Source organism: Spirosoma areae (genome assembly GCF_054781775.1).
Window position 1 is genome coordinate 115,123 of sequence record NZ_BAAGTT010000034.1, and the last position, 55,956, is coordinate 171,078.

At 50.7% G+C, this 55,956-nt stretch carries 61 protein-coding genes (2 of these 61 cut by a window edge); 17 read left to right on the forward strand and 44 right to left on the reverse strand.

Features of this window, described 5'->3' with window-relative positions:
* The 4 genes from ACYVI1_RS19610 to ACYVI1_RS19625 form a co-directional block, all read right to left on the reverse strand.
* Positions 1–2,580: the 5' portion of a M4 family metallopeptidase gene (locus ACYVI1_RS19610; RefSeq protein WP_460912443.1), read on the reverse strand. It extends 711 nt beyond the left edge of the window; only the first 2,580 of its 3,291 coding nucleotides appear in the window; its start codon is at positions 2,578–2,580; the stop codon falls past the left edge of the window.
* Between the two features lie 153 nt (positions 2,581–2,733).
* Complete coding sequence (locus ACYVI1_RS19615) at positions 2,734–3,237, reverse strand: FAD-binding oxidoreductase (protein ID WP_460912445.1); 504 nt, start codon at positions 3,235–3,237, stop codon at positions 2,734–2,736.
* 165 nt (positions 3,238–3,402) lie between these two features.
* Entirely contained in the window at positions 3,403–3,909 is a 507-nt protein-coding gene (locus ACYVI1_RS19620; RefSeq protein WP_460912447.1) for a SixA phosphatase family protein, read from the reverse strand.
* 201 nt (positions 3,910–4,110) lie between these two features.
* Positions 4,111–4,917 (reverse strand): 3-keto-disaccharide hydrolase, encoded by an 807-nt coding sequence (locus ACYVI1_RS19625; protein ID WP_460912448.1) that lies wholly within the window; start codon positions 4,915–4,917, stop codon positions 4,111–4,113.
* Positions 4,918–5,039: 122 nt separating this feature from the next.
* On the opposite strand from ACYVI1_RS19625, the gene ACYVI1_RS19630 reads away from it, so the two are divergent.
* From ACYVI1_RS19630 to ACYVI1_RS19645, 4 genes are all read left to right on the forward strand, one after another.
* On the forward strand, positions 5,040–6,923 hold the full coding sequence (locus tag ACYVI1_RS19630) for a family 16 glycoside hydrolase (RefSeq protein ID WP_460912449.1): 1,884 nt from the start codon (positions 5,040–5,042) through the stop codon (positions 6,921–6,923).
* A 49-nt stretch (positions 6,924–6,972) separates the two neighbouring features.
* Positions 6,973–8,997, forward strand: a complete 2,025-nt coding sequence (locus ACYVI1_RS19635; RefSeq protein ID WP_460912451.1) for a c-type cytochrome — start codon at positions 6,973–6,975, stop codon at positions 8,995–8,997.
* 143 nt (positions 8,998–9,140) lie between these two features.
* Positions 9,141–13,169 carry a PAS domain-containing protein gene (locus ACYVI1_RS19640; protein ID WP_460912452.1) on the forward strand — a complete coding sequence of 1,343 codons (4,029 nt, stop codon included), beginning with the start codon at positions 9,141–9,143 and terminating at the stop codon, positions 13,167–13,169.
* A gap of 77 nt (positions 13,170–13,246) precedes the next feature.
* Complete coding sequence (locus ACYVI1_RS19645; RefSeq protein WP_460912453.1) at positions 13,247–13,672, forward strand: response regulator; 426 nt, start codon at positions 13,247–13,249, stop codon at positions 13,670–13,672.
* A gap of 19 nt (positions 13,673–13,691) precedes the next feature.
* Here the strand turns inward: ACYVI1_RS19645 and ACYVI1_RS19650 are convergent, their stop codons facing one another.
* Complete coding sequence (locus tag ACYVI1_RS19650) at positions 13,692–14,219, reverse strand: GAF domain-containing protein (protein ID WP_460912454.1); 528 nt, start codon at positions 14,217–14,219, stop codon at positions 13,692–13,694.
* Between the two features lie 64 nt (positions 14,220–14,283).
* On the opposite strand from ACYVI1_RS19650, the gene ACYVI1_RS19655 reads away from it, so the two are divergent.
* Positions 14,284–14,688, forward strand: coding sequence for a hypothetical protein (locus ACYVI1_RS19655; RefSeq protein ID WP_460912455.1), 405 nt, complete (start codon positions 14,284–14,286; stop codon positions 14,686–14,688).
* A 243-nt stretch (positions 14,689–14,931) separates the two neighbouring features.
* On the opposite strand, the gene ACYVI1_RS19660 is transcribed toward ACYVI1_RS19655, so the two are convergent.
* Together ACYVI1_RS19660 and dnaA are read right to left on the reverse strand one after the other, a co-directional pair.
* Complete coding sequence (locus ACYVI1_RS19660; protein WP_460912456.1) at positions 14,932–15,897, reverse strand: GNAT family N-acetyltransferase; 966 nt, start codon at positions 15,895–15,897, stop codon at positions 14,932–14,934.
* 11 nt (positions 15,898–15,908) lie between these two features.
* The gene (gene dnaA, locus ACYVI1_RS19665) at positions 15,909–17,318 is read right to left on the reverse strand and encodes a chromosomal replication initiator protein DnaA (RefSeq protein ID WP_460912457.1); all 1,410 of its coding nucleotides are present in this window, start codon (positions 17,316–17,318) and stop codon (positions 15,909–15,911) included.
* 473 nt (positions 17,319–17,791) lie between these two features.
* On the opposite strand from dnaA, the gene ACYVI1_RS19670 reads away from it, so the two are divergent.
* From ACYVI1_RS19670 to ACYVI1_RS19680, 3 genes are read left to right on the forward strand one after another with little or no spacing between them, the layout of a single operon-like run.
* Entirely contained in the window at positions 17,792–18,979 is a 1,188-nt protein-coding gene (locus tag ACYVI1_RS19670) for a phage integrase SAM-like domain-containing protein (protein WP_460912458.1), read from the forward strand.
* 41 nt (positions 18,980–19,020) lie between these two features.
* Entirely contained in the window at positions 19,021–19,473 is a 453-nt protein-coding gene (locus ACYVI1_RS19675; RefSeq protein ID WP_460912460.1) for a hypothetical protein, read from the forward strand.
* A gap of 27 nt (positions 19,474–19,500) precedes the next feature.
* Entirely contained in the window at positions 19,501–20,064 is a 564-nt protein-coding gene (locus ACYVI1_RS19680; RefSeq protein ID WP_460912461.1) for a hypothetical protein, read from the forward strand.
* A 372-nt stretch (positions 20,065–20,436) separates the two neighbouring features.
* Here the strand turns inward: ACYVI1_RS19680 and ACYVI1_RS19685 are convergent, their stop codons facing one another.
* The 25 genes from ACYVI1_RS19685 to ACYVI1_RS19805 form a co-directional block, all read right to left on the reverse strand.
* Positions 20,437–21,177 (reverse strand): hypothetical protein, encoded by a 741-nt coding sequence (locus ACYVI1_RS19685; RefSeq protein WP_460912462.1) that lies wholly within the window; start codon positions 21,175–21,177, stop codon positions 20,437–20,439.
* Between the two features lie 88 nt (positions 21,178–21,265).
* Positions 21,266–22,513 carry a hypothetical protein gene (locus tag ACYVI1_RS19690; RefSeq protein WP_460912463.1) on the reverse strand — a complete coding sequence of 416 codons (1,248 nt, stop codon included), beginning with the start codon at positions 22,511–22,513 and terminating at the stop codon, positions 21,266–21,268.
* A complete protein-coding gene (locus ACYVI1_RS19695; RefSeq protein WP_460912465.1) occupies positions 22,506–22,706 on the reverse strand; it encodes a hypothetical protein in 201 nt (66 codons plus the stop codon). The genes ACYVI1_RS19690 and ACYVI1_RS19695 overlap by 8 nt, the downstream gene beginning before the upstream one ends.
* Positions 22,687–23,202, reverse strand: coding sequence for a CHAP domain-containing protein (locus ACYVI1_RS19700; protein WP_460912466.1), 516 nt, complete (start codon positions 23,200–23,202; stop codon positions 22,687–22,689). Before ACYVI1_RS19700 ends, ACYVI1_RS19695 begins: the two co-directional genes overlap by 20 nt.
* Positions 23,202–23,882 (reverse strand): hypothetical protein, encoded by a 681-nt coding sequence (locus tag ACYVI1_RS19705; RefSeq protein WP_460912467.1) that lies wholly within the window; start codon positions 23,880–23,882, stop codon positions 23,202–23,204. The genes ACYVI1_RS19700 and ACYVI1_RS19705 overlap by 1 nt, the downstream gene beginning before the upstream one ends.
* A gap of 18 nt (positions 23,883–23,900) precedes the next feature.
* Positions 23,901–24,320: a hypothetical protein gene (locus ACYVI1_RS19710; RefSeq protein WP_460912468.1), complete on the reverse strand. Its 420-nt coding sequence runs from the start codon at positions 24,318–24,320 to the stop codon at positions 23,901–23,903.
* A 25-nt stretch (positions 24,321–24,345) separates the two neighbouring features.
* Positions 24,346–24,627: a hypothetical protein gene (locus ACYVI1_RS19715; RefSeq protein ID WP_460912469.1), complete on the reverse strand. Its 282-nt coding sequence runs from the start codon at positions 24,625–24,627 to the stop codon at positions 24,346–24,348.
* Positions 24,624–25,223, reverse strand: a complete 600-nt coding sequence (locus ACYVI1_RS19720) for a transglycosylase SLT domain-containing protein (RefSeq protein ID WP_460912470.1) — start codon at positions 25,221–25,223, stop codon at positions 24,624–24,626. The genes ACYVI1_RS19715 and ACYVI1_RS19720 overlap by 4 nt, the downstream gene beginning before the upstream one ends.
* A gap of 7 nt (positions 25,224–25,230) precedes the next feature.
* Complete coding sequence (locus ACYVI1_RS19725; protein WP_460912471.1) at positions 25,231–25,683, reverse strand: M23 family metallopeptidase; 453 nt, start codon at positions 25,681–25,683, stop codon at positions 25,231–25,233.
* A complete protein-coding gene (locus tag ACYVI1_RS19730) occupies positions 25,684–26,409 on the reverse strand; it encodes a hypothetical protein (RefSeq protein WP_460912472.1) in 726 nt (241 codons plus the stop codon).
* A 2-nt stretch (positions 26,410–26,411) separates the two neighbouring features.
* On the reverse strand, positions 26,412–26,753 hold the full coding sequence (locus ACYVI1_RS19735) for a hypothetical protein (RefSeq protein ID WP_460912473.1): 342 nt from the start codon (positions 26,751–26,753) through the stop codon (positions 26,412–26,414).
* A gap of 11 nt (positions 26,754–26,764) precedes the next feature.
* Positions 26,765–27,325, reverse strand: coding sequence for a hypothetical protein (locus tag ACYVI1_RS19740; RefSeq protein WP_460912475.1), 561 nt, complete (start codon positions 27,323–27,325; stop codon positions 26,765–26,767).
* Between the two features lie 276 nt (positions 27,326–27,601).
* On the reverse strand, positions 27,602–28,216 hold the full coding sequence (locus tag ACYVI1_RS19745) for a hypothetical protein (protein WP_460912476.1): 615 nt from the start codon (positions 28,214–28,216) through the stop codon (positions 27,602–27,604).
* A gap of 50 nt (positions 28,217–28,266) precedes the next feature.
* Positions 28,267–28,806, reverse strand: coding sequence for a hypothetical protein (locus tag ACYVI1_RS19750; protein WP_460912477.1), 540 nt, complete (start codon positions 28,804–28,806; stop codon positions 28,267–28,269).
* Positions 28,807–28,811: 5 nt separating this feature from the next.
* Positions 28,812–29,267 carry an LEA/WHy family protein gene (locus ACYVI1_RS19755; protein WP_460912478.1) on the reverse strand — a complete coding sequence of 152 codons (456 nt, stop codon included), beginning with the start codon at positions 29,265–29,267 and terminating at the stop codon, positions 28,812–28,814.
* Complete coding sequence (locus tag ACYVI1_RS19760) at positions 29,264–29,932, reverse strand: hypothetical protein (protein ID WP_460912479.1); 669 nt, start codon at positions 29,930–29,932, stop codon at positions 29,264–29,266. Before ACYVI1_RS19760 ends, ACYVI1_RS19755 begins: the two co-directional genes overlap by 4 nt.
* A 159-nt stretch (positions 29,933–30,091) precedes the next feature.
* The gene (locus tag ACYVI1_RS19765; protein ID WP_460912481.1) at positions 30,092–30,478 is read right to left on the reverse strand and encodes a DUF5618 family protein; all 387 of its coding nucleotides are present in this window, start codon (positions 30,476–30,478) and stop codon (positions 30,092–30,094) included.
* A gap of 43 nt (positions 30,479–30,521) precedes the next feature.
* On the reverse strand, positions 30,522–30,803 hold the full coding sequence (locus tag ACYVI1_RS19770) for a DUF2442 domain-containing protein (protein ID WP_460912482.1): 282 nt from the start codon (positions 30,801–30,803) through the stop codon (positions 30,522–30,524).
* Position 30,804: 1 nt separating this feature from the next.
* Positions 30,805–31,086, reverse strand: coding sequence for a DUF4160 domain-containing protein (locus ACYVI1_RS19775; RefSeq protein ID WP_460912483.1), 282 nt, complete (start codon positions 31,084–31,086; stop codon positions 30,805–30,807).
* A gap of 110 nt (positions 31,087–31,196) precedes the next feature.
* Positions 31,197–31,619: a single-stranded DNA-binding protein gene (locus tag ACYVI1_RS19780; protein WP_460912486.1), complete on the reverse strand. Its 423-nt coding sequence runs from the start codon at positions 31,617–31,619 to the stop codon at positions 31,197–31,199.
* Positions 31,620–31,728: 109 nt separating this feature from the next.
* The gene (locus ACYVI1_RS19785; RefSeq protein WP_460912487.1) at positions 31,729–31,965 is read right to left on the reverse strand and encodes a hypothetical protein; all 237 of its coding nucleotides are present in this window, start codon (positions 31,963–31,965) and stop codon (positions 31,729–31,731) included.
* A gap of 36 nt (positions 31,966–32,001) precedes the next feature.
* Complete coding sequence (locus ACYVI1_RS19790) at positions 32,002–32,202, reverse strand: hypothetical protein (protein WP_460912488.1); 201 nt, start codon at positions 32,200–32,202, stop codon at positions 32,002–32,004.
* A gap of 11 nt (positions 32,203–32,213) precedes the next feature.
* Positions 32,214–33,683, reverse strand: coding sequence for a hypothetical protein (locus ACYVI1_RS19795; protein ID WP_460912490.1), 1,470 nt, complete (start codon positions 33,681–33,683; stop codon positions 32,214–32,216).
* A gap of 100 nt (positions 33,684–33,783) precedes the next feature.
* Positions 33,784–34,029, reverse strand: a complete 246-nt coding sequence (locus ACYVI1_RS19800; protein WP_460912491.1) for a hypothetical protein — start codon at positions 34,027–34,029, stop codon at positions 33,784–33,786.
* A gap of 5 nt (positions 34,030–34,034) precedes the next feature.
* A complete protein-coding gene (locus ACYVI1_RS19805) occupies positions 34,035–34,259 on the reverse strand; it encodes a hypothetical protein (protein WP_460912492.1) in 225 nt (74 codons plus the stop codon).
* A gap of 232 nt (positions 34,260–34,491) precedes the next feature.
* On the opposite strand from ACYVI1_RS19805, the gene ACYVI1_RS19810 reads away from it, so the two are divergent.
* The gene (locus tag ACYVI1_RS19810; RefSeq protein WP_460912493.1) at positions 34,492–34,659 is read left to right on the forward strand and encodes a hypothetical protein; all 168 of its coding nucleotides are present in this window, start codon (positions 34,492–34,494) and stop codon (positions 34,657–34,659) included.
* A 174-nt stretch (positions 34,660–34,833) separates the two neighbouring features.
* Positions 34,834–35,208, forward strand: a complete 375-nt coding sequence (locus ACYVI1_RS19815; RefSeq protein WP_460912494.1) for a hypothetical protein — start codon at positions 34,834–34,836, stop codon at positions 35,206–35,208.
* Between the two features lie 11 nt (positions 35,209–35,219).
* Here the strand turns inward: ACYVI1_RS19815 and ACYVI1_RS19820 are convergent, their stop codons facing one another.
* The gene (locus tag ACYVI1_RS19820; protein ID WP_460912495.1) at positions 35,220–35,540 is read right to left on the reverse strand and encodes a hypothetical protein; all 321 of its coding nucleotides are present in this window, start codon (positions 35,538–35,540) and stop codon (positions 35,220–35,222) included.
* A gap of 155 nt (positions 35,541–35,695) precedes the next feature.
* Between ACYVI1_RS19820 and ACYVI1_RS19825 the strand changes: the two genes are divergently transcribed.
* The 4 genes from ACYVI1_RS19825 (at position 35,696) to ACYVI1_RS19840 (ending at position 40,466) form a co-directional block, all read left to right on the forward strand.
* Positions 35,696–36,118: a hypothetical protein gene (locus tag ACYVI1_RS19825; protein ID WP_460912496.1), complete on the forward strand. Its 423-nt coding sequence runs from the start codon at positions 35,696–35,698 to the stop codon at positions 36,116–36,118.
* 121 nt (positions 36,119–36,239) lie between these two features.
* On the forward strand, positions 36,240–37,574 hold the full coding sequence (locus ACYVI1_RS19830; protein ID WP_460912497.1) for a methylmalonyl-CoA mutase family protein: 1,335 nt from the start codon (positions 36,240–36,242) through the stop codon (positions 37,572–37,574).
* Positions 37,575–37,587: 13 nt separating this feature from the next.
* A complete protein-coding gene (scpA, locus tag ACYVI1_RS19835) occupies positions 37,588–39,768 on the forward strand; it encodes a methylmalonyl-CoA mutase (RefSeq protein WP_460912498.1) in 2,181 nt (726 codons plus the stop codon).
* Between the two features lie 35 nt (positions 39,769–39,803).
* Complete coding sequence (locus ACYVI1_RS19840) at positions 39,804–40,466, forward strand: Uma2 family endonuclease (protein ID WP_460912499.1); 663 nt, start codon at positions 39,804–39,806, stop codon at positions 40,464–40,466.
* 15 nt (positions 40,467–40,481) lie between these two features.
* On the opposite strand, the gene ACYVI1_RS19845 is transcribed toward ACYVI1_RS19840, so the two are convergent.
* Positions 40,482–43,058, reverse strand: a complete 2,577-nt coding sequence (locus tag ACYVI1_RS19845; RefSeq protein WP_460912500.1) for a DEAD/DEAH box helicase family protein — start codon at positions 43,056–43,058, stop codon at positions 40,482–40,484.
* A gap of 2 nt (positions 43,059–43,060) precedes the next feature.
* Positions 43,061–45,160 carry a site-specific DNA-methyltransferase gene (locus tag ACYVI1_RS19850; RefSeq protein WP_460912501.1) on the reverse strand — a complete coding sequence of 700 codons (2,100 nt, stop codon included), beginning with the start codon at positions 45,158–45,160 and terminating at the stop codon, positions 43,061–43,063.
* A gap of 105 nt (positions 45,161–45,265) precedes the next feature.
* On the opposite strand from ACYVI1_RS19850, the gene ACYVI1_RS19855 reads away from it, so the two are divergent.
* Positions 45,266–45,643 carry a helix-turn-helix domain-containing protein gene (locus tag ACYVI1_RS19855; protein ID WP_460912502.1) on the forward strand — a complete coding sequence of 126 codons (378 nt, stop codon included), beginning with the start codon at positions 45,266–45,268 and terminating at the stop codon, positions 45,641–45,643.
* Between the two features lie 94 nt (positions 45,644–45,737).
* Here the strand turns inward: ACYVI1_RS19855 and ACYVI1_RS19860 are convergent, their stop codons facing one another.
* The gene (locus ACYVI1_RS19860; protein WP_460912503.1) at positions 45,738–47,933 is read right to left on the reverse strand and encodes a tetratricopeptide repeat protein; all 2,196 of its coding nucleotides are present in this window, start codon (positions 47,931–47,933) and stop codon (positions 45,738–45,740) included.
* Between the two features lie 110 nt (positions 47,934–48,043).
* Between ACYVI1_RS19860 and ACYVI1_RS19865 the strand changes: the two genes are divergently transcribed.
* Positions 48,044–48,928 (forward strand): DNA/RNA non-specific endonuclease, encoded by an 885-nt coding sequence (locus ACYVI1_RS19865; RefSeq protein WP_460912505.1) that lies wholly within the window; start codon positions 48,044–48,046, stop codon positions 48,926–48,928.
* A gap of 56 nt (positions 48,929–48,984) precedes the next feature.
* Here ACYVI1_RS19865 and gnd read toward each other — a convergent pair whose 3' ends face one another.
* Positions 48,985–49,881 carry a phosphogluconate dehydrogenase (NAD(+)-dependent, decarboxylating) gene (gnd, locus tag ACYVI1_RS19870; RefSeq protein ID WP_460912506.1) on the reverse strand — a complete coding sequence of 299 codons (897 nt, stop codon included), beginning with the start codon at positions 49,879–49,881 and terminating at the stop codon, positions 48,985–48,987.
* Positions 49,882–50,226: 345 nt separating this feature from the next.
* Here gnd and ACYVI1_RS19875 point away from each other — a divergent pair, with 345 nt between their 5' ends.
* Positions 50,227–51,603 (forward strand): tetratricopeptide repeat protein, encoded by a 1,377-nt coding sequence (locus tag ACYVI1_RS19875; RefSeq protein ID WP_460912507.1) that lies wholly within the window; start codon positions 50,227–50,229, stop codon positions 51,601–51,603.
* Positions 51,604–51,660: 57 nt separating this feature from the next.
* Here the strand turns inward: ACYVI1_RS19875 and ACYVI1_RS19880 are convergent, their stop codons facing one another.
* The 7 genes from ACYVI1_RS19880 to ACYVI1_RS19910 all read right to left on the reverse strand — a co-directional run.
* On the reverse strand, positions 51,661–52,014 hold the full coding sequence (locus ACYVI1_RS19880; RefSeq protein WP_460912509.1) for a VanZ family protein: 354 nt from the start codon (positions 52,012–52,014) through the stop codon (positions 51,661–51,663).
* Positions 52,015–52,030: 16 nt separating this feature from the next.
* Positions 52,031–52,756: a gliding motility-associated ABC transporter permease subunit GldF gene (gene gldF, locus ACYVI1_RS19885; protein WP_460912511.1), complete on the reverse strand. Its 726-nt coding sequence runs from the start codon at positions 52,754–52,756 to the stop codon at positions 52,031–52,033.
* A gap of 55 nt (positions 52,757–52,811) precedes the next feature.
* On the reverse strand, positions 52,812–53,327 hold the full coding sequence (locus ACYVI1_RS19890; protein WP_460912512.1) for a DUF4199 domain-containing protein: 516 nt from the start codon (positions 53,325–53,327) through the stop codon (positions 52,812–52,814).
* A 29-nt stretch (positions 53,328–53,356) separates the two neighbouring features.
* Positions 53,357–53,908, reverse strand: a complete 552-nt coding sequence (locus tag ACYVI1_RS19895) for a DUF4199 domain-containing protein (RefSeq protein ID WP_460912513.1) — start codon at positions 53,906–53,908, stop codon at positions 53,357–53,359.
* Positions 53,905–55,245 (reverse strand): dihydroorotase, encoded by a 1,341-nt coding sequence (locus tag ACYVI1_RS19900; protein WP_460912514.1) that lies wholly within the window; start codon positions 55,243–55,245, stop codon positions 53,905–53,907. Before ACYVI1_RS19900 ends, ACYVI1_RS19895 begins: the two co-directional genes overlap by 4 nt.
* Before the next feature lie 96 nt (positions 55,246–55,341).
* Positions 55,342–55,722, reverse strand: coding sequence for a glycine cleavage system protein GcvH (gcvH, locus tag ACYVI1_RS19905; RefSeq protein ID WP_460912515.1), 381 nt, complete (start codon positions 55,720–55,722; stop codon positions 55,342–55,344).
* A 62-nt stretch (positions 55,723–55,784) separates the two neighbouring features.
* On the reverse strand, positions 55,785–55,956 hold the 3' portion of the coding sequence (locus ACYVI1_RS19910) for an aldo/keto reductase (RefSeq protein WP_460912516.1). 890 nt of this gene lie beyond the right edge of the window; 172 of the gene's 1,062 nt are visible here — the last part of the coding sequence; its start codon lies beyond the right edge, outside the window; the stop codon is at positions 55,785–55,787.

Here is a 55,956-nt window from a genome sequence, read left to right on the forward strand (position 1 = left end):
GTTTTCATAAATCACGTTCAGGTCGCCCGTACTCAGGTCCGTCGCGACGACATAATACGTATTGTCTATTTCGTTGACGTAATCGAAGGCAATCACATCCGGCGAATTTTTAGAATAGGACGGATTACCGATGCTCTCGCCTTCTTCCAGATTCGAGAAGAGCTTTTCAATGTCGCCCTGGGCGAAGTCGCCCGTTTTGTTGTTCCACACGTTGATGAACCCGACATCCCAGTAATCAATGGCGTCGCCGGAGTTATTTTCGAGCGAGTTAAAGGCATCATACACAATGTTTTCGCCGGTAAAATCCCACTCGAACGAATCGGCATACTCCACATCGCCCGTTTCTACCCCTTCGGTGTAGGTCGGGTTATAGAGCTGGAACTCAGCCCATTTCTTTTTATCGTAGCTGTAGACGTAAATCGACCCATCGCGGTCCGCCGTCAGGGCGGCCAGTTTGGTGCCATCTTTCGAGATAGCCACGTTGTCCCAAACGGTTTCGTCGGAAATAACGGTTTCGGCTGGCGTGCCGGTCAGGTTAACGGCCCGGATTCGCTTATCGGTCGTTACATAGTAGGCGAACTTCCCGTCGTCGGTCACGCTGGGGCGGTGCATCAGGCCCAGCGTCGATTTCGGGTCGAACTTTGCCGGACTCGTTCCTACCGTAGTCGAAAACAGTTTCGACGTTGTGGCATCGGCCAGCAGCATCAGGTCCTGCCCCGAAGCAACCGGCACGTCGGGCTGCTTGCCGGGTGTCGACTGCGTTGTTTCGGTGATGCCCACTGCGTCGAACGCATTTTTCGCGGCTGTCACTTCGGCTCCCGTCGCGCCGAACAAATCGCCGGCTGCTTTAACAACCGCCAGCCGCAAATCCAGAAATTGGGAGGTACGGACCAAATAGGTCGTCAGAGCGCGATAATACACCTTTTCGGCTTTGTCCTTACCGACCACCGTCGCGAATTTATAGAAGGCGAAATTTGGAATACCGCTGTTGATGTGAACCCCGCCATTGTCCTCGGTAGTGGTTTCATACTGCGCCATGGTAGCGGGCTGGTAGCCATTCGGGTCATTTTTGGCTCCACCCTGATTGGGATTCGACAGATTGCGGAGCGCGCCCGATGGCAAAACATTTGGGGTGGCAATATCTTCGCCGAGGGTCCAGTCGTCGCGGTCGATCATCGCGCCAAATACGTCGGCCATCGACTCATTGATAGCGCCCGACTGGCTCTTGTATTGCAGATTGGCCGTGTTCTGGATAACCCCGTGCGTCATTTCGTGCCCGGCTACATCCAGCGCACCGGCCAGCGGCTTCAACAGTTTACCATTGCCATAGGCCATAATTTTGCCGTTCCAGTAGGCATTGTCCATCGTCTTGCCATCGTCATCGGGCATGTTGATGACTGAAACCATCGTTTCGCCATTGCCATTCAGGGCATTCCGGTTAAATGTATTTCGGTAGTAATCGTAGGCGATGCCCGCGTTGTGGTGCGCCGAAATAGCCGTTGGACTCCAGTCAGTACTGTTCGTTGACGTAATCTGGTAAATCTTCTGCTTATCGCCGAAGGTATTTCGGGCATCTACCGTCCAGAGAGCACCCAGCGGGTCGTCGGGCATTTTTGACGAGGCTTTGAACATCGGGCGCGACGTGTCAATCAGGTAATACGTATTGTTGGTGTGCTGATAGGTCTGAAAGGAGCGCGTCGTTCCGTTCAGGTCGCGGCCCGATGATTTGACGGGGCCAACAAACGAACAGGTATGGTTGTATTTGTCGAGGACATCGCCGGTCTGGGCATCAATTATATATTCCCAGCGTTCGAGCATGTTAGGCCGAACGGTAAGCGCATAAGCCAGCTTTGCCTCGCCATCGGGCGTTGGAAAAACACACAACTCCCCTTCGGACGATTTCATTTTCAGAATGTTATCCCCAAACGACCGAACCGTCGACGTTTTTCGAACATCGCTGAGTGCCCGCTCCGAGGCATCGGTCAGGGTCAGTTTGGGCGTGGTGGCAAGGCCGTCCGGCACGGGCTGGTAGCGGCCATTCAGCAGACTTACCTCGCCATTGGTCAGGTGGGCAACTAATTCGGAACCAAGCACCGGCACGCCCCGGTGCATTTGCGCCAGGCGAACGTGCGTCTGGCCGAGGTCGTCGGTTTCGGTGCGGGAAACGGTGAAATTAACTTCCGGCTTATCCAGTTTGAGTACGTTATGCACCTGCCCCAAAAACTGATAGGTCACGGATACTGCCGCTGCCGCCGAAAGCCGCGCTCCAGTCGTTTTCGATGCGGTCGTTGCGTCACGCTGACGTTGCTTTCGTTCGATGAATACCGGCAAACCCGTTTCCGAATCCCGAACTACGCGCACTCGAAGCGATTCCATTTTGGGTTGCGTGCTGCCCGTTGCCAGTAAGGTATGTCGACCCGTCCGGTCTTTGGGAAGCGGCATAACCACTGCGTTCAATCGTTGAGCCAGACCGACCGACGGTTGGCTCACTTTCTGCTTACGCCCTAAACCCGCGTTGGGCTGCTGGGCCAGCACCGACGCGGTGGTTAGCAGACTCAGTATCAGTAGATGTGCTTTCATACGAGATGTTCAGTCAGTGATGTAGGATACCGATTTATACTGCTCCGATGGAGGATGAGTTTTGACAGGATTAACAGGATGTACAGGATTAATGCTGCGGATAAAAATCCTGTACATCCTGTTAATCCTGTCAAAAAACCTGTCCGTCATTCATTAGTTCAACCGTAACGAAGCTGGAATCATAGCCATGAACGAATTATAAAATTTGGGGTAATTGGCGGGAACTGTCTTACCGGCTTCGCCCCAGGTAACAATGTGTGCTACTTTGCCCTTTCGCCACCTGACAAACTTATAGAGGTTGCCAGGGTTATCGAATTTCGTGGTTTTGATTTTACACTTGTCTTCTACGGTGGCAAATACGCCTTTGGTATTTTTAGCGGTTTGCTGACCGATGAATGTAAATGTTGTATCGCGGCTGCGTTTGGCAAAGAGTTTTCCGTTTTCAAACAGGTAATAAGCCGTTGAAAACCCAGTGACCCCGCCCCCGCTGCCCACGGCAATCTGACGACCCGTATAGTTATTGGGGGTGATAGCCGCAGCCGTTTTTTTCACAACCGGCATGTTATCGCCAGCAGCCCGGATGCCCTGCGCCTGAACACGAGACAGGCTTACGGTTATTGAAAGAGCAAGTGAGGTCAGTAAATGTGATTTCATCATGAATTGTGGATTCTTATTTTCTAATGTTACACCGGGTTTTAACCCGGTGTAACATTAACTACTTCTATAACAAAGGTATATTCCTCGGTCAGCCGGGTCAATACTGCATTTGTATGATTTGACGAAATTAACCTCTGGGACGGTAAATAATAGGGGTGAGTTACTCTAAGGCGGTGTTGGCTGGCCATACGTCGACTGCGATAAGGTCACTGATTTACGAAACGGTCCGCGATGAATCTGAACGCGCAGCAAATTATCAAAATCACCTGGCTCGATTTTCGTCAATGTCGGCGTTGCGCCTAATCCTCTGGCTATTTCCAGAATGGTATTGCTGTGGCCCACCACCAGCACCGTTTTGTTCCGAATCCGGCTCACCCGGTTCACAATAGCCTCCATCGGTTTAGCCGGATAATCTACCGACGCTATGGCCAGGCGTTTGGCCAATGGTGCGGCTGTCTGGCGGGTACGATAGTACGGTGTCGTGAAAAGGGAGTCGATGCCCCGGCTGGCCAGGGTATCGACTAAGGCGGCTGCGCGTGCGTAACCTGCTGGCGTAAGGTCGGTGGTATCGGTTTCGTTTACCTTTTCGGCATGGCGAACGATATAAACCGTGGTTGTTGAGCAGGCCGTTACGAGTGTACTCGAAAGAACAAACAGGAGAAGTAAGCGCATAGGTATCGGGTGAGGGAACACAATAATACAAAAAAGCCCCCGGCAAATGCCGGGGGCACGTCGAATGAGTACAGAATAAGTCTACTTAGCCTACGACTAAAGTCGTGGGACAGGTGAGCAAAGCCATCTATAATTGAACCGTTTTGCCCTAATCCCACCGCTAAAGCAGTGGGTTATTAGGTAACTTTCCCAACTCACTACCTACAACTCGCGAATCCAGATATTGCGGTAACCAACCGGGTTGCCGTGATCCTGCAACAAAATTGGCCCGGCCCCATGTGCCTGCACTTTCGGGTAGCCAATGTACTCCGTCGTGCCGCGAATGGCTGCGTGATTTTGTACCAGCACCCCGTTGAGCAGAACCGTTACGTAAGCATAGTCGGTCATCATACCGGCTTTGTTGAAGCGGGGGGCCTGATAAACGATGTCGTAGGTCTGCCACTCGCCCGGCTTGCGGCTGGGGTTGGCCAGTGGAATGGTCTGTTTATAAATCGACCCGACCATGCCATCGACGTAGGTTGGGTTGTTGTAATTATCGAGTACCTGCAATTCATAGCGGCCCTGTAAAAAGATACCGCTATTGCCCCGGCCCTGGCCCGTGCCTTCAACTTTTTCGGGTGTTTTGAACTCGATGTGGAGTTGAAAATCATTAAATTCTTTCTTCGAGCGCGCCGAGAAGCCTTTGGTCGAATACAGCACACCATCCGTCACTGGCCATTTCAGGGGCCCCTCGTTGGTTTTTTCCCAACTGGCTGGCGAGTACCCTTTAATAGCAACCCATTCATCGGCATTTTTACCGTCGAACAGTACAGTCGCATCCGACGGGGGCGTGGTGCCGCTCGTGTTGGCCGAAACAGCGCCCGGCGTAACAACCGGGGGCACGGGTTCCCAGATTTCGGTCGACTGGGGTGTTTGTTTGCCCGGCTCTGGCTGAGCCAATGTCTGATTAGTAAGAACGAGGCTGACAACCCCAACACAAACTGCCAGCGATACTTGTAGGTTTTTCATGGAAACTGATTCGGGTTAATGAATACACGGGGAAAACGGTCAAAGATAGGGCAAATGTCTTTTAGCAGTCTTTTACCCGGAAAAAATTGTAAATTTCGGCCCTCAAATTTCCCCTTTTTTACATGAAAAAACCACCATTACAGGCCTGCTTCGGCTGGCTGCTCGGCATTGGATGGACCCTTGGCGCGGGCCTGACACTGGCCCAGCCGGCGCCGATGCCCGGCACTGCACTACTACTCAACGACTTGAGTGCGTTTACATCGGCAACGGCCAATTGGCGCATCGCAGGCAATGCGCGGGCCGATCTGAACAAAGCCAACACCCTCACCACCGACAAAGGCACGGGCGTTCTGGCAAATGTTCCCTTAGACAAAGCCCCCGCCGACCCCAGGAACCCGTCGAAGTACAACCTGTTCACTACCTTACAGCATGGCGATGTTGACCTGGAGTTAGAGTACATGATGGCGTCCGGGTCAAATTCGGGCGTGTATCTCCAGGGCCGCTATGAGGTGCAGTTGTTCGACAGCTGGGCCAGCCGCACCCCCCGAACGATTGATAACGGGTCGATTTACGAACGCTGGGACCCCAAACGGCCCGAAGGGCAGCAGGGCTACGAAGGCCACGCGGCCCGTCAGAATGCCAGCCGGGCACCCGGTCTGTGGCAACGCCTGAAGGTTTCGTTCCAGGCCCCGCGCTTCAACACAAACGGGCAGAAAACCGAGAATGCCCGCATGATTCGCGTCGAACTGAACGGGGTTATTATTCAGGAAGATGTTGAACTAACGGGACCAACGCGGGCGTCGGGCTTTGACGACGAAAAACCGCTTGGCCCGCTCATGCTCCAGGGCGATCATGGCCCGGTGGCGTTCCGCAACATTCGCTACGTCAGCTACGATAAACCCCGGCCCGAACTGCTCAACCTGAAATACGCGGTGTATAAAGGTAAATTCGAGAAGGAGCCGGAATATGATAAAACCGCGCCGGAATCGGAAGGGGCAACAACGGTGCTGTCGGCGGCCGTAAGCCGCATACCGAATGAGTTTCTGATTCGCTACACGGGCACCCTGCGCGTTGCCGAACCGGGTGAATATCGGTTTAATCTTGGCGCTGCGGGGGGCGGAGGTATGCTCAAAATCAACAATCAGCCGGTTATTGCGCCGGGTGAGCGGGGAAGCAGCAAAACGACGCTGGCCAAAGGCGATTTGCCGTTTGAGCTTTTTTACAGCAAATTCCTCGACTGGGCACAACCCGCGCTGGGCCTGACCGTAGCCGGGCCGGGCATTCGGGAATATGTCATCAGCGACGGGTCGGCAAGTTCCGGGCAGGAGGTCGATCCAATTCTGGTCGATGCCTCAACCAATACCATCCTGCGTAGTTTTATGGATATGCCCGGCGAGAAGAACACGCAGGGCCGAACGTTGCGGGTAACTCATGCCATTTCGGTCGGTAGCCCGGAGAATATTCATTACACTTATGATTTAGACAAAGGCGCCTTGGTGCAGGTCTGGCGCGGCTGGTTCTTAGATACGACGCCCATGTGGCACGACCGGGGCGACGGCTCCTCGCGGCCCATGGGTATGGTGCAGCGATTGGGCGCGCCCGTGCTGTTTTTGAGCAAATTAGCCTCGGCACAGGCCAACTGGCCTACCGACACAACTGGCTCTACTTATCGGCCCAAAGGCTATGTGCTCGATGAAAACGACCGGCCTACGTTTCGCTATCAGAGTTACGGCAGTTCCGTTGACGATAAAGTTCGGGTTCTGGGCGAAGGCAAAGGCATTCAACGCGAAGTCACCATTGCTAATCCAGCCAGCGACCTTTATGCCCGACTCATCAGTGGGGCCAGCATCAGCGCTTTAGAAAACGGCCTCTATCTGGTGGATGGGCAGCAGTACGTGAGGATCGACGAGGTGGGCGGGGCCAAACCCACCATTCGGGAAGCCGGTGGGCGGCAGGAATTAATCGTGCCGGTAAAGGGAAAATTGATTTACTCAATCTTGTTTTAAACCCCTCACCCCCGGCCCCTCTCCCTGGGGGCGAGGGTAACATACTACCATGAAAAAACTACTGACAACCCTCTTCACACTAGCCAGCTTCATAGCGGCACAGGCGCAGGAATCGCCGAAAGAGGAAGATTTTTTTAAGATTCTGAAAGTGACCGCCCCCGAAGGCACGCTCCTCGAAGTGGGTGGCCTGACGGTGTTGCCCGATGGCAGCCTGGGGGTGGCCACGCGCCGGGGCGACGTCTGGATTGTCGAAAATCCAACCAGCCGCAAGCCCTACTTCCGCAAGTTCGCGTCGGGGCTGCACGAACTGTTAGGACTGACCTATAAGGACGGGGCGTTGTACTGCGCCCAGCGTGGTGAACTGACGAAATTAGTCGATTCGGATAAAAATGGCAAAGCCGATGTGTTCGAGACAGTGTATGCCTGGCCGCTGTCGGGACACTACCACGAGTATAGTTTCGGACCAAAAATTGCGCCCGATGGTCAGTTCTTCGTGACGGGCAACGTAGCCTTTGGCGATGAGGAATGGTGGCGGGGCGAAAGCCGCGTTCCGTGGCGGGGCTGGACCATGAAAATCAGCGAAAACGGCCAAATGCAGCCCTGGGCTACGGGCATGCGGTCGCCCTGCGGACTGGGCATTTTTGAAGGTGAACTGTTCTATGCCGATAACCAGGGCGACTGGATGGGATCGGGTGGTGTTGTCCATGTGAAGAAAGGCTCGTTTGTGGGCCACCCGGCCGGTTTGCGCTGGACAGGCATGGCCAACTCCCCCGTAAAACTCTCGGCGGAGCAGTTTGCGGCCAAAGTTGACGAGCGTCGGCGCAAAGACGAAAATGGGCGGGCTATCAAACCCGAAAACGTCATCAACGAAACGCCGAATCTGCTGTATGCCATGAAAGAGCAATTCCCCGGCACCGACATTCAAACACCGGCGGTGTGGCTGCCGCACGGGGTTCTGGGCATTTCAAACTCCGAAATTCTTGAAATTCCGCAGGGTGCCTTTGGGCCCTTTTCAGGGCAGGTGCTGGTGGGCGACCAGGGGATGAGCAAAATTTCAAGGGTGTTCATGGAGAAAGTGAACGGCGAGTATCAGGGCGGGGCCATCGAGTTCCGCAACGGGTTCCGGTCAGGCGTTCTGCGGATGGCGTGGGCCAAAGACGGCTCTCTGTTCGTGGGCGAAACCAACCGGGGCTGGGGGTCAGCCGGAGAAGCCAATGAAGGGTTGCAGCGGTTAGTCTGGAATGGGGCGATGCCGTTTGAGATGCGCGCGGTGAAAGCCATGCCCGACGGCTTCGAGGTCGAGTTTACCAAACCCGTCGACCGGAAATCGGCGGAGGATTTAGCCTCCTATCGGGTCGAGAGTTTCATCTACAAATACCATTCGGTGTATGGCAGTCCGACCATCAATAAAGAAGCCTTACCGCTCAAAGGCGTGAAAGTCTCCGCCGATGGCCTGAAAGCCCGTTTGTTAGTGAGCGACCTCCGCAAATACTACATCCATCAGTTAACGCTCGATGGCGTTCGGGGAGCCGAAGGGTCGTATTCGCTCGTTCACCCCATTGCCTACTATACGCTCAACAACATTCCCGATGGTCAGAAATTGGCCATGAGTGAAGTTAGCACAAAAAACTCGGCGACCACTCCGGCGGCAGTCGCTCCGGCAGCGACAACAACAGGCGCTCCCGGCAAAAAAGGCACAGCTAAGCCACTAACTGGCGAATCCACGCGGGGTGGTAAGCCCAAATTAGTGGAAGGTCAGGCCGTAACAATGGCGAAAGCGCCAACCTACGAGCAGGTAAAAGGCTTGCTCACGCGGCATACCTGCACGGCCTGCCACCAGGCTAACAAACGGCAGGTGGGTCCGGCGTTTTCGGACGTAGCCAAACGCAAATACACCAACGACCAGCTTGTGGAGTTGATTTATAATCCCAAACCAACCAACTGGCCTGACTACGCCACTGAAATGCCGCCCATGCCGCAGGTACCCAAAGCCGACGCGCTTAAAATTGCGGCCTGGATCAACTCGCTGGCCCCGGTTAGCAGCAGTGCCTCGGCTGGGGAGCCAAAGCCGTAATGACCCGGGCGCACCCATTCGTGAGCGGCCAGTTTCGTAGAGAGACTGGCCGTTTTTTGTTGTAATTCGGATGCGGGCAGGGGGCAAAAACCAAACCGAAACGGGTGTATATTTGGCAGTCTTTAACTCTCTCTTTTTAATTCATGCAGGTAACGTTGAATAGCAGCGAGTTTACCTTTCTACGGGGTGGCGGTGAGATGGGCCGGTTAATGCGTTCCTATAACTGGTCGCAAACGTCGGTAGGCAGCCCGGATACATGGCCGCAAAGTCTGCGAACGACGCTCAGCATCCTACTCCATTCAAAGTTCCCGATGTTTCTTTTTTGGGGCCAGGATCTGCTGTGTTTTTACAACGATGCCTACCGGCCCAGCTTAGGAACTAATGGCAAGCATCCATCTGCCTTAGGCAAGCCTGGGGCCGAAGTCTGGCCGGAAATATGGGCTATCATTAAACCCCTGATCGACCAGGTGCTTGCTGGCGGAGAAGCAACGTGGAGCGAAGACCAGCTTATTCCTATCTACCGCAATGGCAACCTGGAAGATGTGTACTGGACGTTCAGTTACAGCCCGGTAAGCGACGAGTCCGGGGAACCAGCGGGCGTATTTGTTACCTGTAGCGAAACTACGGAGAAGGTAGCCACTGTCAACAAACTGGCAGAAGGGAAAGACCAGTTGGCGTTTGCCATTGAGGCCACTGAATTAGGAACCTGGGATCTGAATCCGGTTACCAACAGGTTTAGGGCTAATGCGCGGTTGAAAGACTGGTTTGGGCTACAGCCCGACGACGAAGTGGAGCTTCCGCTGGCTATCAATGTAATAACCGAAAAAGACCGGCAGCGGGTGACAGCCGCTATCCAGCAGGCCCTGCAATACGAGTCGGGAGGGCGCTATGCGATTGACTACACGATTATCCACCCGGTTACCCAGCAAGAGCGGACTGTCCGGGCGAGGGGAAGAGCCTGGTTTACCGAAGAGAAAACAGCGTATCGGTTCAATGGCACCCTACAGGATATAACCGAGCAGAAGAAGGCAGAGCAGGCCCTCAAAGAAAGTGAGGAGCGTTTCCAGGGAGCCATTGCTGCGGTTCAGGGTATCCTGTGGACCAACAATGCCGATGGCGAAATGGAAGGCGAACAGGTGGGCTGGGCCACGCTCACGGGCCAGCGCCGGGAGGAATACCAGGGGTATGGCTGGGCCAGCGCCGTTCACCCCGATGATGCACAACCCACCATCGATGCCTGGCAGGAAGCCGTACAGAAGCGCAGAACCTTTGTTTTTGAGCATCGGGTACGCGTACATAACGGCGACTGGGAACTGTTTTCTATCAGAGCCATTCCCTTATTGGCTGCCGATGGCTCCATCCGGGAGTGGGTCGGTGTTCATACCAATATCACCGAGCGCCGGAAAGCCGAGCAGCAACAACAGGAAGCGGCTGAACTCCTGCAGTCGGTCTTGGATGTATCCACGGTTGGAATCAGCGTGCTCAAAGCCGTGCGCGATGAGCAGGGTGAACTCATTGATTTTGAGTACCGGATGGCCAATCGCGTTACCGAACAGATCAATAATCGCACCGACCTGATGGGAAATCGGTATTCGGCTATTCATTCGGCTTACCGGCAAGCCGGGATATTTGATGACTTTGTGAAGGTTGTCCAGACCGGCCATATTATTGAGCGGGAGCGGCATTATACTGGTGAGGGATTCGATAATTGGTACGCCACCGTTACGGTTAAGCTCGACGACGGTGTCGTTTTTTCCTTTCGCGACATTACCCAGGATATAACCGCCCGGCAGCAACTCGAAGCCAGCGAAGCTAAACTGCGCTCGGTCATTGCCACGGCACCCGCAGCCATCGGGTTGTTTGTGGGCCGGGATTTGATCGTGGAAATGCCCAATCAGTCCTTTATCGATATTGTTGGTAAAGGTCCGGACATCGTGGGCAGGCCCCTTCGGGAAGTGATGCCGGAGTTGGAAAGTCAGCCCTATCTGCAAATACTGGACGATGTGTATACGTCGGGCAGGATGTTTCAGAGTTTCGGCTCCCAGGTAAATATTGTGCAGCAGGGCGTGATGACTCATAACTTCTACAACATCACCTACACGCCACTTTTCGATGCTGAAGGCCACGTGTACGCCATTTTGGATATTGCCATTGATGTTACCGAACGGATACTCGCCCAGCAACGTATCGAAGAAAGCTGGCAGCAATTGCTCGATTCATTTGAACAGTCGCCGGTAGGTATTGCCATCATTGCCAGGGAAAACCTGACGTTCCGTATGGCCAACACCTTCTACGGTGAACTAACTGGACGCACCCCCGTTCAGCTGGTTGGCAAACCCTTGCTGGAAGCCATGCCTGAACTTCGGGGACAGGGGTTCGACCAGTTACTGCAGGAGGTCTTTGCCACAGGTATTCCGTTTACGGCCAGGGAGGTAGCCGTGAACGTTGTGCGGAACAACCAGTTAGAAACCATTTACCTTGATTTTACCTACCAACCCCAGCGCGACATTAATCAGCTATCTGGTGCCGAACAGATTTCGGCTATATTGGTCGTCGCCACCGATATAACGCAGCAGGTTCTTACCCGGCAAACGATTGAAGCCAGCGAGCATAACCTGCGGAGCTTAGTCGAAAGTGCGCCGTTTCCCATTGGCGTTTATGTCGGTCGGGAGATGCGTATCCAGCTTGCTAACCAGGCTATTCTGGATGTCTGGGGAAAAGGGAATGAGGTAACGGGCAAGCTGTATGCAGATCTGCTGCCAGAACTGGAGACTGGCGAAATCTTCGCGCAGTTAGATGCAGTCTATACCACCGGCATTCCCTTTCATGCCAAAAATCAGCGCGTGGATCTTATGATGGATGGAAGGCTGCAGCCTTATTACTTCAATTACAGTTTTACTCCGCTCTACGATGCCGAAGGCAACGTGTATGGCGTGATGAACACCGCTGCGGAAATAACCGACCTTGCGCTGGCTAAACAAAAGGTGGAAGAGACCAAAGAATCCCTGCGCGGAGCCATTGAACTGGCCGAGTTAGGCACCTGGGAAATCGACCTCACCACTGGCATCCTGGCCTATTCCGAACGGGCAAGAATGTGGTTTGGTATCGGAAAAGACGAGATAATTACGATCGAACGGGCCTACCGGCCTATTCGGGAAGAAGACCGGCCACTTGTGAAAGCGGCCATTACTCATGCCATTACACCGGGCACCAACGGCATTTATGAAGTAGAATATCGGGTAGACCCGGCTGAGACAGGCCGGGAGCGAATTCTGCACGCTCAGGGCAAAGCGTTCCTTAACGAAAAAGGAGAAGCCTACAAAATAAGTGGCACCGTGCAGGACGTAACCGAACAACGCAAGATTCAACTAACTCTGGAGCAGCAGGTTAGACAACGCACCCAGCAGTTGCAGGCATCTGTTCAGGATTTGCAGCGGTCGAACCAGAACCTGCAGCAGTTCGCCTACATTGCCTCCCATGACCTGCAGGAACCCCTCCGCAAAATTCAGTCGTTTGGCGATCTGCTCCGAAAGGAGTATGCAGCCCAGTTAGGTGAAGGTGTCGACCATCTTCAGCGGATGCAGGCCGCAGCCAGCCGAATGTCGACGCTCATCAAAGATTTACTGGCATTTGCCCGAATCTCTACCCAACAGGATACCAGTTCTTCGGTATCGCTCACGCAGGTGGTTCGGGCTGCCGTCAATGATTTGGATTTAGTTGTTGAGGAAACCGACGCGCTAATCCACATAGCAGACTTGCCGACCGTGCAGGGCGATCCATCGCAGCTAAACCAGTTATTTCAGAATCTGCTGAGCAATGCGCTGAAATTCCGCCGAACAGATTCGGCCGGCGCTCCCATCGCGCCAACGGTTCGTGTAGCGGCACAAGTCATGTCGGCGGCCAACCTGCCCGATGCGGTCAAACCCAGCCGGGTTGCCCAAATGTACCACCGCATCGACGTGACCGACAATGGCATCGGTTTCGATGAAAAATACGTAGACCGTATTTTTCAGGTTTTTCAGCGATTGCACGGCCGGAATGAGTTTGCCGGTACCGGCATTGGCCTGGCCATCTGCGAGAAAGTAGTTGCAAATCATGGAGGAGCCATCACGGCCACCAGCCAGCCCGGTCAGGGCGCTACGTTCAGCGTGTACCTGCCTGTTTCGGTTTAGTAGGTAGAGCGTGATTAGAAAATTCAACTACTCATCTTACGTAGCTGATAAGCACTACAACATTATCTTCCATCACTATGTCATTGAAAGGGCCTATTATCTCGGTGGAAGATGATCTGGACGATCAGTATCTGATCAGGCAGGCCATACAGGTCTTGTCCATTCCCAATGAACTGCGCTTTTTCAGTAATGGCCAGGAAGCCTTTGATTATCTGTCGGTTACCAGCGAAAAACCCTTTATTATTCTATGTGACATAAACATGCCCGTCATGAATGGGCTTGAATTTCGCAGGCATATTCAGGAAAACGAGTCTCTCAGGCGGAAATCGATTCCATTTATCTACTTCACAACGGCCGCCAGCCCTGAACTTATCGCCATTGCCTACAAAGCAACAGTTCAGGGTTTTTACCAGAAAGCAACGCAGTATGACGCCTTTCAACAGCAAATTCGATTAATTGTCGATTACTGGAGGCATTGCCTGCATCCGAATTATCAGGGATGATGGGTATAATCAGCCAACTTTATTGGTTCACATACGCGGCAATTGCGGGTTGGATCGATGGCAGGATGGCCTCTATCTGCGTTTTTTCCGCATCGGTCCAGTACCTCGGCGACCCAAACAGGCAAGGCTGTAGAATGCCCCACAACTGCCCCTCTCCCGTGATATGGGCGTGAATAAGCGCCCGGTGGCCGAAGGTTTTTCGTTCAAATTCACGGTTCAGGACATCGGGACCGGCCGTTTCCACATCAGCCACGTAAACCGACGGGTTAAGCGTAATGGCTGCCCGAAATAGGGGATCTTCCTGCGGCAAGTCGGTGGTGTCAGGCTGCCAGTCGGGTTGAACGACGTCGGGAATAGTGTCGTTTTTTCGCCAGCACAGGGCAATGCGGCCATGTTCCCGATCGGGCTGACGCACATATAGAAAACAGCGGTCGGCGTTCAGCACCTTGCCAACCTGTTCAATGACCTGGTTAAGCGTTGCTTCGGGAGACTGATGCTGAGTCAGCAGGTCATTAATTGTCTCTGGAAGTGAGTTTAAATCCGCCATACCATTTAAACGAAATACAGGCGATTCAGTTTAAGAGTAGGTGCAGCTATCTCCGCACTAAACCATGAAAAAACTGCTCAACCTGTTGCCGTTGTTACTGGTCACTCTATCAGCCGCAGCGCAAACCAAACCAGCCTCGCCCACGCCACCCTCGGTTGTCTCGGTGGTGCAGGGCATCACCGGTAAACAATTCCTGCCCGACACGGCCTACGTGGCCTTGTCGGAAGAGGACGAAACGCTGCTGGTCAAAGAGCCTATCGCGAATTGGGGCCTGGCGCAGGAATCGGGTAAAGACATGCTTTATTACAATCTGGTCATTGGCACCCGATCCTACCAGTTAGTCATTCTCAGGTTGCCAAAAACCGAGTTCCCAACGGCAACGCTGCTGCGCTTCACGACGCCTAAATCGAAACCGGAGCCTATTGCCCGTGGCACGCTCAAACCGAAGGAGGGCGAAAAGCCGAAGTAAACTCCTGATTAGAAATGGGTTTTCAGTTCTCTGGCTATACCGCTCTTGCTATGTTCGACATCCAGAAAACCTATAGCAGAATGATGCCATTGTAGTAGTGAGCGTAAATCAGCGGTGTAGCAAGCAACTCTCTGTCAAGTTGCGTACTTACGGCACGTTAATCGGCCCAAAGAGATTTTCCCCGAAAACGTTCGACCGCTTCAGAGACCCGTCGCTACGCGGTCACAAATCTCCTGGTTCATGTTATTTTAGCTTTCTTCGGGCAGTCATCACTATCCGCTCGATAAGACTAAGGCGATTCCAGCGCATGACCCAGAATGGTTCTTCGGTTGCGCCGAAACTTTTGTAAAAGTCGCGGACTGAGGACTTTTCAGGACTTTCAAAGTCAAAAATTAACGGGGATCCGGCATGGTCCCGAATCATCTGGTCAATCAGCAGCGTTCGGGCATTTCCCCGCCGACCCGTTTCGGAGGCCGCGTTGAAGAGATAAATAAGTCGGTTGCCTTCCTTCACAAACAAAGCTCCGGCTTCAATGCCGCCATCACGCAGAGCATAGCGCAACGTGACTAATCTGCGCTGTGTCAGGGCATTTACTACGTTTCTGAACAGATCATACGCCCAGTCGGCTACGCCCCCGTCGATGGCATCGGCGTGGTTTTCCCGGAATAACCTGAGCAACGGTTCAGGGTCTGTTGAATCGACAACTATCCAGTTGGCAGCGAAGCCCCGGCGCAGGTTTAGCTGGCGGTCGCGGGTGTAGTTTCGGCTGATGGATTCGTAGTCGGCATCGAGGTCGAGTATATGCGTTGTTTTAGCCGAAACACTACTGAAATCGAGCAGGTTATCTGGCGGCTGGCGCGTGCAGACTACAGAACTGTAGCGAAACCGGTTCATCAATAGCTCAAAAAACGGCGTCGGATCGAGCGGCTCCCCCCGGCTGAAAATGCCCAGAAACTGACAGAAAAACGGCTGATGAACAACCCATTTGCTAATGCCAACGATACGCTTTCGGCGCAGGGAAATGGGCATAACCCCTTGATACTGCCCTACTTCGTTCGTCAGCACAAGACCAATCCATTTCCAGGAAGGTGCGGGCAACAAGGCATCTAAATACCAGGAATACCCATACACAATCCGGTGGGGAGAAGCAGCCACGCAGGCATCCCAGGCCGTAGCGTCGAGTTGATGGCGGGGAATGATTTTCAGCACGACAACAACTACTACTTAAACTGGGCTTTCAACTTATCAATTACGTCGCGGATTTCGGCGTGTTTGGCTACTTTATCACTAATGGTCTGCACGGCATGAATGACGGTGCTGTGGTCGCGTCCACCAAAATGATAGCCGATCGATTTAAGCGACAGGTCCGTCTTTTCTTTGGCTAAGTACATCGCCACCTGACGCGGATACACTAATTCCTGCTTGCGGCTTTTGGCTTTCAGGTCGGCAATGGTCACGTTGAAAAAATTGGCAACGGCCTCCTGAACGGTGTCAACTGTAACTTCCCGCTCCGAGTCGACTACAATATGACGCAGCGTTTGTTTCGCTAACTCAAGGTCAATTTCACGGCGGTTCAGCGATGCCTGCGCCATTAAAGAAACAATGACGCCCTCCAGCTCCCGAACGTTTGTGTTGATGCTGTGCGCCAAGTATTCGATGACATTATCGTCGATGTAGATACCTTCGGCCTGGAGTTTTTTCTGAATGATGGCAATGCGCGTTTCCAGGTCGGGCGTCTGTAAATCAGCCGACAAGCCCCATTTAAACCGGGACAACAGCCGATCTTCCAGTCCGTCAAGCGCACGCGGGGCACGGTCGGAGGTCATAATAATCTGCTTGCCCGACTGGTGAAGGTGGTTGAAGATGTGAAAGAAAATCTCCTGCGTTTTCTCCTTTTTCTGCAAAAACTGCACGTCGTCAATCACCAGCACGTCAACCTGCATGTAAAACGAGGTGAAGTCGCGGATACCATCGCTGCGAACCGCGTTCAGAAACTGGTTCGTAAACTTCTCCGAGGTAACATAAAGAACAAATTTGTTATGGCTGTTATTCTTGATGTAGTTACCAATGGCCTGTACCAGGTGAGTCTTGCCCAGCCCAACACCGCCATGAATCATGAGGGGATTGAACGACGTGATACCGGGTCGTTCGGCTACCGCATAACCTGCCTGCCGTGCCAGCCGGTTGCAGTCTCCCTCCACATAATTGTCGAACGTATAACTCGGATTCAGGTAGGAATCGAGCGTGAGAGAGTCTAAGTCTTTCAGTTGAAACGGACTTTTCAGAATGTCGGGGTTGACATTATCGGGCTTAGCCGACTGGGGTGTTTTGGTCGTTGGTACATTAACCGTGAGCGGGCGGTTTTGCTCGTTGCCTTTATCGACAATAATCGAGTATTCCAATTGCCCGTCGCGCCCAATGGCCGTATCGAGGGCTTTACGCAGCGCATGAACGAAGTTTTCTTCGAGCCATTCGTAAAAAAACTCACTGGGCACCTGAATGGTCAGCACATGCCCATTGAGGTGGAGGGGCACAATTGGTTCGAACCAGGTGTTGAAGCTTTGTTCGGGTACAATCTCCCGGATAACCATCAGACAGCGATTCCACACCGTCGTTACTTCGCGCTGCATGAGTGTCTGATTGAGTTATAGCCAGGAAAATACATTTCAGTTACGGGTAGTGTCGCAAAAAAGGGAGACAAATGTAGGGAAATATCTAACCAGACCGTGCCCGCAGAACCACGTTTTTCAGTAAGATTAATTTCTCTGCCACCAATGTTAAGCTAAAATTACGCGAATCGAACGGAAGGTCAAGGGCGTAAACTAATCCCTTTGAATAATGCAATCAGGCCATCTGTCTGGCTGCTGAAAACGCAGGTTTCCCCCGAAAAGATAAAAAGCTTACTTTTATTAATTCCTTCTTAATTAGTGTTCCGCAAGCATTCATATGTAAGAACAGGCGTTGAAAAATGGCAACTACATGACAATCAATGCCTTCTATTTGCCTACTAAATTAGAATTCAATTAGTAAGTCAAATAAGAAAAACAGTTTATAAATAAGTAGCGTAAATGCGTCGCATGGATTCACCCAATCCATGCGATTTATGTTTATTAAAATGCGCGTTCGTTTCTGGTTTCGGAAGCAACAAGGTCAGTCCAGTGGTCAGTTAGGCATACTTTACGGGACAATCACAATTCACAAAACCCGCTCTGAACCATTCAGTACGGGTATTTCTGTAAAAAAAGGGAACTGGAATGCTAAAACACAACAGGTTACAGGTAGGCAAGGCGCAATCCTGAACGATGAATTAACGGCCATTCATACCGATCTGCTCACCATTAAGCAGAACCTGCAAAACGCCAAACAGGATGTTACCGCCGAATCGGTCAGGGCGGAGTGGCTCCGGCAACAACACGGCCCCGACTCACTACTGATGTTGATGAAGCTGCACGAAAAACACCAGCGAAAATATGGCAAGGGTAAGAAAGGGAAACCACTCACCGATGGAACATTCCGCCAGTATGAAACGAATCAGGCTTACTTAGCTGACTACCTGACAAATCATAAAGCTGTCTCACTGAACCCCGAAAAAATTAACGCTGCCTGGCTACTTCGGTTTGAACAATATCTAATGACCAGGCCAACGCATCCCCTCAAACAAAGCTCTGTAAATTACGCCATTACCTACATTAACCAGGTTCTAAAATTTGCCCTGGCGAATGAGTTGATACGAACCGCACCGGCACTGTTTCACAAACTCACACCGGCCATACCCACAGAACCTACCCCGCTTACTGACAGTGAATTCCGCTCACTCGAACAGGCTGAATTGCCCCAGGCGCAACGCCGGGCGGTGGATTGCTTTTTGTTTCTGCGTTACACGGGTCTGCATTACGTAGACGGGCGAAACATCACCAATAGCTCAATACAGGTAGACACGTCAGGCCGTGAATACTTGCGGGTGGTTCGCCAAAAAACCGAGGAACCCGCCCTTATCCCATACCATCCGAAAGCCAAAGCCGTAGCCAAAAAATACGGCGGGTTGGCCTGCTTACCGTTTACTGAATTCGATAACATGAATAACCAGCTAAAAGCGGCCGCTAAATCGGTAGGCATCGGGCGAAACATTACGCCCGGCACGGCCCGCGATACGTTTGCCGATGACTGTTCTAACAACATGAATATGAGTGACGAAAGTCTTGCTGCAATGCTTGGCCACACCACCACCGGGCAAGTGAAGAAGTACCGTAAAATTTCAATTGAGCGAATTGCTAAGGAATGGAAAGAATAATTTAGTTACTTTGGGACAATGTCAACCTAAATTTTAATCCAATGAAAACACACGCATTAGCCTTAATTATTACCCTTTTCGCTCTTGCTGGCTGCAAGAAAGAAGACGTTGACCCCAGGGATGGATACGTAGGCGACTATGATACCGTATCTACTTCTTATACGCCTGCGGGTTCGGGGTCTTTAGGTTCAGTAAAAGCAAGTAGCCACACAAGCAAAGAGAAAATAACAATTACGAAATCGTCAACGCCAAATGTCCTGATAATATCGTCTGAACAGGCAGCCCGTGTTTATACGGCCACGTTGAAGGAAGACGCTGTATTTGTGTTAGACCCCTTTTACAGTTCTGAGACCTATGTGAATAACACACGCTATACGATTACAGTGACGGGTGACGGTCGCTTTATCGGTAACTCATTAAAGTTAAGTATAGCTATCTCCGCTCCCGCGCTGGGGATGAACCAAGCGATAAACGTTGTAGGCACTAAACGATAAAAACCCATTCTGACAATCTCCAATCCAATGAAAATACCTATTTTAGTCCTTGTGGCCATCTTTTTTTTTAGTTGCTCCGACAATAATCAACAAGCCAAAGTAGAACAACTTGAGAAGGAAATTCACGCCTTAAAGAAGCAGGTACAAGCAGAAAAGGTGAAACCTAAAAAGCAACCAAAACGCCGAACAGTTGACGATAATTTATTGATAATGACCAGCGATAGTGAATCCGCTACTATAGAACAGCCTTCACCCGAAAGGGCAGAAATGTTTGCTGATTTGGATAAAGTTACTGCCGAAATCGCAAATGTTGGCTACTATAACTTAGGTATGGGGGGAATTCATAGCGTCATTGTAAAAGTCAAAAATCCAACTAAACTGTATTTTAATTATATGAATGTACGGCTTGCTTATATCAAGGCATCTGGTGAAGTATTCAAAAACGAGGAAATTACCTTCTATAGAGTTGAGCCGTTTTCTGAACGCTTATTACCCGCTCCAGAAAGTCAGCGTGGAACATTGGTTAGGTGCGGCATTCTCCGGTTTGATATACCGGGTGCTCCAGAATTAGGCAAGCCAAGAGAATTTTAAAATAGCAAAAGCCCCGCTTTTTATGAAGGTCAAACCCTGCCAATGCCCGGTATGCCGTGCCACAAAAAAGCACAAACGCACGGCTGTGAGACGTTACTTTAAACGAGCTATGAGCAAGTGGCGACGTAAGGCCGCTATTGGTCAGGTGAAGAATTTCTATTGGGCTTAACCATACTCCATACCTCACTCCATAATTAGCAAACAGCCCGGCCAATGGTCGGGCTTTTTCTGTGCACATACAAAACCGTAGATTATTTGGTTTGGCTCAAAAAATTGAGCCGTATTTTGGCTTGCGCGGTCTGGCTCCTGCCAGTCGACCGGAAAAAAGACGCGCTGCCCGTTGGGACGAACAAAAGATTATTCTGTTTAGTCTCACACCGTTATCACTAACCCCTGTTCATTATACTGGTAGGTTGGCCGCTTTTCCCGAATGAAAATAAACAGCCCGACCAGGCCACAAACGACCAACGCACTCAAGGCGCGTTTCCATCCCCATAGCGACCACACCACCAGCAAGGCCACACCTACGATACCTAAAAATACCTGCTCGTTCTGGAGCAGGGCACCAAAGGAGTTCGGGGCAATGAATCCGTTATAGATGCTGAATCGAATCGTTTTCCCGTCTCTATCGTTGGGCGAAATCAAACAGTCGGGCAAAACGATGGGCTGCGTGCCGGCATAGATTGGCAGGTAGCTATTATGCCGGTCGGCGGTACTGGTTTTCTGAAAGAAGTTGAGCGACTGTTGGTTGTACAGTTCATTAACCGTGCTGACGGGGTGCGAATGAAAACGCATCGGCAACAGGCCCCGTTGCATGGCCACCGAAATAGCCTGGTTATAATCCAACGTGCGGGGCTGAAAAGCCCTATCGGATGCTGACAGGTTAGCGAGCTGCACAATTTCCCGAACAAACAGGGTGTTGCTGCGGGTGTCGGCTTCAGCGTACAGAAACCCGCCTATCTCGCTGTTTTTCAGGTACACGGTAGCAAGCCTGGTAAGTACGGCCGTTGGCACCACAAGCCGAACCGGACGGGCTAAAATAAGGGTGGTGCGGCCCTCGGTTTCGACCACCTCAAACAGACCACTCGTTACTAATTTCGCTGTATCAACCATTCTTTCAAGGGATTATAAAAAACGCCAGGCGCAATACGTCCCGGCGTTTCTGAACCATCCTAAACCCTAAACGCGCCGGCGGCCCGGCCTAACCTTGTACTTGTAGTTGTGGCTGTTGGCTCCGGCTCCGGTAGATGAACACCACCGCCAGGACCAATAACCCAACCATTGATTTTGAGCGGCTTTGCCGATTCAGCAGGCCAATAGCGAACAAAGCGGCCAACGCCCAAATAATGTATTCGATGCCTTTATTCTCAATGGCCGGTGCTTCAGCATAATACAGAATATCGTCACTGGCTCCCTGCGTAACCTCCGTGTTGGATAGCACGGGTTTCGATTGGGCAAAAAACGTGTTGGTTAAACTCGCATCCCAATCGCTGGCAAATTGGGCGTTGCCTGATACGGTCAGGTGTGCGCTGCCATCGTGAAAACCCGGCGTTCCCCAATACCCGGCGTTAAAATCCGGCCCCTGCCAGGTGTTGGGCTTGGTGCCGATGAATGATTTGAGGGCGTTCCCGATTGCTGCGCTACCCAGCCGGTCAGGTTGGCCGGTGGTTTCTTCCTGCACCAGCACAAACGGCAAATCAGGATGCCCAAAGTGATTCCGGGTGTAGTCGATGACAAAGCCCAACTGGTCTAAAAACTCAGTCGGGGATGATGACACGTCATTGTACCCATGTTCGCACAAAATAGCCCGAACGCCGGTGCGGGGTACGTAGTCGGTCAGAACTTTTTCTAACGGGCGGTAGGGTTGCCGGTCGGCATACTTGATAAAACTATGCTCAAACGGCATGTTGTTGAGCACTCGGTAATTCTGCTTGATGTTGGAGCCACCAAAGGCGGTGCCATACAACAAAACCGGCACGTTGAGCCGTTTCACCAGCTTGTCGCCAAGTTGCCCCCAGGCACCCGGCCCGCCTTCCTGAAACGGCCCTACCCGGTTGGTCAGTTGCTCGTACTGAAAATCGGTTTCCGTCAGCGAGTCGGATAGGGTCACGACCCGTTCATCGGTTGACGCTGAACCAAGCGACCAACTCATAAACGAATGGCCCCACACAATAAAGACTTCACCGGCTCCGGCTTTTACCGTCTGCATTTGGGTGCCATCGCTCACCGTCACGTCATACCAACCCCCCAGGGCGGTAACGCCACCAGCGAAGTTTCCGGCGGCATCGGCCACTAACTCCAGGCTTGTTTCTTCGCCAAAGACCAGGGGGCGTAGCGCGATGGTGAGCGTGGCGTAGGGCGTGGCCGTTCCGCGAAGGGGAATAATGGCCCGGTTTTGGTTGTCGCGCTGATAAACGGCGCGGTGGTAGGGTTCCTGAACGTTAAGCATCGAAGGCGTAGAAATAACTGGTGATACACAGGTAGCACAGACAAAGGAAACCAGCGAAATAATAGTAGCTCGCATCAGCTAACAGATACAGAAAATAAAGCCCGAAGGCGGCACCGGCGGTCAGCGTGAGGTAATGCAACAGAATCGCCAGGACGAATACGAACAGAATCAGGTTACTTTTTAGGTTCTTCATATAGGGTCGATGCAACGAGGTAAGCCATTGCTTTAGGTCGGCGTTTCATCCGAACGGCATCGTTTCGGTTGTTATCCCGGTAGACGGTCGAACTCGTACCGGTGTTGCCTTCCATGCTGATGTAATAATCTTTCCCGTCGGGCCACTCGACAATGATGCCGATGTGACTGATTCGGCCTGACCGGAACCGGTAGCCCACCACGTCGCCAGGGCGGGGTTTGCCGGGTACTATCTTTCGCTTGGAATACACATACGCCTTGTTGTCCAGGAACCATTGTGCGGCCTGTGCGGGATTTTTACAGGTTTTGGGAATCTTGCCCCCGCCTGTTTTATAACACCAGGCTACGTAATAGGCACACCAGGCGTCGCGCCAGCCTTTTACTTTTTTGTTCAGCGTCAGGCTACGGTATTCATCAATCCGGGGTGAATCGTTATGCCCCCGGATTTCATGCACACCCAATTCGCCTTTGGCCCGCTCCACGACCTGCGTGGCCACTATAGCGTTACCTGGTAAATCGACGCTAAGAATTGGGTGATGACGTAGAGCAATCCCAGCACAAAAAACAGCCGCGATTGTGCCGAAACCTCCTGAAAATCCAGCTCGAACGATTCGCCCGACGCCCGACGGTTCAGGTACTCGGTCACGGTGTAGAAATACCGCCGAATCACCAGAAACACGAACAACAGCCCGGCAAAGAGCATGAACCCATGAAAGGCGGGTTTGCTCAACACCTGCGCGATATAGCCGATGGTGCCGGTGTTGCCCTCCCCTACGTAGTACAGACCAAACCATGCCGCTAAAAAGGTTAAGGCGATATTGAGGTTTCCCCGAATTTGTTTGATTAACCAGGTGCGATGTTCGGCCCCAGCGTCGATTTCCGGGGCTGCATCGGGTTCGCTTTCCTCGATGCCCAACGCCCGGCGCAATTCCGTTGCCCGGTCTTCACCCTCTTTGGCGTAGGTGCGTAGGGTGTGCCGCTCGGTCTCCGAGGTGGCGCGACTGGCTTCAATCCGAAACGCTTTGGCATCGGTCAACACCTGCTCTAATTCGGCTTCGTTGGCCACACGAATCCGCTCTGCTTCGGCCACCTGCAACTGATACAGGCGGTCGCGTCCTTCCTGCATCAGTTGCTCTTGTTGGCGTAGCTCTTCGCTCAGTTGCGTTATATCGTCCATTTCCGGCATGAGAGCGGCTTACCGGCGGGGTTCGTAGTGAATCGTTTCGATGACCACATGGGCAACTCCATTCGGCGTTCCCGCAATGCTAAACGTGACGTTATCCGAAAAGCCACATAGCAGATTTACGCCCGTTTCGCCCGATTCCAACGCTAAGGTAGACCCATCATAGGCCAGTCGTTTTGACAGGTCTACGCGCTTTCCCGTTGTTTCGATACCGGGGAATATTTCATCAAAAATGCGATCATACTGCATTTTCAAAAATTCACGGTCGGTTTGGCGTCCAATCACAACCCCTCCCGCGTCGGGCGATAGTCCCTCCGGGTCAGGATAGGCATGAACATACACTTCATCGCCCTCAATCAACAGCGTAACGGGTGCATTATCACCGACAATGATTTTTTGGAAAGAGCTACGTTTTACCAGATTCTTGAACATGTTCTTTGTTGGTTAAGTGAATGAATTATTTTATTTCGGATACCACCACAACCGTTGCTCCGTTGCCGGCTTGAGAATCAAGATTATACGTTCCGGTTGCCAGGCTTTTCGATTCGCCTGGCAACAGTCCATACAGGGCAATCAAAACGGCCCGCCTTGTTCTGTGAGGTAGGCCCGACGCGGCTTCCAGCGTTTCTTTGTCGGTCAAAATAACCGGCGTCATACCCGTGTTGACGACGGTTGTTTTTCCGCCACCCGGTGCTGTAAATTCGCCTGGCGCGTTGATTTCGGTGAAGGTCTTTTTCATTGGTTTCTGCGTTTGTTTAGTAGGAATAAAAGCCCGATGGCGGCTAAAATGGGGAGTACATAATTTGGGGTTGAGCCGGTGTCTACACCCGGCAAGACATAGCGTGAAATGGCCTCTTTCACTTCCTGAATGGTGATGCTGCCATCTAAATTTTTATCCAGCACTTTGTTTAGCTCGTACTGACGTTTGCCCGTTGCAGTGGTGGCGTGGATGCTGTACAATACCTGCCCGTCGGGTCGGCCTAAGTAGGCCGGGGCAAAGACTGCCAGGTACAAATCATACACGTCTTTTATCTTGCTGGCATAGGGCGAAAGGTATTTCTCTACGTAGTCAAGTTGAGCAACGGCACTCATTTTGGCCAATTGGTCAAGCGTGACACCCCACCCTTTTATGGCTATTTCGGTAAACTGAATGAGTCCCACTGCTCCAGACCCGGCATAATTGCGAATGGCCGGGCTGAATGTTCCAGCCGTTTCGACCCGCATCACAATCATCAGCCAATTAGGGTCGATGCCCAGCCGTGCCGATACTTGCCGAACCTTGCTAATGAAGGCCGCCCGGTAGGCAATGGGTACAAGTTCTTCGTAGGTCAACATCAGTTTGTCAGGTCAGGTAGTTCAGTGGGTTTACGTAGTTCCCCAATTCGTTGCGTACTGTAAAATGCAAATGCGGCCCCGTCACGTTGCCCGTTTTGCCACTGTAGGCCATTAGTTGCCCTTTGGCTACGGATTGATTGATTTTCACGGCATACGAACTCAAATGGGCGTAGCCAGTGGTCAGGCCGTTAGCGTGTTTGATAACCAACTGATTCCCGCCCTCCTTCGTGGTGTACAGGCTCGTGACGGTTCCTGCCGCTGGAGCCAACACGGGCGTACCCTCTTTGGCCGAAATATCAATGCCATTATGGAAGGTAGACGCCCCGGCGGTGGGTGCTACCCGGTTGCCAAACGGTGATGTTATGGTTCCTGTGAGTGGCCAACTCAGCTTACTCTTTCGTAACCATAGGGCCACGAATGCAATGGCAATCAGCAGTAGGGCAATGGCTTCGCGTCCCATTTAGATAAAGGTTAATGACCCTTTGTGAACCCATGAATCCACGTCATACAACCCCCAAACAGCAGGCTTTTTGACATGCACAAACCGGCCTTTGGTGCCGTTAATGGTCAGGTCAGCTTCTCCGGCATACTTGCCCACGTTTTCACCTTTTGTAGCTGTGTCGGCAATAGCACCCGGCTCTTTGTAAACCCTGACGTGTACCGACTGCGTGGCCACACACGTTTTATTCAGTAGGCTTTTCACCACTGTTTGCGGCCCGATAATCACGCTGTTTCCCGTTGGGGTTTTCGTTGTGGTGGCCGGGCCGACGTTCGGCGTGGTGGTCGTGGTTCCAGCGGCTCCGACGCTTGCCCAAAACTGTTGCAGTTCGGCGGCACTCAGTTCGCTGGCTAAATCGGTGGATAGGTCGGAATTGTACAGCGTTCGGTAGGCATCGGCAACGGCGGTGTAGTTCCTGATCTGAGTGGCCACCGATAGCACGGCGGTCGTGTCGGTGCTGTCTATGCCCATCGTCCAGTTACTTCCCCAGGGCTGAAACGCTTGACGCAATTGCTGCGCGAGCAAGGCGTTTTGGTCAGAGCCAATAGCATCACTCAGAGCCGCTTGCTTTGACTTTCTCCAGCCACTAACCAGAATGTACAGCAATACACCCACTGCCAGAAAAAGCAGGATATTGTTATACCGCCCGTCGTTCACGTCGCTAAGGTCTTCGCGCTCTATGGCCATCGTTAAAAGAAGTTTTTAAATCCACCGCCCTTCATAGCGTTCCCAATGCCAGGGAATGCCGTTAGCAGGTCATTCAGGCCAACTTTGCCGGTTTGCGCCTTTTTTTGCAGTCGTGTGAAGGCCGCTATATTGTCTTCGGTGAGCACGGCCCGGAACACGTCGGGGTCGTTTTCGGCAGTCTCGGTTAAGGTTTCGATGAGTTCGTAAGCCCGTATCCCTCCCGATTCGGTAGGCGTATCAAACGCGGCTTTTAGGGCTTTAAACAGGCGAACGAACAACGCCATTATCATTTCGTCGTTAATCTCGATAACGCCAGGACTTTGATTGATTTTCACGGGTTTCATAGGGTTGCGAGTTATCCAAATAGGCCGGAGCCGGTAAATACTTTTTTAACGGTGCTGGCAGAATCAGCGGCACTGGCAACGGTTTTCATGGTTTCGGCAAAATCAGAAACCCCGTCACCATCGGCGTCTTCAAACAGGAATTTTTCGATTTTATCCACCTTTGCTTTGTATTCCGGCCACTCTTTGCGAAGCTCTTTGAACTCGGCATACATGTCGTTAAACATGAACTTTTGCCGCTCTTCCTCCTGAATCTTCAGATAGATATGGTCGGGAATGTTATAGGCGTTAGTCGATGCTGATGGATTCATGGGCGTAGGGTACTGGTGGTGTTGGCCGCTCGATATAGTCAGGTCGTGCCAGGCGGCTCCGTTGTGCTTTTTGAGGTGGTTAGCCGCTTTGAGCCGGTAGGTTCCCGACGGGAGTTGGGCAAGGCTTTCGCTGAGGTGCGCTATGCTTTGTTCCAGGTCGGGCGTTTCGCGGTTGCGCTTCATCAGCCGCGAACCATCATACAAATACCAGTACGGCGTTTGGTCGGTTCGTAGCCGGTCAAGTATGGTTAGTTCGGTGTACATCGGGTTGATTACCAGGGGTGTCGGGTTTGAGAACCCGACACCACCGACAATAGATTACTTGCTGTGCTTCTTAATCAAAGCATCTTTCTGACGCTTGTCTTTATCGTATTGCGCCTTCTTTTCATCGTAGCGTTTCCACGATGACATAGGGGCTGATTTTGCCGGTTTACGCGGTGCTTTTGCCATTTTCCTGTGAAAAATTTTGAGTTGATAAATTGGTTTGGCCCCGCCCGCTCCATAGGGTTTAGGCGGGGCACTCTCTACGTAAATTGTAGCTTACCGGCGATACCGGCGTTTTGGTGAGAGACCCAGCGCGGGGCCAATGACGGGCTTCCAGAGCAAGACCACCAACACCAACAGGATAGCCCACCAGTAATCGGTAAAGAATTTGGTGATGGTGCTCGTGGTGTCGGGTGCGGAAAAAACGGTAGTCGTGCCACCGCCCGAAGTGGTCGTAGTCGTGGTGCCGGTGGTTGTGCCAGCCGTAGTACCGGTGGTCGTGCCTGTTGTGGTGCCGGTGGTTGTGCCAGCCGTTCCCGACGTGAACGTTTTGGTATCTTTGGGATAACCAGCGGCCCAGTCGGTAGAGCGGTCGAACCCGGTAACAACCTGAAAGCCATCGGCTAACGTTGCCTGTGGGAAACGGCTGTCTAAGGTCGTGCCATAGCTTTCGTTCATGTTCAATGCCGCTTTCAGGTCAGCATCGGGGGCCGAAAACTTCGCCTGCATATCGGCACTAAAGCCCATGTTACCTAACCAGGCTACGGGTTTGGCATTTGCCACATTGCCAGGGTCAGTACCCACCACATACCGCTTGGTGCCTACGATGACTTCAAAAAAGGGCTGCGTACTGGTTTGCTGCCCCATTTGGCTAATCTTTACTGTTGCCATTTGTTTTTGCTGTTTATTGGTTGTTGTTTACTGCGTTGAAAATCTGTGCGTTACGACTTCTTTTTCTTCTTATTGAAAAACAGAAAGTACGCGACCAGCATGATGACGATGAAGGTTACGATGATGACCGTTGGGCTTGAAAAATCCAGCCCGAAGATTTTTGGCGTGGCTAAGGGTGCCGCTGCAACCGCCGTTTTGTTTTGCCCAATCCGAATCGTACCGTCAGCGTCCTGACTGATGTTGTCATAGCCTGAATTGGCCAGGCTCGGCCCGTCCAGTACACCGGCTGCAACTAAGGCGGCAATGGCTTTTTCACCGTACTTGAATACCAGGTCAAGCGTATTGGTTAGTTTGGTGTTGCCGGTTTTGGTGGCCGCTGCTTTGGTGGCTGTTAAATCCGCCAACAGTTTGGGGTCGGAAATGCCCGATGAGTAATCCGCGTATTCGTCACTGGTGGGGTCAACGCCCCGGTCTTCCAGATAGCCCGCAATGTCGGTCGTACTCACGCCGGTCATTTGCTTGTCAAACCAGCCCTGCCACCAGGCATCACTATAAGTTTTCCCGGCTACGGGTTCGGTATTGTCGTACATGGTCGTTACAGTTTTGGCAGTTGGAAATCAAACCCGTTTTTAATGGGTATCTGAAACCCTTCTGCGTAAATAAGCCCGTCGATTTCCAGCCCAACCTTTCCGCCTTTGAGCGTTGTCCAGATTCCCCCAGCGGCATTCACCAGGTCAAAATACTGCACGGCTACGGCTACATTGATGACCGTTTCCTGACGCGGCCCAATGCGAACCGGGCTATCAATGGTGGCCCGGCCTAAGTATTGCCCGGCGGTGTTAATATCGGCCTGAACGCCTTTAAGGTTGATGGTTCCCCCGCTTGGATTGATGACCCGAAGCGGCAACAGAAAGGAGAGTTGGCCACCTTTCAGGCTGATTTCTTTGGGTAGGCCAATCTGATAATCTAAGCGCGTGGCGGTGTTCACTTTGTAGAGAATCCAGAGCGCGATGAAGACCACCAGGGCCAATATGATAAGTCGTTTGTTCATCGGCGGTTACGTCGTTTACTCATCCAGTATATAAATGCCAGAAGCACGATTGCCCCGCCTATCCAGTAATAAATGGCATTGGGATTGGGGGCTTCCTGCGTGGGTTGTAGTGGTGTTGGTGTTGTGGTTCCCGCTTTGCCATACTCCGTTGCCAGGGCGTTCCGAATCGCGGCAAGCTGCTTAATATCTTCGGTGTATTGCTGTATAAGCGATTGCGCTTTGTAGGCTTCCAAATTCCGGCTTGCCTGCGCTCCTCCTTCAATAGCCGTAATGACTGAACCAATTCCGGGAAGCAAACCCAACGCGGCTGTAAAGGCTTTTTCGAGTGTTACGGCGGTGTCTCCGTTGATGCTTTGGATATACCCTAACAGGTCAAGCACCCGGCCCCGAATGAAGTTTACCCGTGCATCAATGGCCCCAATGCGCTCTTTTAGCCATTCCGTTCGATTTGTGCCGGTGGTGTATTGGAGCTTAACGCCCTCTATTGTTGTCTTCGACTCCTGATTTATCCTGTCCATTACTGGCCAGGATGGGAGTTGGTCATAGAGGAAGTTATCACAGTCGGTTCCAAAAAAATTACAGGAGCCGGGCCGTACAATGCCCGTATCTGTTTTCGGGTCAAAGTATTCGATTACGCCATTATAGATTGTATTTAGGTCTGCCATTGACTCCACCGGAAAAGCACAAAATAACCACCTTCAAGAGCCAGAGGGTTAGCGTTTTACACGCTGTTTGGTGGGGTGTTACACTTTATTTTTTCGTGTAAACAAAAAGCCCGTTCCTGCGTGGAACGGGCTTGCTATGGGAATTAACCGGGTGGTTTTCTATTTGGTGGTGCGTAACCGATTTTCGACCCAGCCAATTATTTCGTCTGCCTTTTGGAGTCCAGACGTGGAAATGCCCACATCTAATGCGCCATCATAGCCCATAAACATGTGCAGATTTTCGTAGGCCACATTAAACGAGGTTAATAGTTTTTTATCCAGCTTCGTTAATTCAGCGCGGTAAAAATCCTCGGTCTTGCGGCCTTTCTTTGGTTTAGGCGTAACGGCATCCAGTGCCAGTAATACGCCGGTGTAGGCCTGATACCCGGCGGTTTTTACATATTTCCGGTCTTTATAGACGCCACCTTCTTTCTGTGCGCTTTTGCTTAGGGTTTGCCGGGCGTTGTCAACATATCGCCGGGCTTCCTGTATGGGGTCTGTGTACATGGTGCAAATCTACGTAAGCGCCTACTTGAGTCAACCGGGGGGCTTAGCCTTTGTAAATGTAGTTTTCGGGAACGCCTAAGAAGTCCTGAATGTGATAAACTTCATTACAGTCGGGCCAGGTAAGCATACTGCCGCTTTTTCCCGAAATGATTTGGTAGTTGTTTCGCCTGCCAACCGGCACCTTTGCCAGGGAAGGAAACTTGCGGATTGGCAAAATAATCTCGCGCCCGTCTTCAAGATGTACGTTAAACTTACCCGGCTTGGGGAACGTCACCTTTTTTATTTCGGGTGTTACATACACAAAACCTTCTCGTTTGTTGTCCATCTCAAAGTTTGAGTTTTAATGGGGTTATTTTTTCGGTTCCAACCTTACGGTAAGCATCAAGCAATTTGCTTCGATTCGACTCAATCAACTTAATCACTAATTTCTGCTCTTTCAAGGTTAGTGGCCCCGTCTCGGCAAATTGAGCGGTTTCAAGCCAAATCTTAGCGTATTGTCTACTCGCCTTCTTGGTTTTGTAAACGTGCAAGTGGGGCGGTTCGTTTCCTGTTATATCGAACATAACAGCAAAGAATGTCAGAAATTCGTAAACAGCAATTTTGGGCATGTGTCACGCTAAGTTAGTCGGTTTGGTGTCTATCACAAAGTCAGGCCAATAGTCTCGCGGTAAGTCTGGTAAAAAAGTCTGTTGCGCGAGTCTATTGGCTGACTGTTCAGTTAAAAGGGTAAATCATTCTCGTCACTATCCCCGCTCATGGCCAGGGCGGGTTTTGACTCGGTTTGTTCCATCGGTTTCGACTCAACAGCCGGGCTTTTTTCGGGACTGTTGCCACCTAATAATTCAATGCCGCGAACCTGAATGCCAAAGTCAACGGCGGTTTCTTTGGCCGCGTTCTGGTAGGTGCGAACGTTGGGTTTTCCTTCCACATAGACCTTTGTTCCCCGCGTCAGGTACCTGGCTATGGCCTGACTTTTGGGCTGATAGATACAGTTGTACCATTGGGTTTTTTCGACCTCAATGCCCTCACGGTTTTTGAATTTCTCGTTACAGGCTACTGAGAAGGTGATGAATGATTCGCCGTTGTGCTGTTTGATAACGGCATCCTGACCGACGTTGCCGGTAATGGTTATGCGCTGCATCGTGTTTGGGGTTATGGTTAACTGATTAATTGGTAATTCGGTTTCTTCATCGGGGTCGTTCACCCAACTACGCAAGGGCGTGAAAAACGCCCGTTGCTACTGTTGGGTGTTAAAACGGCATAGCATCAGTGATGTCAGCCCACAATTCCGCTTCTTCGTCATAGAAGTGTGTGCCATTGACTTCAACAGGCTCACGCCCTGTTCGCTCAATCATTTGGGCTTTCGCGTAATCAATAGCTTCATTCACCGTATCGCATTCGATTCCGGTCACGCTATCAAATTGTGTGTTCGCTGGGTGAATCCAGACGAAGAAAGGAGGGCCAACAAGGTCGTTTTCGTGTGACATGCTGCTTAGGGGTTAGTAATGGTATTGTTGGGTGAATTAAGTCCGCGTAGGTCGTGACTTCTTGGCCATTTCTTCAATCTGACCTAATACCATGCTTATGCCAGCGGCAAGCCCTCTTTCATAGTCGGAAGGTTCTTTATTTAGTCTCAACATTTCCATGTCTCCCTTTGCAACGTTTTTATACGTTTCGCAAAAATCGACCAGGCAATCCATTTCGCTTTTTGTAAATCGTCTCATGTGTTTTAGGGTTATTGTGAACTGAATAAACGGGTAAGTTTTTGACTGCGGTTGTGTTCCCGTTCGGCACGGGTCAGGGCTTTTTTCTGGTATTCCACCGGCTGTAGCATTCCCTTCAAATCGTACTTAATAACCTGTTTTAACGGCATTTTCGGGGCAATTCGGAACAGACTACTATCCCGTTTGTACAAAAATCCTTCGTAGGGTGTGGGGGAATTTTTGCCGTGATACTGCAAGTCAGTGGGTTTACCGATGGCAATGTCAAATTCGGAACGCCGGGCAGGTTGGCCGGTGAAGGGGTTAATCAGGTTATCTTCTACTCCGTCTACACTGGTTTGGGCGTCGTACTCATCCTTCCAGGCTTCCCATTCCTCCGACACTTCGGCAAAGCCCGTTGCCGGGCCATCGCATGGTTGTTCTTCCAGTTCGTCCGGTTCTAACGCATTGAAATTCAGGAGGGATTGCCGATAGAAGGCACCAAAACGGCTGTACATGCGTAGGTTCTTGGTATTGGTCAGGATTTCATCAATCAGCAGTAAGTCATATTCCCCGTCGGTGGTTTGAATGCAATCAGGCTTAAAGTGGTATTTGATGCACTCCAAAACGCCTGACAGATAGTGATTTAGGTCGGATTGGCCGGGCTTGATGTAGTCCTTTATCGGGTGTCCTTTGCGGTCTAAAACGATGTTGTTCTGCTCATCGCGCTGCCAGGTGTACAGCGTTTCGTAGTGGATGCCGGAATAGGTGGAGTCGTTGCCGGTCTGCTTGCGCCAAAGCCGGTCGATTACTTCGCGGACGTGCTCGACGGTGTAGGTCGGGTGCTGAAGGATGAAGCTGTGCAGGTGAATATGAAGCCCGTGCGATTTGGAGCGTTTGACCTCAATGCCATATTCACCGGCGTAGATGTACTGATTCCATTCCGGTTCTTTCCTCATGGCCGTGAATGCCTTTATTAACTCCCTCGCAAAGAAGCGTTTACCCTCCCATATGCCGTTACTGTGTGGCACCGTCAGCACCATATGCACGGGTTTGTAATAGTCTAAGAGCTTCACCCCTACCGCGTCGGTAGCCGTTTCGAGAAACCGATAATACCGGTTCCTGACAATCTGCGATTTGCGCCAGTTCCAGACATTATCCAGCCGGTGTTTGGAGTACCAGAACGCTAAGGGTTGCAGTTTCTCTTTCCCCTCGTGCTGAAACCGGGCGTAATAGCCCTTCGTATCACAAACCGCATAGCGCAAGGCCACTAAGTGCTCAAACCGGCTTTCTAACTCATCGCCAAAGCGGGCGCGTTGGTAGATGCTGTGTGCCATCCGGTTGTGTTCGGTCTTGGTATCGGGCAACTGAATGTCATATAGCCCTAAATACTCGTCGATTTGGTCACGTAGCCGGTTGTTCAGGATTTGTTTGTTGCGGACGGTGTAGCCAAACCGATTTTGCCGGGCAAGGCGGGTCTTGGAATCAGGGGAAAGGGTGTGCATTCGGGGGCGGTTTTTAGAGGAAATTCCTGAAAGATGTTTCTAAATTTATAGATGTTTCTAAATTTATCGAGAGAGAGCCAACACGCTGAATTTCAGGCGATTAGTCAAACTCACTAAACGCGACTGTCAGGTGTTTTATGATGTCCACGAATGCCTGTTTTTGCTGGGCATAGTCGGCCTCTAAACGGGCTTCGTTATCGGCCTTCATCTGGTCGATTGCGCCGGTAATGTCATCGAGGGCGGTGAGGTAGCCGGTGTTGTAGTTGTGGGATTGGGTTTTATCCTCCAGGCGGCTGTAGCGTATGCGCCGGATTCGGGCGGCTAATTCAATCAGGTCTGCGTTCATTGGGATTATACAAATAGGTGTAGTTGGGTGGCCGGGGCTTTGCCATCGGGAGTGCCGATGTATTCGAGGTTGCGGAAAATCTCAATCTGCTCTTTCAATAGGTCGATTTGCCATTGGCCGGGATAAGGTTTCATGTACAGTTGCCAGAATGCTTTTTGCTTTGTCTCTAAGGCTGACAGATACTTTTCACACAATTTGCGATGCTGACGAAAGGTGTGTTTGAGTGGCATAGCGGCTTGACTAGTTAGGGGAGTAGGTTGTAACGCTGCGCGTTACGGCGGTTTTTCCTACGTCGGCTTGTCTGGTGGCCAAAAAACATGACAGCATTATCATTTTAAGGCCGGTGCGCCGGACCGTTTTGCACCCGGCGCGTTGGCTTGGAGCTATCAAACGCGCCGGGGCATGTGGCAACCAGCATAAGCACACGCTACGTTATCCCGGCAGAACCGCCTGGTAAACTGCTTGGGGAGTATCCTACGTGCTGAACCCGTGTGGGGAGTCGAACCCCAACCGCCCCCGGCCCCTGGAGGGGAGCATGGGCTACGGGTTATTGTTCCAGCGTTCCAGGGCACGGGCGAAAACCTCAATGAAACTGATGCCCACGACCAGGAAAGCGGCAATCATTGGTAAGTAGGTTTTTGAGGGATGGTGTGTAGGTTTGTGACTGGTGGCTTCGGATGCTCAAAAAATCGGTAGGCGGTGAATAAGGGTGCATTGAAAATTTTTACGCAAAACCCGTCTTCCCGTAAGACATCGTAGGAGAAGCCCCAGGACAAAAAATTGACCTTTAAAATCATTTTGTACATGACTGATTTCGTTACATCTGCCTTGTCTTTCATATCAGCTTATGGGTTATGGACTGCTTTGGGGCTGTCTGTCTTATGGAATACCTACATTACTCTTGCATGGGTAAAGCGGGAAAAACATCTGCAACTCGTTGAAATCGGGCTTGAAAACCTGACCCCTAAAATCAAATTTGAACTCAACAAAGACGAAAAATTCAAAGCCATTGCTACCGAAAACATTGGGCTAAAAGCCGAAAATCAACTACTTAGAAATCAGGCGAAAAGCCTACCTATTTTCATCCTTTTAGGCCTATTGATTGCGACCTCCCTAAGTCGTAGGGCGAATCGGCAAAACGATTTAGAACGCGGCAATGACAGCGAACCAACTCAATGAAGCGAACTCACTCATGTAGCCTTATCAGTTAAGGTTTGGCGATTGGCCGAAAACACTTCATAGGGTTGGAAGTCAATGCGGTTGGATAGCAGTTCATGGAGCGAAACGCCCAAATACCACATGAGCAGGGCCACCGTTCGGGCTTTTGCTTCGCCTAAATCGGTGCCTTCAATTAACAAGTAGCTTTTAAAGTGCCACCACTGGCGGTAGCTTTCCAATTCGGCTTGCATTTTATCGCGCTCGGAGCGGGGCAAATCCATAAAACGTTGATACAGAGCACGGTTTGCACTAATAGTCAAGTTTTCCGGGGCGGTTGTTGGTTGGGATTGCATTGTTCTACACTTTATTTTACTGACCCTACACTAAATTTTATCGTGTATTACTGAACTTTGGCATAACTTTCGTGTGTAATGACAGTGCAATAGTAAAGACAAAAAACTTTACATGTAAAGTTAAATAAACATTTTTTATTAACACGACCTCTAAAATGAACGCAGAAAAGCACAATGGGGACACTATCAGGCTGTTAGCCGAAAGTAAGGGAGTTTCCGTAAAAGAGCTCTCGGAAAAAATGAACGTGACTCGGCAGGCCGTCTATGAGGTATTTAGGCGAGATAACGTAAAGTTTTCTACTGTAATGAAGTTTTATCAGGCTTTAGGCGTAAGCCAGGTGGATGTAGAAAACTTTGAAAACAATCATATAAAAGAAAAATTAACTTTTATTGAAGAGAATGACAAGGAGTATTTAAGAACAATAATTACACAACAAGCGAAAGCATTAGTCGAAAAAGAAAGGCAACTATCGGAACAGACTGCTACAATTGCACAACTGGCGCAATCGAATCACGCACTAATTGTGCAATTGGGAAAGTTTCAGGCAAGTGAAATGCTGGCAGTGGCCTACGCTTAATTTTTTTAGCGTTTTGCTTACTGTTTTGCTTGCTTAGGGCCAAAAATGGCCTTTCCAGCTAATTAGGAGGGTAGATAGTAAAAAGCTTACTTTTACCCACACGTTGTCTTAAACCAAGCGAATGGAATCACATCTTCCAACGTTATTCCCCCCGGCCGACAAATCGGACTGGCTGGCGCAGGTTCAGAAAGAGTTAAAAAACGAAGGCATTGACGAAATCCTGCGCTGGCAAACTGGAGAGGGATTCACCCTCGAACCCTACTACATCTCAGACGAGCTGACAGCCTTGCCACTTGAGGCTATCCAGGCGGCTCAAAAATCGTTTCCTGGCTGGCTAAACGCCCCCGAACAACGGGTTTCAGACGAGAAAACCGCTAATGCAACGTTACGATATGCATTGGAACGCGGAGCTGATGCGCTCGTAATTAAGCTGTCTGCATCGGCTGATTTAGCCCGGCTCCTGAATAACATAAAACTTAGTGAAACGCCTGTTTTCTTTCGCTTCGAATCAGGTAATGGCAACACAACTGAGTTTATCCAGTCGTTGAAAATCGTAGTTCCCTACCAACTCAAAGGCGGTTTGCTGGCTGACATGAACGACAAAACGGCTGAGATTACCCGCCTGACTGCCGATTCGCCCCTGTTTCGGACGGTCTGTGTGAGTAGTCATGCGTTTCATAATGCCGGTGCTACGGCCACTCAGGAACTGGCCTTCACACTGTCTTCTTTAGCCGATATGTATGACAGGCTGACGGATGCGGGCCTAAGCATCGATCAACTCGTTCCGAAAACAATTCTGTCTGTTTCCGTCGGCACCAGTTATTTTCTGGAAATCGCCAAACTCCGCGCTCTGCGCGTGTTGTATAATCGCCTTCTCAGCCATTATCCAGTATCCAGTATCCAGCACTCAGTATTTATCCACGCTCAAACCTCTACCTTCTACGACTCGACGGCCACACCCTACACGAACCTGCTTCGCGCTACGACCGAATCAATGGCGGCAGTTATTGGTGGGTGCGATGTGCTGACGGTACATCCGTATGATACCGTTCTGGACGAATCGAGTGAGTTTTCAGCCCGCATTGCCCGAAATGTTTCGGTATTGCTAAAAGAAGAAAGCTATTTAAACAAAGTTGCCGACCCATCGGCAGGGGCCTATTATATCGAAATCCTTACGAATCAATTCGTTGAGTCGGCCTGGACGTTGTTTCTGGATGTTGAAAAACAGGGGGGATCCACAAAAGCGTTCAACAATGGTTACATTCCAGACACCATTGAACAAGCCTATCAGACGAAAGTGGAAGCCGTGCGAAATGGGAAAGTGCTGGTAGGCGTCACGAAGTTTCGGGTTGATGAAGATGCTAATGTAAACCCTAAAAGCCGGGACACCGGACGGCCTGAAGGAGACTTTATCGGCTTATTGCCCAACCGGCGGCTGGCCGGGAAATTTGAGTAAACCCTGATTAGGTATGAGACCCAACTTCACCAACCTACCAAATCCATCACCAGCAAGCCAGCAGCGGGTGGTGAACACCATGCCCCATGCGCCCCGCCCCGCCCCTTATACCACCGCCGAAGGCATCAAACTAAAGCCCTATTTCACGGTTGCTGACGTAGAGCCGCAAAATTTTACCGGTCCGCCGTTGCGGTCTCTACAGGCTGGCATTCCGCCGTTTTTGCGCGGACCTTACGCCAGTATGTATGTCCGCCAACCGTGGACCATCCGGCAATACGCGGGCTTCTCGACTGCCGAAGCCTCAAACGCGTTCTATCGGCGTAACCTTGCTGGTGGACAAAAAGGCTTATCCGTCGCGTTTGATTTAGCCACCCACCGGGGCTATGACTCCGATCACTCGCGCGTTGTGGGCGATGTAGGTAAGGCGGGTGTAGCGATTGATTCGGTTGAGGATATGAAAATCCTGTTCGATCAGATTCCCCTCGACCAGATGTCGGTGTCGATGACCATGAATGGAGCGGTGCTGCCCATTATGGCCTTTTTCATCGTCGCGGCAGAGGAACAGGGCGTTCCACCGGAGAAACTGTCGGGCACGATTCAGAACGACATTCTAAAGGAGTTCATGGTGCGGAACACCTACATCTACCCGCCCGAACCCTCCATGCGGATTGTGGGCGATATTTTCGCGTATACGGCGCAGTACATGCCGAAGTTCAATTCCATCAGTATCAGTGGCTACCACATGCACGAAGCAGGCGCACCGGCCCACCTCGAACTGGCGTATACGCTCGCCGATGGACTTGAGTATATCCGAACCGGGCTACGAGTGGGCATGAGCATCGACGATTTTGCCCCACGGCTTTCGTTCTTCTGGGGTATCGGCATGAATCACTTCATGGAGATTGCCAAACTGCGGGCCGGGCGATTGTTATGGGCGAAAGTCGTGAAGCAATTTGAACCGAAAAATGTAAAGTCGCTGGCATTACGAACCCACTGCCAAACCTCGGGCTATAGCCTCACCGAGCAGGACCCGTTCAACAATGTGGCCCGCACGACAATTGAAGCCCTGGCGGCTGTGCTGGGTGGAACGCAGAGCCTGCATACCAACTCGCTCGATGAAGCCATTGCCTTACCAACGGATTTCTCGGCCCGGATTGCCCGAAATACGCAACTGTATCTGCAACACGAGACCGACATCACCCGCGCTATTGACCCCTGGGGCGGGTCGCATTACGTGGAGTATCTGACTATGGAACTGGCCGAAAAAGCCTGGGCGTTGATCGATGAAGTGGAGCAATTGGGTGGCATGACCAAAGCCATTGACACCGGCTTGCCCAAACTCCGCATTGAAGAAGCAGCCGCCCGGAAGCAAGCCCGTATCGACTCTGGTAAAGACGTGATTGTGGGTGTAAATCGTTATAAACCCGAATCTGAAACTAAAATTGACCTGCTGGACATCGACAATCAGGCTGTGCGCGAAAGCCAGATCACCCGACTGAAAACAGTGAAAGCAGGGCGAAATCAGTCGAACGTAGAAAAATCGCTGGCCGCGTTGACAGAAGCGGCCATGACCCCTGCTCCACACTCCCGGCCCCCGGCCAAAAACCTCCTCGCCCTCGCTGTTGACGCGGCCCGCCACCGCGCTACTCTCGGCGAAATTTCTGACGCTATGGAAAAAGCCTTTGGCCGCCATAAGGCCACCATCCGGTCCGTATCGGGTATTTACTCGGCGGAGGTTTCCGATGATGAAAATTTCCGGCTGGCCCGCCAACTGAGCGACCGATTTGCGGAACTCGATGGCCGCCGTCCCCGGATTCTGGTGGCCAAGATGGGGCAGGATGGTCATGATCGGGGCGCTAAAATCATTGCTACCAGTTTTGCCGATTTGGGCTTCGATGTGGATATGGGGCCATTATTCCAGACACCCGACGAAGTAGCCCGGCAAGCCGCCGAGAATGACGTCCATATCGTGGGCGTATCGAGTCTGGCGGCTGGGCACAAAACGCTGGTGCCGCAACTAATCGAGGAGTTGAAGAAAATTGGCCGCGCCGACATTATGGTCATTGCCGGGGGCGTAATTCCGGCACAGGATTACCAGTATCTGTATGATGCGGGCGTTAAAGGTGTGTTCGGACCGGGCACGGTGATTTCGATAGCGGCTCAGAAGATACTATCGGAGTTGATGAGGGAGTAAGTTTTTCTTATCTTCACGTAACAACAAACGACAACATGACTGACGATCTCGTAGCTGAACTCTTAGATGCTCCCGACGCTAAACTCATTATTGAACGAGTACAGGCTGTACTTAATAATGAGGCTACGAAACGACAGGCATTTTATGAATGGCTTCAGGACGACGTAAAAGCCGAGTTTATTAACGGCGAAGTTATTATGCACTCGCCCGTGAAGCGCAGGCATCTACGAGCCAACGGAAATTTAACAACGTTGCTTCGTGTCTACGTTCAGATGCATGACTTGGGTGAGGTGGACACCGAAAAAGCACTTATTACACTCACCCGAAACGATTACGAACCCGATATCTGTTTCTGGCGCAAAGATATCGCCGATGAATTTACCGATGATACCATGAAGCACCCCGCCCCCGATCTGGTCGTAGAAATCCTTTCCAAAGGCACTGCCAAACGTGACCGTGGCATTAAATTCGAGGATTACGCGGCCCACGGTGTTCGGGAGTATTGGTTAGTTGACCCTATTCGCCAGGTCGTCGAGCAGTTCCGGTTAGACGAGGAGTTCATGGCCTTTGATGCCGTTGGTAATTTTCACCTCAACGATACCCTAACAGCTCTGACTGTTAGGGGCTTTGCCATTCCTATCCGGGCCATTTTCGAGAGCGAAGCCAACGCCCTAACGTTGAGAGCGTTGCTGCAATAGCGGCTGCGGCTGACATTATTCATCAAGTAAATTTTCCAGTCTACTTCTGAACGGGTCATTACCGCTAATAAGCCGCCCATCTTTCAAATAGCCAAAAAACTCTGCATAATCCTGTGGGCTGAGAAAATGGAATAGATACGTCTGGTTCATCTCATTTTCTGACAGAGCCATATTGAGGTCGCGAAAGTGCTGTCGGGCGTAGCGTAGCTTAGCTTTATTTTCAGGGCTAACGTCGTCATTAGCCTTAATCTCTGCAACAACTACGTATTCCATATCACCTGATTGAATCAGGATTAAGAAGTCAGGATTAAATTTCGCTAACCGACTATGTTTGCCCGCGTCGGATGTAATTGAATACTCAATCTCATAAAATCGCTGATTTTTTGATTTTACCCAGGCGGTTATCTTCTCCGCATTCTCTTGTTTTGTCAGCAATTCGACAAACTTTCGTTCTGGTTCGGCAGTGCTGAATACCAAATCAACAGGCGTTTTAAAGAGAGCAGTTTTAATTTCTTTCCTTGAACTAAACTTCAGCGATTCGTCTTCAACAACCGCAACACAAACGGCTTTGACATCATCGTCAGTTATCTCAGATTCAAAATCAGGAGTATAGAATACCGTGCTGTCCCGTCGCAAACTGCCAACGGATAACGTTTCACGTTCACGCTGCTTAGTATTTATCTTTATTAAGCCTGTCGCTACGCGTTTCGTGATGAGCGTTTTAGATTTCTTTCGTAAAAGTGTGTTAAAGGAGTTGAAAATGGCCTGCTGGTTATGTTTATCAAGCCAGTCACCAGAAATGGCGCGGCTGGCCATTGAGTTTCTAATAAGCCGTTCTATCGTTTCTTTTGGCGGTAAATTATTTTTTGTGTAGTCACCGTCTTTCAGTTTCAACGTAACACCTTCCCACTCGCGGAGCCTGAATTCTTCATAAATTTTATTAACGACACTATCAACCGAAAATAACTCTTTTTCAATCCGGTACTCAACTGAATGCTCCTGTGCTTTCGTGTTAACAAACGTAGTGGTAGGCGTGTATGCATCAATTTGGGCAGCCAGTTTAATTTCCTCTTTTGAGTAATCAAAAACAGTATTAATTCTGGTGGTTGGTGTCTCTTCCTGCGTTTTATCGTAATTAATAGTATGGATTGTAAAGTGATATTTTGCCCGTTCTCCCTCCTGAATTGGCTGAGCGACCAATTTCATTTCAAGTTCAAGAATTTCATCTACCAAACCTTTGATTTTACCGGTCCAGTTATCATGATTAAAAACTGTAACGGTCGCCTTTGGGTAAGACGGAGGTAATCGTAACCCACGTCCAAGTACCTGTGCAATAAGGAGTTTGGAGTTAAAGGCCCGCTCTTCCATCGGCACAATTTGAAATACATTCTTCACGTCCCAGCCTTCGGTAAGCATTGAAACCGACACAATCCACTCAAATTGACTTTGCGGCTTGTCAACGTTAGGCAAATACAGGTCTACGTTTTCTTTATGTTTCGAGGTTACTATCAGGACTTTGTGCGCCCGAACCTCGTCAATAGAGAACTGCTCTTTAGCGGCCAAAAATTCACATAGTTCTTCTTTGAGTTGTTCGGCCTGCCTAATTTCCTGTGTAACCAACAGCGTTAGCGGCTTTAAGCTGCCGTAGCGATCTTTGTTAGCCTGATGGTTTTGGTATATTTTCTGATATTTTTCATCACGTTCCTGCGTCTTCTCATCTTTAGCCACATAATCCACCGTTTTCACGATGCGGTCTTCAATGGCCTGGCGAAGTGAGTAGCGATAAATTACATCATTGAAATAGTCGCTTTCTACATAGGCTGTTCCCGTAAAGCCCAACAGATACTGGAATCCATGACCGCCATTCAGCAGAAACTCTTTCCATTTTTTAAGGTCTTTACTCTCGGTATCATTTCCCACTATTTTGTTGTAAACGTGGTGAACTTCATCGCTTAAAACTAAGCAGGTTTGCCCTTTTCCAAAGCCTAAACTGTCCTGAATTGAACTGCTGTTTCGGCTGTACACCGCATGTATATTTTCAATGCAGATATCGCCATCCTGAATAGTATGTGTTGCATCTGTAATACTGGGATTGGCAAAAACCGCTGTCGCGGGAATAGCACTTTTGAGTTTGCTATTAGCCGATAAGTCGATAAATTTTTCGGTCAATCCTTTTTCAATCGTTATCGAAGGACAGAGTACCAGCACTTTATCGACCAAACCCAATCCTAACGCGATTTGGGCTATACCGTACATGGCATAGCTCTTGCCTGTTCCAGTGGCTAAATCAATCGTTGCCGAAAGCCGGTTTGGCAGTTGCAACCGCCGGGTATAGTCGTTCAGATCCGTGTAACGTTCGCGCAGGGGTTCGTTTTTGTCGTAGTTCTCCTTAACCAACTTTTCAATAGTGGTGTACCTTCCTGAGAAAAGATAGATGATGGCTGTTTGTATAGCTTCCTTCTGATAGTCCCGGTCTTGACAAAGAATGTCCAGGAACCGATCCCAGGCCGAGAGATTTAATTTGATTGGGTCAAAATTTTGACTTGTAGCCAACACCAGATCCTGCGTGTTAAACGTCTTGATTTCCTGCATCGCTACGCTCGTTTGAACTCTTCCTTAAATTCGTTACCGTAAACGTCTACATACACGACTCCGATTCGAGGGCCTGTTTCGCCAAGCGGTATTCGCAGATCAGTTTGATGTTTAAGCTCGTCGCGCAGTTGGTCTACAAACAAATTGCCACCCTCTGCTTCGGCTTGTTCCAGTTCTTTCTGCTTTTGCTTTTTGGTAGCGATCAAGTCGGCGGCAAACATGAAATTGGTCATTACGAACTCATTGCCATTATAATTGGCATCCCACAACACCATTGACAGGCTCTCAAAATTGGCCATGTCGCGCCCGGTCCCTTCCTCTGAGTATAGCGAGGTAAACTCCCTGATAATAAGTATATCGCCTGCTAATTCGCTTTCCACTTTCGGCTGTCGCATGAAGTGAAAGCCAACGGCGTCGGCCAGTTCATTTATCTTATTTTTGCTCTGAGGCTGGCGGAATTTCAAAAATTCCTTCTTGTGCAGTTCCTGAATAATCTGGTACGGCACTTTCAGGAAGTAGTACCGAACATTTTCTATCTCGTAGTAATCCGAAATGAACCCAACCCGGTTGGCGGGAGCAATGAGATAAAAGCGGTTTCCGATGCGTCCCCGTAGTGAAGAGTGTAGGTCGTTCAAAAAATCTTCATCAACTTCCGATTCGCTGAAATCCCAGAAATTCCAAATCATTGCGTAGCTGCCGAATCGTTCACCATCTACCATAATTCCATTAATACGGTGCGGCTTGTCTTCAACCTCAAACAGATTAAGCACGAAAGAGCGATACTTGTCGCGGTCGAGTTCAAATAGCTTTGGTAGATTATAAAGCCCTGTATTGACAGTTGCAAACGTGCGGGCGGGTTGGCCGTATTTCTGAGCAGGATTAATAAGGTTCTTACTGTCCTGAATTTGTAACAGCCGTTTCTGCATCGTGTAGAACGATAATTTTCCAATGTCGCATGTAATCCAGCGTCGGCCAAGTTTTTCGGCAACGGTCGCCGTTGTACCGCTACCGCCAAAGAAATCAAGAACAAGGTCGTCTGGATTTGTTGAAGCCAAAATGATTCGCCTAAGAAGTTCTTCAGGCTTTTGTGTAGGATACTTCAGATTTTCTATTCCCCCTTTGATTTGAGGACAATCGTTCCAAATAGTTTGCAATGGTACACCATCATGTTCATCGAGGTAAATTTTGTAGAAAGGCCTGCCAGTGGCAGTATAGTATATCCTACCTTTTTTATCAGCATCGTAAAACTTATCCTTAGACCACTTCCATGCTTCTGTAATACCATTAATAGTGTAGGTTACACCTTTACCTCCTGGCCCTACTAAATCACCTAAGCGGTAATACCTTCCATTGGTTGGATCAATTCTATAATCTCGCTTTATTGTTTTTTCATCAATCTTAGTAGTTTGAGTGTACCAGATATAGTTTTGAGATTTGCTGTAGAAAAGTATAGTATCATGGATATTACCATATGAGACCAGACTTTTGTCATTATGTGCATCTGCACGTTTCCAAATTATCTCACCTCTGAAATTAGATTCGCCAAAAATTTCATCTAAAACCGCTTTTATATAATGAGATTTTTTTGAATCCAGATGAACGTATATCGCTCCATCATTAGATAGCAGTTCCCTTGCTACTACTAATCGCCGACGAATGAACTCCACAAAATCACTACCCTTCGCTTTGTCACTGTAGGCTAACTGCCCTGTTTTGCTGTCAAAATCTGAGGCTGTTCCAAACGGTGGATCGATGTATATAAGTTTAACTTGCCCCTTTGCCCGGTCGCGTATAAGGTCATCGGTGTTAGCGTAAAGCGTTTTCAAAAATTGCAGATTATCACCAAATACCATTAGGTTACGCCAGCCATCAGCAAAGCCTTGACGGGTGCCATTGAAAACTTTTTCGACCTGCAAAGGCATAGCTGTAACGCCGTCCTCATCGGCTAAGATGTCCTCTTTTCGCATCTTGCCTGCGTACACTAACTCATACTCTTTCTGAAGCGTCGGGAAAAGTTTGTATTTGAAGTCGGAAGGGATCGATTCGCCTTTTTGGAGTCTATCAATCAGGAAATCACGTTCTTCGTCAGGCAGTTGCAGCATTGGGCAGTTACTAAAAGCGTAACTACGAAGAAAATACAACTGAAAGTATAAATTCAAAACTGATAGTAGTATATTCGTAACCGTAAGCACTAATAAACCACTTCTATGGAAATGCTTAATGTGGGGAATAAAATCAAAAAGCTTCGCGAACTCCGCAACTACACCCAAGACTACATGGCCGATGCCCTACAAATGTCGCAAGCCGGTTATGGGAAAATAGAACGCGACGAAACAGACATATCGCTTTCCCGGCTACAACAAATTGCGGAAGTACTCAAAGTAGGCTTGAACGACTTGATTGGCTTTGACGAGAGGATGGTGATTTTTGGTGCTATGAACACTCATTCTTCGGCCAACAGCGGCATATTTTTAGGAAAGGACAATTTTGATAACGAGCGTAAATTATATGAAGAGCAGATTAAACAGCTACAGGAACAAGTACAGCATTTGAAAGAATTGCTTGATAAGGTATTAAGCAAGTAAACTATTACTGACAAAAAAGAAGCCCGTTCCTGTGCGAGGAACGGGCTTCTCTATGCAAACCTAAAGGGTCTTTGAAACCTTTTAGGTTTGTCCACTAATACTTATTAATGACCGAATCGGGCAACACCTTCACGTCGATACCAAACGCCTTGAGCAAATTCGCACGGTTGTTCTGACCGTCGACATAGGCCGGGTTAACGACCATCGACCGGTTGTAGTAGTACGAGGCCAGTTCAAGCTTCTGCCGGTTGTTCTGCGCCTGGCCTTCGCCCTGATAAATTACGCCGAGGTTGTTGTAAGCGGGTGCATAGGCATTGGCCGCCCGAATGGTTTGCTTATAATAATGCTTGGCTGAATCGACGTTGGGCGTAATTTTCTGAAACACATAGGCCATCGAGAAATACGCTTCGCCAAAATTGGGGTATATCCGGGTCGATTCCTGCAAGTGATCAAGCGCCCAGCGGCCGTGTTTGTTGGCACGGGCAATGTTTGTATCAATCAACACCTGCGCCTTTTTGACCTGCTCAACCGATGGTTTGGGCTTGATGGCGTTGGTCGCATTGGCAATGGAGTCGGCTTTAGCCCGGTCTTTCAATCCTTTCTCAATCCACTCATTGGCTACGTGCCGCTGCACCTGGCAACTATTGGGCGCATAAGGCAGGGCCGAGTTGAACAGCACGAAATTATTCTCCCAGTCGTGGTTACGCTCAACCGTTTTGAAGGAATACAAGCCCGCAACAACGGCCATCAGCCCCAGCAACGGTGCATAACGGGCCAACGAAGGGCGAGTCGTTGCTTCTCCAGTCAGGTTAGCCGATTCGGCGGTAGCACGTACCAGTAATTTTTGCAGTGCCCAGATTAAAACAAACCCAAAACCCATGACGGCTGCGTAGGAAAAACGCTCGGCGAAGATGCCCCCCCGAATCCAGATAAAGCCCAGCCCCGGCGCCATCGTGACGAAGAACCAGAAGATGCCGAAACCCCACAGGGTTCGTTTCATAAAGCCTTTCCAGGCCAGCCACAGTAAACCCAGGAACGTGAAAAAGCCAGCCCACGTCAGCAAATCACCTTTCCCGCCCGACGGAATGACGTTGTACGAATAATCATAGACCAGCGGATGCGGCAGAAGCAGCAACCGGATGTAGTATTCCAGAAACTTGAACATGGTAGACTTCTGCGTCTTCTCAATGGCGTAGGGGTAGTTGGCCCAATCGACCGGCGGGGTGCCGCTCAGGGTGCCAATCATTTTCTGTTTCTGGTAGAAAAACAAAGCCGCTACGATCAGAAACGGCCACAGGCTGATAAGCGACTGCCAGACGTTCCGGCGGGCAAACCAGTACTGCATAGCCGGAATCAGGGCTAAGCTGACGATGGATGATTCTTTGGACAGAAAAGCAAAATAGAGCGACACACAGGCCAGGCCCATCCAGCTTGTCGACAGAGCACCCATAATGACGACCCCTAACATACCGCCCACGGTACTGCCCAACGTGTTTACCATCAGGCTGCTGCCAATTACCCAACCCCCTACAACCGAGAACAGCCCCATAATGCCCCCCAGCGGCCAGTCGGAAACCGGCCCCTGAAACCAAAGTCGGGTGCCGGATTCTAAGTGCTTCCAATAGGACAGCAGCATCAGCGAAATAAACAGAAAACTCAGCACTTCATCGCGGCCTTTTATGTTGGCCACAATTTCGGTATGCAGCGGATGCGCGATAAAGACCAGCCCAATTAAAAAGGCCGTAATGGTTTGATTGGTTAGCCACTTCTGGAGCAACACACCAACGACTAAGCCCGTTAGCGCATAAAGTCCGGCGTTAATCATGTGGCTGATGTTCGGATTATCTTTAAAATATTCCTGCTCGAGGGCAAAGGTGATGAGCGACAGGGGCCGGTAGTAGCCCAGCGAAATATTACTGAAGTGCCAGAATTCGGTGCGGAGCAAATCAGGAATGCCCGCAATACCTTTCTTCACGAACAGATTTTGACCGATAGCGGCAATGTCATCGAGCGCGTATTGATGCCCGAAGGTGTTAATGTATAAGGCAAATCCCAGAAGAGCCAGTACGGCGGGTGGCCACCAGGCAACATACCGTCTGGCAATTGGTAAGTCGGGCGGGGCAGGTGTATTCACGGACTTCGCAGCGGCAGGGCGTACCGGCGGGCGCTGATTGGTCTCAGTCGGGCGGGCGACACTCGGCCGGGCGGGACCGGTTGTGGTCGTCGCGACAGGTTTAGGCGCTACCGAGCGAGGGTTCTCGTAACTTTGTGATTGCTTTTTTTTAGCCATAACAGCAGGTGCTCGTCTATTGGGGACTTAGCAATTCTTTACTTAGTTTTAGAAAATAAGCTAAATACAGATTCACTACATTTATGGATTGATTGTAAAGTTCCGTAAGAATGTCAGCAAAATCAATTCAAGTGCTACCTCAACTGAAAACTATTATTTTTAGCGTCGCCCTGGGCGCACTGCTGTCGGGTTGTTTACGCACGATTCCGCCCCAAACAACCGGTAGCGGGTCCACGACACCCACCCGCGACGATAACCTCGCTTTAGGTAATCCAAGCGGAGCATCCAGCAACGACCCGAACAACTACCTGATGGTCAAGTCCGGTTATGCGCTTTCGTACAGCCGCGACCGGGGCATTGCCAACTGGGTTAGCTGGCACCTGAGTGCGGCCTGGAAAGGCGACAGCCGTCGTACCAACGACTTCCGGCCCGATGGTAGTTTGCCTTCGGGCTGGTTCATGGCCAGACCGTCTGACTACACCAACTCGGGCTTCGACCGGGGCCACCTTTGCCCATCCGACGACCGCGACGGTTCGCCAGAGGATAATGCCATCACATTTCTCCTAACCAACATCGTGCCACAAGCGCCACGACACAACCGCGAGGTCTGGAAAAATTTAGAAGAGTATGAACGTCAACTCACTACGAACGGCAATGAGGTGTATGTTATTGCCGGAACGTGGGGAGCGGGCGGCACCGGGCAAAATGGCTATGCAACGACCCTGGCAAGCGGAAAACTGACGGTTCCGGCAGCTTTGTGGAAGATTATTGTGGTGTTACCGACCGGCTCCGACGATGCCCTTCGTATCTCGACCAACACCCGGATTATTGCCGTAAGTATTCCCAACAACCAGTCGGCCGCCGACAAACCCTGGCGGGCCTACCTGACCAGTATTGACCAACTCGAAACGATGACGGGCTACGATTTCCTGTCGAACGTACCCACCGAAATCCAACGCCTTATCGAAATGCGGATTGATGGAGGAAACAGCTAAGTGATCTTACGTCCCACGGGGTTAAACCCCGTGGGACGTAAAGTACTCATCAGCGATTATTTTTTCTCAACGGCATGGCCGCCAAACTCATTCCGCAAGGCGGCCACCACTTTTCCGGTGAAGGTGTCATCCTGCAGGGAGCGATACCGGGTCAATAGGGAAAGAGCAATAACCGGCGTTGGTACGCCCAGGTCGAGGGCGGTTTCGAGCGTCCATTTACCCTCGCCCGACGAGAACATTTTACCCCTGATTGTGTCTAATTTAGGGTCTTTGCTAAACGCGTGCTGGATTAATTCCATGAGCCACCCACGAATCACCGAGCCATGTCCCCACATTTTGGCAACGGCCTCGAAGTCGAAGGGGAACTGGCTTTTTTCCAGTACCTCAAACCCTTCGGCAATGGATTGCATCATGCCGTATTCGATGCCGTTGTGGACCATTTTTGTAAAGTGTCCACTGCCCGCCGGGCCGGTGTAGAGATAGCCATCCTCCACGGAAATATCCCGAAATACCCCATGCAGCGGTTCAACCACGTCGGGGTCGCCCCCAACCATGGTGCAGGCACCGTTCAGGGCACCACTGATACCCCCGCTGGTGCCGCAGTCTAAAAACCCAACTCCTTTTTCTTTCAGATAGTCGTGCCGCCGAAGCGAGTCTTTGTAATGGGAGTTTCCCCCGTCAATAATGACGTCGCCGGGATGAAGCACCGCTAACAGTTGCTCGATGACCTTGTCGATCAACGGCCCCGCCGGAATCATCAGCCACAATACACGCTTCTCGGGTAGGGCGTCATACAAACTCTGCAATGTATTAACGCCCTGCGCGCCCTCAGTTTTGATCTCGTCAACTAAGGCTTCGTTAATATCGTAGCCGACAACCGTATGGCCGTGCTTTAGTAGATTGATGACGAGGTTGTACCCCATCTTTCCTAAGCCAATAAATCCAATGTGCATATCAATCAATGATTTGGGCGGTCAAATTGGCGATTTTTTCTGAAACCTCCGTCCGTCGTGCCAGGAGATTTTATGAAGTCCGCTAATTTCATTGTTGATTTTCACGCTGTCATTTTCAGTTGTCTCAATATATAACCATTAGTATAACAGTTTAATTTTTTATACGCTCTCAACGGTAATTAATATAATTTATAATATACTTATAAGTATTTATAAAAAAAATAGCGTTACTAAACGGGGTGACAATCAATTAGTAGAAATTTCATTTAGGAAAAGCATGAGGTATTGCCATAAATGTTAGTTTTGGTCGAATGGTCCCATTCGTAACCTAACCTGTACGACTATATGTTAACAAAATCTCTATCTGTTCTGGTTTTTCTGCTCTGTGCAGGTGTAGAAACAGTTTGTTTTTCACAGCAAACGGCCGCCGATTATTTTACTGAAGGAATTACCAAAAGTAATGCAAAAGATTTTACCGGGGCTTTGCAGGCATTCACAGCAGCCATTATTCTAAACCCTGAAAATGGCCCGAGTTACTACAACCGCGCTCTGGCAAAAATTAGTTTAAACGATATTCAGGGAGCAAATTCAGACCTCGATCAATCACTCGAACTGAATCCGGGCGATGCTAACGCATACCTGTACCGGGGTCTGAACCGCACCCGGCAGGAGGATTACCGGGGAGCCATGCAGGATTTCAACCGGGCCATCGAGCTTAACCCCAACGATGCCTTACTGTACTACCAGCGTGGCCTCTGCCGACTACAAATCAATTACATGAACAGCGCCCTGGCAGACTTTAACAAAGCGGCTTTGCTGGACCCGACAGATGCCAATATTCTGACCGCGCGGGGCAACTGCAAAACACAACTATCCGACTACAAAGGGGCCATTGCTGATTTCGGTTTGGCCCTCGAAAAATTGCCGGCTAAAACGCAGGCATTGACCGGCCGTGGGTATGCACGCTTCAAACTCGAAGATTTTGAAGATTTTAAAGGCGCTATGGTCGACTTTGGCCGCGCACTTGAACTAAGTAAGGACGATGCCGAGCTATATTACCGGCGTGGACTGGTACAAACCCGACTCGGCGAATTTCAAAACGCCCTCGCCGATTTCGACAGGACGATTCAACTCAACCCGACCCATTTTAAGGCACTCTTTAGCCGCGGTTTCTGCAAAAGTCGACTGGGGAGTGCGAAGCAGGCCGTAACCGACCTCGACAAGGCTATTGACATGGGCAATGTTACGACTCAGACGAAGACTTACTATAGTGATTTTATCACGGCTAATACCCTGCAACTGCTGGGTTCGGTGGTGCAGGAGCGGTATAAAATGACCGAGCTTGCCGACGACCGCTCCGATGCTCATTTGGTGCGGGGTATTCTACGAAACTCGGCAGGCGATGGCAAACTGGCCCTACAGGATTTGAACCGGGCCGTTGAGCTGAATCCGGTCAATGCCGAAGCTTATTTTATTCGGGGGCTGGTTCGCTCCTCGCTTGGCGATCAGAAAGGCTCACTAATCGACTGCAACAGTACTATTAAACTAAATCCACGCCATTCGGAAGCCTATTACCTACGAGGCATCATTCGCTACGACACGGGCGACGAATCGAATGCCTGCGCGGACTTAAGCCGAGCCGGTGAACTGGGCTATACGCAATCCTACAAAGTGATTGGCGAGAAGTGCAATCGCACGCCCCGCCCAACGGCCATGCGATAACATACTTATTGGCAGACCTCAGTCAGGCGTAATCAGAAATGGCCTGACCATTTCTGATTACCTGTTTACAAACCGTTGAACTCTCCACGCCAGTAATGCGCCTAAAATTGTTCCGATGCAGTCAGCAACGACATCCTTCCAGTCGGCGGTTCGGTTAATGGGTAACAAATACTGAAGCAACTCAATGAATACGCCAAAAGCAAAACTGATTAGAACGATGCTATTCGGCCGGAAACCGGCAAGTATCCATAGCCCGGCAAACGGCATGAAGATGAGGATATGCAGGACTTTGTCGTTCCAGGTTTGCCCAATAAATAGCTGATCCTGCGGGGTAAGGCAGCCAATGAGCATAACAAGGGTCCAGAGAATGGCCAGCCACCGACTTGCACTTCTTATAAATGAATAGTTCATTCGGGCGCGTTGGTTCTCAGTTAGTTGATTTGAGCCGGTAGGTTGTCAGGAGCAGGAACGTCAGCATCAGGCTAAGCAAATATACGACATTGCGGGAGTCGATAATGCCCCGGCCCAGGGCACGGTAGTGCTCATCGAGGGCGAGCATGGATAGGTAATACGACAGACCACCGGGCAACGCCAGCCCCGCCAGGGCGCTTAGCCCGGCATAGAGCATAAAACAGCCAAACACGCCCAGCACGAACGCCACAACCTGATTGTCGTTGAGCGAGGACGCCCACACGCCAATAGCCACAAACACCCCGGCCAGCAGCACCAGCCCGATATAGGAGCCAAACACCCCCGCCGAGTCGATGTTGCCAATGGGTGAACCGAGTTGATAAAGCGTCACATAATACACCAGCGTGGGCAGGAGTGTTAGCCCAACCAGCAGCCAGCTTGCCAGAAATTTGCCGATCACCACCCCCCACCGGCTAACGGGCTTGGTCAGCAGCCATTCGAGTGTGCCCGACCGGACTTCATCGGCAATGGAACGCATCGTAATGGCGGGCACCAGAAAAAGCATGACGTAGGGAGTCAGGTTAAAAAAGGTGCCCATATCGGCATAGCCGTTTTCGAGCAGGCTCGTATCCGGAAACACCCACAGCAGCAAGCCCACCGCCGTTAGAAATACGCCCATGATAATGTAGGCGATGGGCGAGGAGAAAAATTGATTGATTTCCTTACGAAAAATAGCCAGCACGTTTTTGGTGATTGCAGGTTTCAGGAAACCTGAAACCTGAGACTATAAATTTCTATTAGTCAAATGGATTGGTTTTGTTTCGGCGCAGGAACGCGGCAATGACCAGCGAGAAAATGACGCCGATCAAAATTGTTCCGAGTACGCCAAAAATAAACTGTAGTCCTGGTCCTGTCTGCATCATACCAACGGCCTGATCAATCTGATCGTCAGAGAGTTGCCCCTGATCTTCAAGTTTCTCCCGCACTTGTTCAGATACCCGCTCCTGAAAGCCAGGGTCGATCACGCGCGTATAGAGCACGGTGAAGGTCGACGACAGAAAGCCAGCCACCGCCGACAGTAAGGCCCCCAACCCCACCCCTTCGCCATAGGTCATATAGCCTTCGTTGGCCGTGCGGTACTCACGCATTCCCATCGTTAAGCCACCAATCAGGATAGCGTAAACAATAAGGCTAAGGGCGGTGTTGGTGGTCTGATCGAAGGTATAGAGTAGGGTTGAGTAGACTATTAAGGCAACTCCGGTAATTAATCCCCATTTCAGGGCAATGCGGGCAGTAGTGGGCTGATTGTTCATGGGTTTGTCAGGGAGAAAAAACGAATGGATTATTGCAGGACACTGTAATCCTGTTTGCGAAAAATAAGCGAAATAATCAGCACAGGCAGCACAGCCAGTGCTGTTTTTTTGGTCAGTTCGTCGGGGAGCAGAACACCAGGCTGCATGGCACTGATTTTGGTCCACTGTTCGGCAAAGGTTTCGGGGCCAAACTGATCGGTAATTTGCTTTTTTCCGTCGAGCAGGAGTTTCTTTGAGTTAACGACATACTCGGCAAATACAGTTGGATCAAGTTGAGTTACAAAAAAATAAATAAGCCAGCCCGTCACTAATGCGGCTACGGTGTTGAGTACGTAACCGATGGTGAGGCCTTCCCACAAATGCAGTCGCCCGTGGCCTACATATTTCCGATAGTACCAGACCGTTGCCACCATCACGATAATATGAATGCCATAATCCAGCACCCGAATGTTGCCCAAAGCGGGCAGGCCAATGGCATACAGAGCCAGGAAATAGAAAAAACATAAAACGCCCGTCAGCAACCCGGCCAGCAGCGGGATTTTTAGTAATGGGTGACTGAAATACTGGAGAATAGCTGTCATAAAAACGAAGTAAACTGCCCTTGGTGAACAGTGCCCACCACCCGGCCAGTGAGGGTCTGCCCCAGAAAAGGTGAATTTTTTGATTTTGAGAACGTGCGTTCATACGTCCAGCGTTCGGTTGGGTCGAAGAGCGTCAGCGTAGCGATTTCGCCTTCGGCAACATGAACGGGCGGCAACCGCAGAATTTGCCGGGGCCGGCTGGTTAACTTGCCGATTAGCTGCGCCAGGGGTATGTTGCGATTGTAGGTCATGATGGCCGAAAAAACGGTTTCCAGCCCAATCATACCAAACTCGGCCTGGTCGAACTCCAGATTTTTGCTCTCGGCGTCCTGGGGCGAATGATCCGACACAATAGCATCAATTGTGCCATCGGCCAGCCCGGCCCAGAGTGCCGCCACATCGTCGGGTGAACGAAACGGCGGATTTACCTTCAGATTGGTATCGAAATCAGCCAGGGCCGAATCATCGAACACGAGTTGATGAGCTGCCACGTCGCAGCTAACAGGCATCCCCTGCGCTTTCGCCCGCCGAATTAACTCAACCGAACGACCCGTCGAAATGGTGGAAAAATGGAGGCAGGGAGGCAGGGAGTGGGCAGCAGGGGAGACGGAACCAGGCTTAACAGCTCCCTGTTCCCCACTCCCTGCCCCCTCCTGCCCCAAAACATAATCCAGTAACCGTAAATCGCGCTCCACCATAAGTTCTTCAGCCAGGGCGGGCATTCCTTTCAGGCCAAGTCGAGTACTTTGGACGCCCTCGTGCATCTGCCCAAACCGATTGAGCAACTGCTCTTCGGGTCGGTTCATCAGCAGCCCATTCACGGGTTGCAGGTATTGCAGCGTTTTAAGCAACAAATCAGGATTCTGAAGGGGGTGAGTTCCGTCTGAAAACGCAACGGCTCCGCTATGGTGCAGGTCGAGCATTTCGGTGAAGTCCTCCCCTGCGGCTTTGTTGGTTACGGCGGCAATTACATGAACCCGCACGGGCTGCCCCTCGGCCATGCGCCGAACATACCCCAGTGTGCCCTTCGCATCGACAACGGGCTGGGTATTGGGCAGCACCGCAATGTCGGTAAAGCCGCCAGCCTGTGCCGCCCGGCAAACACTTGCCAGGTCTTCTTTGTGTTCGTAGCCAGGGTCCTGCGCCAGCACGCGCATGTCTATCCAGCCCGGAGATACATGCAGATTAGTCGCGTCAACGATTGGCCCATCGGCACCCGTACCCAGTTTCTCCCCAATTTGACGAATCAGGCCGTTTTCGATCAGAATATCAACCAGTTGCCCATCGAACGATGAAGCAGGATCAACAACACGGGCAGAGCGAATCAAGAGTTGCATGGGCAATCGTTTCCTTCGTCACAGAGCCATTCGTATGGCCGAACAGGTTCACAAAAAAGGCCCCTTACGGAGCCTTATGCTATATTAATAAAATCATCAGGCCCCTACCAACTCCTGGTAAGCATCGGCAGTTAGCAAACCATCCTGCACGGCGCCGGCAGGTTTCAGCCGGATAATCCAGCCTTCGCCATACGGGTCGCTGTTGAGCAGTTCGGGGCTTTTTTCGATGGCCGGGTTGAGTTCCAGAATTTCGCCCTCGATTGGCAAAAACAGGTCCGATACCGTTTTAACGGCCTCCACAGCCCCAAACACGTCGCCCCTGGCCAGCGATTGCCCAACCGTGTTGACATCGATGTAGATAATGTCGCCCAGTTCATGCTGGGCGAACTCGGTAATGCCTACAACAGCCGTACCATCCTCTTCTATCCGAATCCACTCGTGATCCTCCGTGTACTTCAGCTCTGCTGGAAAATTCATTATTGGTTGCTTTAACGAACAGGTGCAAAATACGGTAGCCGTGAGCGGATTTGCAAACCGCATTACTTAGTTACCACTGCCGACTGGTTCGGCGAGAAGTTATAGGCTCCGAGCCGGTCGCTGCTCTGCCGCTGAATCATCCACTGTGGATAAGGCTTCGGATTGGCGCTCACCTCATCGAGTTGCTCCAGTTGCTCAGTGGTTAAGCTTAATTCAACGGCTTTAATATTATCC

Excerpts from the sequence above, each read along its gene's own strand:
- ACYVI1_RS19880 (WP_460912509.1), bottom strand. The coding sequence starts at position 52,014 with ATGAACTATTCATTTATAAGAAGTGCAAGTCGGTGGCTGGCCATTCTC.
- ACYVI1_RS19820 (WP_460912495.1), bottom strand. The coding sequence starts at position 35,540 with ATGCAATCCCAACCAACAACCGCCCCGGAAAACTTGACTATTAGTGCA.
- ACYVI1_RS19630 (WP_460912449.1), top strand. The coding sequence starts at position 5,040 with ATGAAAAAACCACCATTACAGGCCTGCTTCGGCTGGCTGCTCGGCATT.
- ACYVI1_RS19815 (WP_460912494.1), top strand. The coding sequence starts at position 34,834 with ATGACTGATTTCGTTACATCTGCCTTGTCTTTCATATCAGCTTATGGG.
- dnaA (WP_460912457.1), bottom strand. The coding sequence starts at position 17,318 with ATGCAGCGCGAAGTAACGACGGTGTGGAATCGCTGTCTGATGGTTATC.
- gcvH (WP_460912515.1), bottom strand. The coding sequence starts at position 55,722 with ATGAATTTTCCAGCAGAGCTGAAGTACACGGAGGATCACGAGTGGATT.
- ACYVI1_RS19800 (WP_460912491.1), bottom strand. The coding sequence starts at position 34,029 with ATGAACGCAGACCTGATTGAATTAGCCGCCCGAATCCGGCGCATACGC.
- ACYVI1_RS19770 (WP_460912482.1), bottom strand. The coding sequence starts at position 30,803 with ATGGACAACAAACGAGAAGGTTTTGTGTATGTAACACCCGAAATAAAA.
- ACYVI1_RS19690 (WP_460912463.1), bottom strand. The coding sequence starts at position 22,513 with ATGCTTAACGTTCAGGAACCCTACCACCGCGCCGTTTATCAGCGCGAC.
- gnd (WP_460912506.1), bottom strand. The coding sequence starts at position 49,881 with ATGCACATTGGATTTATTGGCTTAGGAAAGATGGGGTACAACCTCGTC.
- ACYVI1_RS19775 (WP_460912483.1), bottom strand. The coding sequence starts at position 31,086 with ATGCCCAAAATTGCTGTTTACGAATTTCTGACATTCTTTGCTGTTATG.
- ACYVI1_RS19795 (WP_460912490.1), bottom strand. The coding sequence starts at position 33,683 with ATGCACACCCTTTCCCCTGATTCCAAGACCCGCCTTGCCCGGCAAAAT.
- ACYVI1_RS19680 (WP_460912461.1), top strand. The coding sequence starts at position 19,501 with ATGAAAATACCTATTTTAGTCCTTGTGGCCATCTTTTTTTTTAGTTGC.
- ACYVI1_RS19850 (WP_460912501.1), bottom strand. The coding sequence starts at position 45,160 with ATGCTGCAACTGCCTGACGAAGAACGTGATTTCCTGATTGATAGACTC.
- ACYVI1_RS19760 (WP_460912479.1), bottom strand. The coding sequence starts at position 29,932 with ATGGCAGACCTAAATACAATCTATAATGGCGTAATCGAATACTTTGAC.
- ACYVI1_RS19625 (WP_460912448.1), bottom strand. The coding sequence starts at position 4,917 with ATGAAAAACCTACAAGTATCGCTGGCAGTTTGTGTTGGGGTTGTCAGC.
- ACYVI1_RS19900 (WP_460912514.1), bottom strand. The coding sequence starts at position 55,245 with ATGCAACTCTTGATTCGCTCTGCCCGTGTTGTTGATCCTGCTTCATCG.
- ACYVI1_RS19790 (WP_460912488.1), bottom strand. The coding sequence starts at position 32,202 with ATGAGACGATTTACAAAAAGCGAAATGGATTGCCTGGTCGATTTTTGC.
- ACYVI1_RS19675 (WP_460912460.1), top strand. The coding sequence starts at position 19,021 with ATGAAAACACACGCATTAGCCTTAATTATTACCCTTTTCGCTCTTGCT.
- ACYVI1_RS19765 (WP_460912481.1), bottom strand. The coding sequence starts at position 30,478 with ATGTACACAGACCCCATACAGGAAGCCCGGCGATATGTTGACAACGCC.
- ACYVI1_RS19710 (WP_460912468.1), bottom strand. The coding sequence starts at position 24,320 with ATGTTCAAGAATCTGGTAAAACGTAGCTCTTTCCAAAAAATCATTGTC.
- ACYVI1_RS19715 (WP_460912469.1), bottom strand. The coding sequence starts at position 24,627 with ATGAAAAAGACCTTCACCGAAATCAACGCGCCAGGCGAATTTACAGCA.
- ACYVI1_RS19670 (WP_460912458.1), top strand. The coding sequence starts at position 17,792 with ATGTTTATTAAAATGCGCGTTCGTTTCTGGTTTCGGAAGCAACAAGGT.
- ACYVI1_RS19695 (WP_460912465.1), bottom strand. The coding sequence starts at position 22,706 with ATGAAGAACCTAAAAAGTAACCTGATTCTGTTCGTATTCGTCCTGGCG.
- ACYVI1_RS19895 (WP_460912513.1), bottom strand. The coding sequence starts at position 53,908 with ATGACAGCTATTCTCCAGTATTTCAGTCACCCATTACTAAAAATCCCG.
- ACYVI1_RS19705 (WP_460912467.1), bottom strand. The coding sequence starts at position 23,882 with ATGGACGATATAACGCAACTGAGCGAAGAGCTACGCCAACAAGAGCAA.
- ACYVI1_RS19745 (WP_460912476.1), bottom strand. The coding sequence starts at position 28,216 with ATGGCAACAGTAAAGATTAGCCAAATGGGGCAGCAAACCAGTACGCAG.
- ACYVI1_RS19755 (WP_460912478.1), bottom strand. The coding sequence starts at position 29,267 with ATGAACAAACGACTTATCATATTGGCCCTGGTGGTCTTCATCGCGCTC.
- ACYVI1_RS19855 (WP_460912502.1), top strand. The coding sequence starts at position 45,266 with ATGGAAATGCTTAATGTGGGGAATAAAATCAAAAAGCTTCGCGAACTC.
- ACYVI1_RS19750 (WP_460912477.1), bottom strand. The coding sequence starts at position 28,806 with ATGTACGACAATACCGAACCCGTAGCCGGGAAAACTTATAGTGATGCC.
- scpA (WP_460912498.1), top strand. The coding sequence starts at position 37,588 with ATGAGACCCAACTTCACCAACCTACCAAATCCATCACCAGCAAGCCAG.
- ACYVI1_RS19780 (WP_460912486.1), bottom strand. The coding sequence starts at position 31,619 with ATGCAGCGCATAACCATTACCGGCAACGTCGGTCAGGATGCCGTTATC.
- ACYVI1_RS19650 (WP_460912454.1), bottom strand. The coding sequence starts at position 14,219 with ATGGCGGATTTAAACTCACTTCCAGAGACAATTAATGACCTGCTGACT.
- ACYVI1_RS19730 (WP_460912472.1), bottom strand. The coding sequence starts at position 26,409 with ATGGCCATAGAGCGCGAAGACCTTAGCGACGTGAACGACGGGCGGTAT.
- ACYVI1_RS19840 (WP_460912499.1), top strand. The coding sequence starts at position 39,804 with ATGACTGACGATCTCGTAGCTGAACTCTTAGATGCTCCCGACGCTAAA.
- ACYVI1_RS19720 (WP_460912470.1), bottom strand. The coding sequence starts at position 25,223 with ATGTTGACCTACGAAGAACTTGTACCCATTGCCTACCGGGCGGCCTTC.
- ACYVI1_RS19740 (WP_460912475.1), bottom strand. The coding sequence starts at position 27,325 with ATGTACACCGAACTAACCATACTTGACCGGCTACGAACCGACCAAACG.
- ACYVI1_RS19860 (WP_460912503.1), bottom strand. The coding sequence starts at position 47,933 with ATGGCTAAAAAAAAGCAATCACAAAGTTACGAGAACCCTCGCTCGGTA.
- ACYVI1_RS19825 (WP_460912496.1), top strand. The coding sequence starts at position 35,696 with ATGAACGCAGAAAAGCACAATGGGGACACTATCAGGCTGTTAGCCGAA.
- ACYVI1_RS19890 (WP_460912512.1), bottom strand. The coding sequence starts at position 53,327 with ATGAACAATCAGCCCACTACTGCCCGCATTGCCCTGAAATGGGGATTA.
- ACYVI1_RS19620 (WP_460912447.1), bottom strand. The coding sequence starts at position 3,909 with ATGCGCTTACTTCTCCTGTTTGTTCTTTCGAGTACACTCGTAACGGCC.
- ACYVI1_RS19635 (WP_460912451.1), top strand. The coding sequence starts at position 6,973 with ATGAAAAAACTACTGACAACCCTCTTCACACTAGCCAGCTTCATAGCG.
- ACYVI1_RS19645 (WP_460912453.1), top strand. The coding sequence starts at position 13,247 with ATGTCATTGAAAGGGCCTATTATCTCGGTGGAAGATGATCTGGACGAT.
- ACYVI1_RS19685 (WP_460912462.1), bottom strand. The coding sequence starts at position 21,177 with ATGGTTGATACAGCGAAATTAGTAACGAGTGGTCTGTTTGAGGTGGTC.
- ACYVI1_RS19865 (WP_460912505.1), top strand. The coding sequence starts at position 48,044 with ATGTCAGCAAAATCAATTCAAGTGCTACCTCAACTGAAAACTATTATT.
- ACYVI1_RS19805 (WP_460912492.1), bottom strand. The coding sequence starts at position 34,259 with ATGCCACTCAAACACACCTTTCGTCAGCATCGCAAATTGTGTGAAAAG.
- ACYVI1_RS19640 (WP_460912452.1), top strand. The coding sequence starts at position 9,141 with ATGCAGGTAACGTTGAATAGCAGCGAGTTTACCTTTCTACGGGGTGGC.
- ACYVI1_RS19785 (WP_460912487.1), bottom strand. The coding sequence starts at position 31,965 with ATGTCACACGAAAACGACCTTGTTGGCCCTCCTTTCTTCGTCTGGATT.
- ACYVI1_RS19725 (WP_460912471.1), bottom strand. The coding sequence starts at position 25,683 with ATGGGACGCGAAGCCATTGCCCTACTGCTGATTGCCATTGCATTCGTG.
- ACYVI1_RS19875 (WP_460912507.1), top strand. The coding sequence starts at position 50,227 with ATGTTAACAAAATCTCTATCTGTTCTGGTTTTTCTGCTCTGTGCAGGT.
- ACYVI1_RS19845 (WP_460912500.1), bottom strand. The coding sequence starts at position 43,058 with ATGCAGGAAATCAAGACGTTTAACACGCAGGATCTGGTGTTGGCTACA.
- ACYVI1_RS19655 (WP_460912455.1), top strand. The coding sequence starts at position 14,284 with ATGAAAAAACTGCTCAACCTGTTGCCGTTGTTACTGGTCACTCTATCA.
- ACYVI1_RS19830 (WP_460912497.1), top strand. The coding sequence starts at position 36,240 with ATGGAATCACATCTTCCAACGTTATTCCCCCCGGCCGACAAATCGGAC.
- ACYVI1_RS19615 (WP_460912445.1), bottom strand. The coding sequence starts at position 3,237 with ATGATGAAATCACATTTACTGACCTCACTTGCTCTTTCAATAACCGTA.
- ACYVI1_RS19735 (WP_460912473.1), bottom strand. The coding sequence starts at position 26,753 with ATGAAACCCGTGAAAATCAATCAAAGTCCTGGCGTTATCGAGATTAAC.